The sequence below is a fragment of the Burkholderia sp. YHN3-13 genome (assembly GCF_055810675.1).
Window position 1 is genome coordinate 1 of record NZ_JBVVNQ010000010.1, and the last position, 53,656, is coordinate 53,656.

General features: G+C 67.9%; 59 protein-coding genes and 2 tRNA genes (1 of these 61 cut by a window edge). 29 read left to right on the forward strand and 32 right to left on the reverse strand.

Features of this window, described 5'->3' with window-relative positions:
• On the forward strand, positions 1-618 hold a 618-nt coding region (locus tag AC0KUR_RS21805), incomplete at its 5' end, for an acyl-CoA dehydrogenase C-terminal domain-containing protein (protein ID WP_473376414.1).
• Positions 619-709: 91 nt separating this feature from the next.
• On the opposite strand, the gene AC0KUR_RS21810 is transcribed toward AC0KUR_RS21805, so the two are convergent.
• Positions 710-1,996 (reverse strand): D-amino acid dehydrogenase, encoded by a 1,287-nt coding sequence (locus AC0KUR_RS21810; RefSeq protein ID WP_049034348.1) that lies wholly within the window; start codon positions 1,994-1,996, stop codon positions 710-712.
• Positions 1,997-2,141: 145 nt separating this feature from the next.
• On the opposite strand from AC0KUR_RS21810, the gene AC0KUR_RS21815 reads away from it, so the two are divergent.
• Complete coding sequence (locus tag AC0KUR_RS21815) at positions 2,142-2,630, forward strand: Lrp/AsnC ligand binding domain-containing protein (protein ID WP_012492860.1); 489 nt, start codon at positions 2,142-2,144, stop codon at positions 2,628-2,630.
• A 102-nt stretch (positions 2,631-2,732) separates the two neighbouring features.
• Positions 2,733-3,899 carry a PA0069 family radical SAM protein gene (locus tag AC0KUR_RS21820; RefSeq protein WP_034186455.1) on the forward strand — a complete coding sequence of 389 codons (1,167 nt, stop codon included), beginning with the start codon at positions 2,733-2,735 and terminating at the stop codon, positions 3,897-3,899.
• A 64-nt stretch (positions 3,900-3,963) separates the two neighbouring features.
• Here AC0KUR_RS21820 and AC0KUR_RS21825 read toward each other — a convergent pair whose 3' ends face one another.
• Both AC0KUR_RS21825 and AC0KUR_RS21830 read right to left on the reverse strand, forming a co-directional pair.
• On the reverse strand, positions 3,964-4,431 hold the full coding sequence (locus AC0KUR_RS21825; RefSeq protein ID WP_034186748.1) for an NINE protein: 468 nt from the start codon (positions 4,429-4,431) through the stop codon (positions 3,964-3,966).
• Positions 4,432-4,540: 109 nt separating this feature from the next.
• Positions 4,541-5,680, reverse strand: coding sequence for a PQQ-dependent sugar dehydrogenase (locus AC0KUR_RS21830; RefSeq protein WP_473376415.1), 1,140 nt, complete (start codon positions 5,678-5,680; stop codon positions 4,541-4,543).
• A gap of 151 nt (positions 5,681-5,831) precedes the next feature.
• On the opposite strand from AC0KUR_RS21830, the gene rpsP reads away from it, so the two are divergent.
• From rpsP to AC0KUR_RS21860, 6 genes are all read left to right on the forward strand, one after another.
• Complete coding sequence (gene rpsP / locus AC0KUR_RS21835; RefSeq protein ID WP_006476550.1) at positions 5,832-6,086, forward strand: 30S ribosomal protein S16; 255 nt, start codon at positions 5,832-5,834, stop codon at positions 6,084-6,086.
• Positions 6,087-6,128: 42 nt separating this feature from the next.
• Entirely contained in the window at positions 6,129-6,806 is a 678-nt protein-coding gene (rimM, locus tag AC0KUR_RS21840) for a ribosome maturation factor RimM (RefSeq protein WP_034186457.1), read from the forward strand.
• A gap of 1 nt (position 6,807) precedes the next feature.
• Positions 6,808-7,602, forward strand: coding sequence for a tRNA (guanosine(37)-N1)-methyltransferase TrmD (trmD, locus tag AC0KUR_RS21845; protein ID WP_034186458.1), 795 nt, complete (start codon positions 6,808-6,810; stop codon positions 7,600-7,602).
• 133 nt (positions 7,603-7,735) lie between these two features.
• Positions 7,736-8,128, forward strand: coding sequence for a 50S ribosomal protein L19 (rplS, locus tag AC0KUR_RS21850; RefSeq protein ID WP_006753174.1), 393 nt, complete (start codon positions 7,736-7,738; stop codon positions 8,126-8,128).
• Positions 8,129-8,215: 87 nt separating this feature from the next.
• Entirely contained in the window at positions 8,216-8,902 is a 687-nt protein-coding gene (locus AC0KUR_RS21855) for a CoA pyrophosphatase (protein ID WP_034186459.1), read from the forward strand.
• A 120-nt stretch (positions 8,903-9,022) separates the two neighbouring features.
• The gene (locus AC0KUR_RS21860) at positions 9,023-9,961 is read left to right on the forward strand and encodes a CobD/CbiB family protein (RefSeq protein ID WP_034186460.1); all 939 of its coding nucleotides are present in this window, start codon (positions 9,023-9,025) and stop codon (positions 9,959-9,961) included.
• A gap of 63 nt (positions 9,962-10,024) precedes the next feature.
• On the opposite strand, the gene AC0KUR_RS21865 is transcribed toward AC0KUR_RS21860, so the two are convergent.
• From AC0KUR_RS21865 to AC0KUR_RS21875, 3 genes are all read right to left on the reverse strand, one after another.
• Positions 10,025-10,342: a putative signal transducing protein gene (locus AC0KUR_RS21865; protein WP_473376416.1), complete on the reverse strand. Its 318-nt coding sequence runs from the start codon at positions 10,340-10,342 to the stop codon at positions 10,025-10,027.
• 61 nt (positions 10,343-10,403) lie between these two features.
• The gene (gene rsgA, locus AC0KUR_RS21870) at positions 10,404-11,345 is read right to left on the reverse strand and encodes a ribosome small subunit-dependent GTPase A (protein ID WP_034186462.1); all 942 of its coding nucleotides are present in this window, start codon (positions 11,343-11,345) and stop codon (positions 10,404-10,406) included.
• Positions 11,342-12,601, reverse strand: a complete 1,260-nt coding sequence (locus AC0KUR_RS21875; protein WP_034186463.1) for a M48 family metallopeptidase — start codon at positions 12,599-12,601, stop codon at positions 11,342-11,344. Before AC0KUR_RS21875 ends, rsgA begins: the two co-directional genes overlap by 4 nt.
• Before the next feature lie 117 nt (positions 12,602-12,718).
• On the opposite strand from AC0KUR_RS21875, the gene orn reads away from it, so the two are divergent.
• A complete protein-coding gene (orn, locus tag AC0KUR_RS21880) occupies positions 12,719-13,339 on the forward strand; it encodes an oligoribonuclease (protein ID WP_049030222.1) in 621 nt (206 codons plus the stop codon).
• 16 nt (positions 13,340-13,355) lie between these two features.
• Here the strand turns inward: orn and mog are convergent, their stop codons facing one another.
• Both mog and yjgA read right to left on the reverse strand, forming a co-directional pair.
• Positions 13,356-13,973: a molybdopterin adenylyltransferase gene (gene mog, locus AC0KUR_RS21885; RefSeq protein WP_059560740.1), complete on the reverse strand. Its 618-nt coding sequence runs from the start codon at positions 13,971-13,973 to the stop codon at positions 13,356-13,358.
• On the reverse strand, positions 13,957-14,559 hold the full coding sequence (gene yjgA, locus AC0KUR_RS21890) for a ribosome biogenesis factor YjgA (protein ID WP_272481919.1): 603 nt from the start codon (positions 14,557-14,559) through the stop codon (positions 13,957-13,959). The genes mog and yjgA overlap by 17 nt, the downstream gene beginning before the upstream one ends.
• A gap of 127 nt (positions 14,560-14,686) precedes the next feature.
• Here yjgA and pmbA point away from each other — a divergent pair, with 127 nt between their 5' ends.
• The gene (gene pmbA / locus AC0KUR_RS21895; protein ID WP_049028856.1) at positions 14,687-16,057 is read left to right on the forward strand and encodes a metalloprotease PmbA; all 1,371 of its coding nucleotides are present in this window, start codon (positions 14,687-14,689) and stop codon (positions 16,055-16,057) included.
• 96 nt (positions 16,058-16,153) lie between these two features.
• On the opposite strand, the gene AC0KUR_RS21900 is transcribed toward pmbA, so the two are convergent.
• Complete coding sequence (locus tag AC0KUR_RS21900; RefSeq protein ID WP_034186467.1) at positions 16,154-16,654, reverse strand: dihydrofolate reductase; 501 nt, start codon at positions 16,652-16,654, stop codon at positions 16,154-16,156.
• On the opposite strand from AC0KUR_RS21900, the gene AC0KUR_RS21905 reads away from it, so the two are divergent.
• Entirely contained in the window at positions 16,653-16,919 is a 267-nt protein-coding gene (locus AC0KUR_RS21905; RefSeq protein WP_124609141.1) for a hypothetical protein, read from the forward strand. The two genes, AC0KUR_RS21900 and AC0KUR_RS21905, sit on opposite strands and share 2 nt — an antisense overlap.
• Here the strand turns inward: AC0KUR_RS21905 and AC0KUR_RS21910 are convergent.
• Together AC0KUR_RS21910 and AC0KUR_RS21915 are read right to left on the reverse strand one after the other, a co-directional pair.
• On the reverse strand, positions 16,913-17,206 hold the full coding sequence (locus AC0KUR_RS21910) for a hypothetical protein (RefSeq protein WP_376698785.1): 294 nt from the start codon (positions 17,204-17,206) through the stop codon (positions 16,913-16,915). The genes AC0KUR_RS21905 and AC0KUR_RS21910 overlap by 7 nt on opposite strands.
• Positions 17,207-17,361: 155 nt before the next feature.
• Entirely contained in the window at positions 17,362-17,763 is a 402-nt protein-coding gene (locus tag AC0KUR_RS21915) for a hypothetical protein (RefSeq protein ID WP_080287732.1), read from the reverse strand.
• On the opposite strand from AC0KUR_RS21915, the gene AC0KUR_RS21920 reads away from it, so the two are divergent.
• Positions 17,743-19,140, forward strand: coding sequence for a sigma-54 dependent transcriptional regulator (locus AC0KUR_RS21920; protein ID WP_034186469.1), 1,398 nt, complete (start codon positions 17,743-17,745; stop codon positions 19,138-19,140). The genes AC0KUR_RS21915 and AC0KUR_RS21920 overlap by 21 nt on opposite strands.
• A 41-nt stretch (positions 19,141-19,181) precedes the next feature.
• Positions 19,182-20,153: a thymidylate synthase gene (locus AC0KUR_RS21925; RefSeq protein ID WP_049030723.1), complete on the forward strand. Its 972-nt coding sequence runs from the start codon at positions 19,182-19,184 to the stop codon at positions 20,151-20,153.
• Positions 20,154-20,241: 88 nt separating this feature from the next.
• Here the strand turns inward: AC0KUR_RS21925 and AC0KUR_RS21930 are convergent, their stop codons facing one another.
• Together AC0KUR_RS21930 and AC0KUR_RS21935 are read right to left on the reverse strand one after the other, a co-directional pair.
• Positions 20,242-22,833: a DUF6600 domain-containing protein gene (locus AC0KUR_RS21930; protein ID WP_473376417.1), complete on the reverse strand. Its 2,592-nt coding sequence runs from the start codon at positions 22,831-22,833 to the stop codon at positions 20,242-20,244.
• Positions 22,834-22,983: 150 nt separating this feature from the next.
• Positions 22,984-23,691, reverse strand: a complete 708-nt coding sequence (locus AC0KUR_RS21935; RefSeq protein WP_034186470.1) for an ArsR/SmtB family transcription factor — start codon at positions 23,689-23,691, stop codon at positions 22,984-22,986.
• A 186-nt stretch (positions 23,692-23,877) separates the two neighbouring features.
• On the opposite strand from AC0KUR_RS21935, the gene AC0KUR_RS21940 reads away from it, so the two are divergent.
• Entirely contained in the window at positions 23,878-24,018 is a 141-nt protein-coding gene (locus tag AC0KUR_RS21940) for a hypothetical protein (protein ID WP_167361865.1), read from the forward strand.
• Positions 24,019-24,149: 131 nt separating this feature from the next.
• Positions 24,150-24,662 (forward strand): acyl-CoA thioesterase, encoded by a 513-nt coding sequence (locus AC0KUR_RS21945; protein ID WP_027811985.1) that lies wholly within the window; start codon positions 24,150-24,152, stop codon positions 24,660-24,662.
• 46 nt (positions 24,663-24,708) lie between these two features.
• On the opposite strand, the gene fumC is transcribed toward AC0KUR_RS21945, so the two are convergent.
• The 3 genes from fumC to AC0KUR_RS21960 form a co-directional block, all read right to left on the reverse strand.
• Complete coding sequence (fumC, locus tag AC0KUR_RS21950) at positions 24,709-26,103, reverse strand: class II fumarate hydratase (protein ID WP_034186471.1); 1,395 nt, start codon at positions 26,101-26,103, stop codon at positions 24,709-24,711.
• A 145-nt stretch (positions 26,104-26,248) separates the two neighbouring features.
• Positions 26,249-27,637 carry a multidrug efflux MATE transporter NorM gene (gene norM / locus AC0KUR_RS21955; protein ID WP_034186472.1) on the reverse strand — a complete coding sequence of 463 codons (1,389 nt, stop codon included), beginning with the start codon at positions 27,635-27,637 and terminating at the stop codon, positions 26,249-26,251.
• Between the two features lie 137 nt (positions 27,638-27,774).
• Positions 27,775-27,993, reverse strand: coding sequence for an RNA-binding S4 domain-containing protein (locus AC0KUR_RS21960; protein ID WP_034186473.1), 219 nt, complete (start codon positions 27,991-27,993; stop codon positions 27,775-27,777).
• Between the two features lie 269 nt (positions 27,994-28,262).
• Here AC0KUR_RS21960 and AC0KUR_RS21965 point away from each other — a divergent pair, with 269 nt between their 5' ends.
• On the forward strand, positions 28,263-28,664 hold the full coding sequence (locus tag AC0KUR_RS21965; protein ID WP_034186474.1) for a hypothetical protein: 402 nt from the start codon (positions 28,263-28,265) through the stop codon (positions 28,662-28,664).
• A 128-nt stretch (positions 28,665-28,792) separates the two neighbouring features.
• Here AC0KUR_RS21965 and AC0KUR_RS21970 read toward each other — a convergent pair whose 3' ends face one another.
• The 8 genes from AC0KUR_RS21970 to fdxA form a co-directional block, all read right to left on the reverse strand.
• Positions 28,793-29,578, reverse strand: a complete 786-nt coding sequence (locus tag AC0KUR_RS21970) for a DUF4088 family protein (RefSeq protein ID WP_473376418.1) — start codon at positions 29,576-29,578, stop codon at positions 28,793-28,795.
• A 161-nt stretch (positions 29,579-29,739) separates the two neighbouring features.
• Positions 29,740-30,078 carry an AzlD domain-containing protein gene (locus tag AC0KUR_RS21975; protein ID WP_034186476.1) on the reverse strand — a complete coding sequence of 113 codons (339 nt, stop codon included), beginning with the start codon at positions 30,076-30,078 and terminating at the stop codon, positions 29,740-29,742.
• Entirely contained in the window at positions 30,075-30,827 is a 753-nt protein-coding gene (locus AC0KUR_RS21980) for an AzlC family ABC transporter permease (protein WP_473376419.1), read from the reverse strand. Before AC0KUR_RS21980 ends, AC0KUR_RS21975 begins: the two co-directional genes overlap by 4 nt.
• Before the next feature lie 87 nt (positions 30,828-30,914).
• A complete protein-coding gene (locus AC0KUR_RS21985) occupies positions 30,915-31,814 on the reverse strand; it encodes an AraC family transcriptional regulator (protein ID WP_473376420.1) in 900 nt (299 codons plus the stop codon).
• A gap of 63 nt (positions 31,815-31,877) precedes the next feature.
• On the reverse strand, positions 31,878-32,363 hold the full coding sequence (locus AC0KUR_RS21990; RefSeq protein WP_049028149.1) for a CreA family protein: 486 nt from the start codon (positions 32,361-32,363) through the stop codon (positions 31,878-31,880).
• Positions 32,364-32,490: 127 nt separating this feature from the next.
• Positions 32,491-32,566 (reverse strand) — tRNA-Asn (locus AC0KUR_RS21995).
• 71 nt (positions 32,567-32,637) lie between these two features.
• A tRNA-Asn gene (locus tag AC0KUR_RS22000) sits at positions 32,638-32,713 on the reverse strand.
• Between the two features lie 103 nt (positions 32,714-32,816).
• Positions 32,817-33,140: a ferredoxin FdxA gene (gene fdxA, locus AC0KUR_RS22005; protein WP_006753067.1), complete on the reverse strand. Its 324-nt coding sequence runs from the start codon at positions 33,138-33,140 to the stop codon at positions 32,817-32,819.
• Positions 33,141-33,427: 287 nt separating this feature from the next.
• Here fdxA and pncB point away from each other — a divergent pair, with 287 nt between their 5' ends.
• From pncB to AC0KUR_RS22030, 5 genes are all read left to right on the forward strand, one after another.
• On the forward strand, positions 33,428-34,627 hold the full coding sequence (pncB, locus tag AC0KUR_RS22010) for a nicotinate phosphoribosyltransferase (RefSeq protein ID WP_034186480.1): 1,200 nt from the start codon (positions 33,428-33,430) through the stop codon (positions 34,625-34,627).
• 88 nt (positions 34,628-34,715) lie between these two features.
• Positions 34,716-35,378 carry a LutC/YkgG family protein gene (locus tag AC0KUR_RS22015; RefSeq protein ID WP_034186481.1) on the forward strand — a complete coding sequence of 221 codons (663 nt, stop codon included), beginning with the start codon at positions 34,716-34,718 and terminating at the stop codon, positions 35,376-35,378.
• A gap of 43 nt (positions 35,379-35,421) precedes the next feature.
• Positions 35,422-36,852: a sodium:proton antiporter gene (locus AC0KUR_RS22020; protein WP_049034186.1), complete on the forward strand. Its 1,431-nt coding sequence runs from the start codon at positions 35,422-35,424 to the stop codon at positions 36,850-36,852.
• A gap of 81 nt (positions 36,853-36,933) precedes the next feature.
• Positions 36,934-37,923, forward strand: coding sequence for a 2-hydroxyacid dehydrogenase (locus tag AC0KUR_RS22025; protein WP_034186752.1), 990 nt, complete (start codon positions 36,934-36,936; stop codon positions 37,921-37,923).
• Entirely contained in the window at positions 37,920-39,398 is a 1,479-nt protein-coding gene (locus tag AC0KUR_RS22030) for a DNA recombination protein RmuC (protein WP_034186483.1), read from the forward strand. Before AC0KUR_RS22025 ends, AC0KUR_RS22030 begins: the two co-directional genes overlap by 4 nt.
• Positions 39,399-39,500: 102 nt before the next feature.
• Here the strand turns inward: AC0KUR_RS22030 and AC0KUR_RS22035 are convergent, their stop codons facing one another.
• From AC0KUR_RS22035 to AC0KUR_RS22060, 6 genes are all read right to left on the reverse strand, one after another.
• The gene (locus AC0KUR_RS22035) at positions 39,501-39,986 is read right to left on the reverse strand and encodes a GNAT family N-acetyltransferase (RefSeq protein WP_034186484.1); all 486 of its coding nucleotides are present in this window, start codon (positions 39,984-39,986) and stop codon (positions 39,501-39,503) included.
• The gene (locus AC0KUR_RS22040; RefSeq protein ID WP_006476519.1) at positions 39,983-40,258 is read right to left on the reverse strand and encodes a hypothetical protein; all 276 of its coding nucleotides are present in this window, start codon (positions 40,256-40,258) and stop codon (positions 39,983-39,985) included. The genes AC0KUR_RS22035 and AC0KUR_RS22040 overlap by 4 nt, the downstream gene beginning before the upstream one ends.
• A gap of 39 nt (positions 40,259-40,297) precedes the next feature.
• The gene (gene moeA / locus AC0KUR_RS22045; RefSeq protein WP_473376421.1) at positions 40,298-41,596 is read right to left on the reverse strand and encodes a molybdopterin molybdotransferase MoeA; all 1,299 of its coding nucleotides are present in this window, start codon (positions 41,594-41,596) and stop codon (positions 40,298-40,300) included.
• 114 nt (positions 41,597-41,710) lie between these two features.
• Positions 41,711-42,328, reverse strand: coding sequence for a molybdenum cofactor guanylyltransferase MobA (mobA, locus tag AC0KUR_RS22050; RefSeq protein ID WP_059560716.1), 618 nt, complete (start codon positions 42,326-42,328; stop codon positions 41,711-41,713).
• A 29-nt stretch (positions 42,329-42,357) separates the two neighbouring features.
• Positions 42,358-43,470 carry a GTP 3',8-cyclase MoaA gene (gene moaA / locus AC0KUR_RS22055; protein WP_034186487.1) on the reverse strand — a complete coding sequence of 371 codons (1,113 nt, stop codon included), beginning with the start codon at positions 43,468-43,470 and terminating at the stop codon, positions 42,358-42,360.
• Positions 43,471-43,599: 129 nt separating this feature from the next.
• Positions 43,600-46,725 (reverse strand): Rne/Rng family ribonuclease, encoded by a 3,126-nt coding sequence (locus AC0KUR_RS22060; protein ID WP_069705364.1) that lies wholly within the window; start codon positions 46,723-46,725, stop codon positions 43,600-43,602.
• Positions 46,726-47,446: 721 nt separating this feature from the next.
• On the opposite strand from AC0KUR_RS22060, the gene AC0KUR_RS22065 reads away from it, so the two are divergent.
• The 4 genes from AC0KUR_RS22065 to AC0KUR_RS22080 are packed head-to-tail and all read left to right on the forward strand — an operon-like array spanning position 47,447 to position 50,519.
• The gene (locus AC0KUR_RS22065) at positions 47,447-48,451 is read left to right on the forward strand and encodes an RluA family pseudouridine synthase (RefSeq protein WP_034186489.1); all 1,005 of its coding nucleotides are present in this window, start codon (positions 47,447-47,449) and stop codon (positions 48,449-48,451) included.
• Positions 48,452-48,456: 5 nt separating this feature from the next.
• Complete coding sequence (locus AC0KUR_RS22070; protein ID WP_049030461.1) at positions 48,457-49,116, forward strand: HAD-IA family hydrolase; 660 nt, start codon at positions 48,457-48,459, stop codon at positions 49,114-49,116.
• Positions 49,113-49,514: a Rieske (2Fe-2S) protein gene (locus AC0KUR_RS22075; RefSeq protein ID WP_473376422.1), complete on the forward strand. Its 402-nt coding sequence runs from the start codon at positions 49,113-49,115 to the stop codon at positions 49,512-49,514. Before AC0KUR_RS22070 ends, AC0KUR_RS22075 begins: the two co-directional genes overlap by 4 nt.
• A gap of 12 nt (positions 49,515-49,526) precedes the next feature.
• The gene (locus AC0KUR_RS22080; protein ID WP_049030457.1) at positions 49,527-50,519 is read left to right on the forward strand and encodes a S49 family peptidase; all 993 of its coding nucleotides are present in this window, start codon (positions 49,527-49,529) and stop codon (positions 50,517-50,519) included.
• Between the two features lie 61 nt (positions 50,520-50,580).
• On the opposite strand, the gene AC0KUR_RS22085 is transcribed toward AC0KUR_RS22080, so the two are convergent.
• Entirely contained in the window at positions 50,581-51,303 is a 723-nt protein-coding gene (locus AC0KUR_RS22085; RefSeq protein ID WP_034186493.1) for an SAM-dependent methyltransferase, read from the reverse strand.
• A complete protein-coding gene (locus tag AC0KUR_RS22090; RefSeq protein ID WP_034186494.1) occupies positions 51,300-51,932 on the reverse strand; it encodes a Maf-like protein in 633 nt (210 codons plus the stop codon). Before AC0KUR_RS22090 ends, AC0KUR_RS22085 begins: the two co-directional genes overlap by 4 nt.
• A gap of 230 nt (positions 51,933-52,162) precedes the next feature.
• On the opposite strand from AC0KUR_RS22090, the gene AC0KUR_RS22095 reads away from it, so the two are divergent.
• From AC0KUR_RS22095 to plsX, 3 genes are all read left to right on the forward strand, one after another.
• Positions 52,163-52,798: a DUF177 domain-containing protein gene (locus AC0KUR_RS22095; RefSeq protein WP_034186495.1), complete on the forward strand. Its 636-nt coding sequence runs from the start codon at positions 52,163-52,165 to the stop codon at positions 52,796-52,798.
• A gap of 98 nt (positions 52,799-52,896) precedes the next feature.
• The gene (gene rpmF, locus AC0KUR_RS22100) at positions 52,897-53,076 is read left to right on the forward strand and encodes a 50S ribosomal protein L32 (RefSeq protein WP_006051932.1); all 180 of its coding nucleotides are present in this window, start codon (positions 52,897-52,899) and stop codon (positions 53,074-53,076) included.
• A gap of 129 nt (positions 53,077-53,205) precedes the next feature.
• A protein-coding gene (plsX, locus tag AC0KUR_RS22105; RefSeq protein WP_034186496.1) for a phosphate acyltransferase PlsX crosses the window boundary here: on the forward strand, positions 53,206-53,656 show its 5' portion. It continues 656 nt past the right edge of the window; the window shows 451 of its 1,107 coding nt (coding positions 1-451); it begins with the start codon at positions 53,206-53,208; its stop codon lies beyond the right edge, outside the window.

A 53,656-nucleotide genomic window follows, 5' to 3' on the forward strand; every position in this document is an offset into this window, starting at 1 on the left:
GTGCCGGTGGTGAAGGGCTGGAGCACGGAGATGGTGAACGACGTGGCGAGCCTGGGCGTGCAGGTGCACGGCGGGATGGGCTTCATCGAGGAGACGGGCGCGGCGCAGTACTATCGCGATGCGCGGATCCTGGCGATCTACGAAGGGACGACGGCGATCCAGGCGAACGACCTGGTGGGCCGCAAGACGATGCGCGACGGGGGCGCGGTGGCGAAGGGGCTGCTCGCGGAGATCGACGCCACGGTGGCGGCGCTGGGCAAGCTGGACGGTGCGGCGGCCGCGTCGATGAAGGTACGGCTGGAGAAAGGTGCCCGCGCGCTGGCATCGGCGGTGGATTACGTGGTGGCGAACGTGAAGCAGGATCCGAACGCGGTGTTCGCGGGGAGCGTGCCGTACCTGAAGCTGGCGGGCGTGGTGCTGTGCGGGTGGCAGATGGCGCGCGCGCTGGTGGCGGCGCAGGCGAACCGCGCGAGCGACCCGGCGTTCTTCGATGCGAAGATCGCGATCGCGCAATGTTATGCGGAACACATTCTCGTGCAGGCGGGTGCGCTCGAGGCGTCGATCGTCGGCGCGAAGGGCAACGAGAGCGTGCTCGCGTTGACGGAAGACCAGTTCTGACCGCGAGCAACGCCGTCGACGCAACGAAAAAGGCGCCCGAGGGCGCCTTTCCTTTTGCCGCCGGCCGGCCCGTGTTGCGGGCCGTCGCGGCTCAGGCGTAGGCCGGGCGCGTCTGGCCGGCCACGTCCTTCAGGTAGCGATGCACCGACAGGTCGTCGGCCTGGATCGCGGGCATCTTGCCCGAGATCAGGTCGGCGAGCAGTTGGCCCGAGCCGCACGACATCGTCCAGCCGAGCGTGCCGTGGCCGGTGTTCAGGAACAGGTTCGACACCGGCGTGCGGCCGACGATCGGCGTGCCGTCCGGCGTCATCGGGCGCAGGCCCGTCCAGAACGTGGCCTTGGACGTGTCGCCGCCGCCCGGGAACAGGTCGTTGACGCACATCTCGAGCGTTTCGCGGCGCGCGGCGCGCAGCTTCTTGTCGAAGCCGACGATTTCCGCCATGCCGCCGACACGGATGCGCTGGTCGAAACGCGTGATCGCGATCTTGTAGGTTTCGTCGAGCACGGTCGACACCGGAGCGGCCGCTTCGTTGACGATCGGCGCGGTGATCGAATAGCCCTTCAGCGGATAGACCGGGATCTTCATCAGGTTCGAGATGAAGTTCGTCGAGTACGAGCCGAGCGCGACGACGTACGCGTCCGCGCGCACCGTCTCGCTGCCGCACTGCACGCCGGCGATCTTGCCGCCCGCGATCGCGAGCGCATCGATCGGCGTGTTGTAGCGGAACTTGACGCCGAGCGATTCGGCGAGCGCGGCCAGGCGCGTCGTGAACAGCTGGCAATCGCCCGTTTCGTCGCCCGGCAGGCGCAGGCCGCCCGTCAGCTTGTGCGAGACGGCGGCAAGCGCCGGTTCGGCGTTCTTCAGTTCGGCCGGCGACAGCAGTTCGAACGGCACGTTCGCTTCCCGCAGCACCGCGATGTCCTTCGCCGCGCCGTCGAGTTGCTGCTGCGTGCGGAACAGTTGCAGCGTGCCGCCCGTGCGGCCTTCGTACTCGATGCCCGTATCGGCGCGCAGCGCCTGCAGGCAGTCGCGGCTGTATTCGGCGAGGCGGACCATGCGGCCCTTGTTGACCGCATAGCGCTCGGCCGTGCAGTTGCGCAGCATCTGGTACATCCACTGGAGCTGGAAGCGCGTGCCGTCGAGGCGGATCGCGAGCGGCGCATGCTTTTCGAACATCCACTTGACGGCTTTCAGCGGCACGCCGGGCGCGGCCCACGGTGCGGCATAACCGGGCGAGATCTGGCCTGCGTTCGCGAAGCTCGTCTCGAGCGCCGGGCCGGCTTCCCGGTCGATCACGGTGACTTCATGGCCGGCGCGCGCAAGGTAATACGCGCTTGCCACGCCCACTACACCACTGCCCAGAATGACGACTCGCATAGCTGCTCCAGATGGAAGGGACCAGATCGAGGCCGGGCGCGTGTGCGGCTCCGTGTAACCTCTAGCTGATCTAGTTTTTTGCGCTATGGTATTGTCGAATGTGTAGGTTTTGTTATCGTATTTTTCAGGTTTTCAGCATAAACAAATGAGAACGCAACGTCAGCCCGTACGCTCGCTCGACAAGCTCGACCGGCGCATCCTGAAACTGCTCCAGGACGACGGCCGGATGGCGATGAAAGACCTCGCGGAACAGGTCGGACTGACCGTCACGCCGTGCATCGAGCGCGTGCGTCGCATGGAGCGCGACGGCGTGATCACCGGCTATCACGCGCGGGTCGACCCGGGTCAGCTGGGGGCCGCGCTGCTGGTGTTCGTCGAGATCACGCTTGGCCACAAGGGCGGCAACATGTTCGAGCAATTCCGCCGGGAAGTGATGAAGATCGACGAGGTGCTCGAATGCCATCTGGTTTCCGGCGATTTCGACTACCTGATTAAGGCGCGGATCGGCGAGATGGCCGACTACCGGAAGCTGCTCGGCGACATCCTGCTGCAACTGCCGGGCGCGGTGCAGTCGAAGAGCTATGTCGTGATGGAGGAAATCAAGGAAACGCTGACGATTGCCGTCGGCGAGTGACGCGTCGGCAGCCTGTTGTCGAGCCCCTTATCCCGTGCTTGGCATGCTGCGCCCAATACTGTATAAATGTACAGTATTGGGCGCAGGCGAAGGGGTGGGCATATGGACGATCGGTCCGACAACGAATTTCCGGTAGCGCCGCCCGTGCCCCGCAAGGGGCGCGGTGCGGTCGACAACCTGCAGGGGCGGTATGAAATCGCGCAGCGCGAAGCGGTCGACGACGGCTGGACGCACGAGTCGGACGATGCCGACTTCCCCGCGCCGCTGCGCACGCAGGTGTTCGAGGAGCGTGCGAAAAGCATCCTGACGCACAACCAGTCGCCTGATATTCCGTTCAGCGTATCGCTCAACCCGTATCGCGGCTGCGAGCACGGTTGCATCTACTGCTTCGCGCGGCCGACGCACAGCTATCTCGGCCTGTCGCCGGGGCTCGATTTCGAAAGCCGCATCTACGCGAAGGTCAACGCGGCCGAGCTGCTCGAGCGCGAGATTTCGCGCAAGCGCTACGTGCCGGAGCCGATCGCGCTCGGCGTCAACACCGACGCGTACCAGCCGGTCGAGCGCGACCTGCGCATCACGCGCAGCGTGATCCAGGTGATGCACGATCGCGGGTTGCCGTTCGCGGCGATCACGAAATCGTCGCTGATCGAGCGCGATCTCGACCTGCTCGCACCGATGGCCGAGCGCGGGCAGGTGATGGCGGCGGTCACGATCACGACACTCGATGCCGATCTCGCTCGTACGCTCGAGCCCCGCGCGGCCACGCCGGCGCGACGGCTGCGCACGATCCGCGCGCTGCGCGACGCGGGCGTGCCGGTCGGCGTGAGCATTGCGCCGGTGATTCCGTTCGTGACCGAGCCCGACATGGAGCGCGTGCTCGAAGCGTGCGCGGAAGCCGGCGCGACGCACGCAAGCTACATCATCCTGCGGCTGCCGTGGGAGGTCGCGCCGCTGTTCAAGAACTGGCTCGCCGCGCATTTCCCCGACCGCGCGGAACGCGTGATGAACCGCGTGCGCGACATGCGCGGCGGCAAGGACTACGACGCGGATTTCTCGAAGCGGATGAAGGGCGAGGGGATCTGGGCGGACCTGTTGCGGCAGCGCTTTCGCCAGGCCGTCAAGCGGCTCGGGTTGAACGAGCGCACGAACGGCATTCTCGATCTGTCGCAGTTCCGCGGTGCGCCGGCCGCGGTCGCGCCGGTGCCGCGTGTTGCCGGACGTTCGGCCGGTGCGAAGCCACGCGACGACATGCAGTTGAATCTGTTCTGATACGCGAGCAAGGCCGCCGCGTGCCGGCACCGGGCGAGGGCCCTCGGCGCCGCGTCCGTCGTGCTTACTGCGAAATCTGCTTCGCGGCTTCGACCTGCGATTCGAAATACGTCTGGAACGACAGCGCGAGTGCGGTCATCAGCAGGAACGCGCCGATCAGCAGCGAGAAGATCACGACGAAGATCACGGTCCAGCCCGACTTGCTGTGCTTGCCGGTGTCCGCGTTGAATTGCGCATCCCATTTTTCGTCAGGGCGCAGCCCGTAGACGAGTGCGGCGAGGAATGCCGCCAGCAGCGAGATCGCGCCGGGTATCGCGAGCCACCAGCCGAGGCCGGCAGTGCGTTGGGTCGCCGCAAGCAAAAGGAAGCCCGGGATGCCGACGATCGTCGCAAGCAGGTGCGCCCAGCCGTACACGTCGCGCAAGCCATACAGATAGAAGCGGTGCGCGCCGAGCGAACCGAACAGGAACGCGAGGGCGGCAGTGAGCGTCTTGGAGCGGAAGCGGCGGGACGGTGCGGTGCTGCTGGACATGGATGGCGGCGGATGGTCGTTGGCATGGGCGGCCGGCGGGCCGGCGCGGGCGCGCGGCCCGGCACGCATTCTACGATGCCCGGTCGGGCCCGGTCACCCCTTGCCTGCGTCAAGGTGCCGCATAGGTCACGCGGTAGATGGCGCCGGCGTAATCGTCGCTGACGAGCAGCGAGCCGTCCGGCAGCGGCAGCACGTCGGCCGGGCGTCCCCATACCGTGCCGTCGGGGCGCAGCCAGCCCGTGACGAACGGCATCTGCTGCGCGTGGCTGCCGTCCGCCGACACGATCACGCGCATCACGCGGTAGCCGACCTTCGTGCTGCGGTTCCACGACCCGTGTTCGGCGATGAACACGTTATTGCGATACGACGCCGGAAACATCGGCCCGGTATAGAAGCGCATGCCGAGCGCGGCGACATGCGCGCCGAGTTTCAGGACGGGCGGCGCGTAGCGGCGGCACACGCCGGCGCTGCCGAATTCGGGGTCGGGCGTATCGCCGCCATGGCAATAAGGAAAGCCGAAGTCGAGTCCGGCGCGCGGGGCGCGATTCAGCTTGTCATCGGGTACGTCGTCGCCCATCAGGTCGCGCCCGTTGTCGGTAAACCACAGCTCGCCCGAATCGGGATGCCATGCGAAGCCGACCGTATTGCGTACGCCGCGCGCGACCACCTCGCGTTCGCTGCCGTCCGCCTTCATGCGCGCGATGATCGCGTAGCGGCTGCGATCGGCAAGGCAGGCATTGCACGGTGCGCCGGTCGGCACGTACAGCTTGCCGTCGGGGCCGAACGCGATGAATTTCCAGCCGTGATGATGTTCCGTCGGTAGCGCATCGGTCACGACGACGGGGGCGGGCGGTCGGGCGAGCCGATCGTCGACATGATCGACGCGCAGGATCCGCGATACGGCGGATATATAGAGGGCGCCATCGCGGTAGGCGACGCCGACGGGCATGTCGAGCCCGGAGGCGATCACGTAGTGCGCGGTGATCCGGCCCTCGTGCATCGCGAACGCGTGCACGCGGCCTTCGCGTGTGCCGACATACAGGATGCCGCGGGGCGACCAGACCATTTCGCGCGCGGCCGGTACCGTGTCGGTCAGGATTTCCACGTGGAAGCCGGGAGGGACGACGAGTTCACTCACCGGCAACGGCGCGGCAAACGCCGGTGCGGACGCGAGGCTGGCAAGGCCGGCGAGCAGCGCCGTGAAACGGTTCTGCGCGCGGCGCGTCGAGGCAGCGGGAAGGGGCGGCATGACGGCGGGAAACGTCCTGGACACGACGATTGTATGCCCGCCCGACAGGCCGCCCGCGGAATTTTGCGCGTAAGTGTTTGTTGTACCTCTGGTTTCCGGCTATAATCGCGTGTTTCAGTAGTTTCGAACCCGGTTTTCCGAAGGACATCATATGGTTATCATCCGTCTGGCTCGTGGCGGCTCGAAGAAGCGCCCGTTCTACAACATCGTCGCTACCGATTCGCGCAACCGTCGTGACGGCCGCTTCATCGAGCGCGTCGGCTTCTACAACCCGGTCGCCACGAAGGGCGAATCGCTGCGTATCGCTCAGGATCGCCTGACGTACTGGCAAGGCGTTGGCGCGCAACTGTCGCCGACCGTCCAGCGTCTCGTGAAGGAAGCGCAAAAGGCGCAACCGGCTGCCTAACATGGCACGGTGTGCCGGTCGTGCCGGCTGTGAGGTGCATTGATGGCGGGTCACGATTCCGGTAATGCAAGGCGCGGGCGTGCGTCATTCGGCGCGTTCGTCCGCAAGCCAGTCGAGCGCGACGCTGTCGCGAGCGCCGGTGAGGCTGCCGAGCAAGGTGGTCTCGAAGCGACGCAAGCCTGGCCCGACGACGCAGTCGAGGTCGGGGCGGTAGTCGACGCCTACGGCCTGAAGGGCTGGGTCAAGGTGGCGACGCATGCCGACGCCGGTCGCGGCGGGGATGCATTGCTCAACGCGCGTCGCTGGTGGCTGGAGCGCGGTGCGGAGCGGCTTTCGGTCCGCATCATGCAGTCGAAGACGCACAGCGACACCGTCGTTGCGCAACCCGCGGGCGTCAGCGACCGCGATGCCGCACTCGCGATGCGCGGCTTTCGCGTGTTCGTGCGCCGGGAAGATTTCCCGGCACTGGCCGCGGACGAATTCTATTGGGTCGACCTGATCGGTCTCGATGTCGTCAACGAGCAATCGGTGGCGCTCGGGAAGGTGAGCGGGATGATCGACAACGGCGTGCATTCGATCATGCGTGTCGAGTATCCGGCGACCGGCAAAGACGGTCAGCCGACCACCGACGAACGGTTGATCCCGTTTGTCGGCGTATACGTCAAAACGGTGGATCAGGCGGCGCGTCGGATCGTCGTCGACTGGGAAGCCGATTACTGAAATGAACCAGGTAACCGAGAGCGCGGTGCAGTTCGACGTCGTCACGCTCTTTCCCGAGATGTTCCGTGCACTGACCGACTGGGGCATCACCAGCCGGGCCGTCAAGCAGGGGCGCTTCGGGCTGCGCACCTGGAACCCGCGTGATTTCACGACGGACAACTACCGCACGGTCGATGATCGTCCGTACGGCGGCGGTCCGGGCATGGTGATGCTGGCGAAGCCGCTCGAAGCCGCCATTGACGCCGCGAAAGCGGCGCAGGCGGAGCAGGGCATCGCGAGCACGCGTGTCGTGATGATGTCGCCGCAGGGCGCGCCGCTCACGCATGAGCGTGCCGTGCGGATGGCGCAGGAGCCCGGTGTCGTCGTGCTGTGCGGCCGCTACGAAGCGATCGACCAGCGTCTGCTAGACCGGTGCGTCGACGAGGAAATCAGCCTCGGCGATTTCGTCCTGTCGGGCGGCGAACTGCCGGCGATGGCGATGATGGATGCCGTCGTGCGGCTGCTGCCCGGCGTGCTGAACGATTCGTTGTCGGCCGTGCAGGACAGTTTCGCCGACGGCCTGCTCGATTGCCCGCACTACACGCGCCCCGAGGAATACCATGGCGTGCGCGTGCCGGACGTGCTGCTCGGCGGGCATCATGCCGAGATCGAGCGGTGGCGGCGGCAGGAAGCATTGCGGAATACGTGGCGGAAGCGGCCGGACCTGATCGTCCGGGCGCGCCGCGAGAAGTTGCTGAGCCGGGCCGACGAGGCGTGGCTTGCGAACCTCGCACGCGAAGCGAAGGACGCCTCCTGAGGCGGCTGCGCGAGCGGGAATTGGCGGTGCCGTGCATGCGTGTGCGGTGCCTGATGTGAATCCATCCTCTATCGGGGCCAGGCCTGGAAGCAGGCGGGTACCAACGCCGACACGATGGCATAAGGAGTCAGTAATGAATCTGATCGCAAAACTTGAGCAGGAAGAGATCGAGCGCGCGCTCGCCGGCAAGACGATCCCCGAATTCGCCCCGGGCGACACGGTGATCGTGAACGTGAACGTGGTTGAAGGTAACCGCAAGCGCGTTCAGGCTTACGAAGGCGTCGTGATCGCGATTCGCAACCGTGGTCTGAACTCGAACTTCATCGTCCGCAAGATCTCGTCGGGCGAAGGCGTCGAGCGTACGTTCCAGACGTACTCGCCGCTGCTGGCAAGCATCGTCGTGAAGCGTCGCGGCGATGTGCGTCGTGCGAAGCTGTACTACCTGCGCGAGCGTTCGGGCAAGTCGGCTCGTATCAAGGAAAAGCTGGTGTCGAAGGATCGCGCCGCAGCAGCTTCCCAAGAGTAAGAGCTGTAAGGAAAAAGCACCCACCCGGGTGCTTTTTTCATTCTGGCGCGACAATATGCTCGATACGACACGAACCCGAGAGCCCCATTGAATCGCCGCCCCATCATCGATCCCGAAGTCCTGCCGGTCGAAGGCACCGGTGCCGGCCTGCCTGTCATCGATCCCCCGCTGATGACGCCGTCCGGCTTGCGCGAACGTTTCGCGCGTACGCTCGACTGGAGCGTCGAGCCCGGCGAGGCGAGGCTGCAGGAGGGCGTCGATCCGCGCAGCGCGGCCGTCCTCATGCCGCTCGTCGTCCGCGAGTCGGGCCTGACCGTGCTGTTGACCCAGCGTGCCGACCACCTGAACGACCACGCCGGGCAGATCAGCTTCCCCGGCGGCCGTCGCGAGACGTTCGATCGCGATGCAACGGCCACCGCGTTGCGCGAGGCGAAGGAAGAGATCGGGCTGGCCGCCGAACGGGTCGAGATCCTCGGTGCGCTACCCGACTACCTGACCGGCACGGGCTTCTGCGTGACGCCGGTGGTCGGCCTCGTGCATCCGCCGTTCACGGTGCAGGCCGATACGTTCGAAGTCGCCGAGATTTTCGAAGTGCCGCTCGCGTTCGTGATGAATCCCGCGAACCATCAGGTCCGCGTGTTCCGCTGGGAAGGCGGCGAGCGTCGTTTTTTTGCGATGCCCTATCCGAATGGCGAACCGGGCGGGCATTACTTCATCTGGGGCGCAACTGCCGGCATGTTTCGCAATCTCTACCGCTTCTTGGCCGCCGGCTAGGCGCATGCACCGGCCGGCGCGCGCGGCCGGCCGCCGGGCGACCGCGCCGGCAGCCATGCGGGGCTGGCGCTGTGCTATCGTTATGCAAAAAATGACATAACTCCGAAGACGGCGCCACGCATGACTTTCTTTTCGGTTCTCCTCGCCCTCATCATCGAACAGGTCCGCGCGTTATCACCGAGCAATCCGGTGTTTGCGCTGTTCCAGTTTCATGCGGAAACCGTTGCGCATGGCCTCGACGCCGGCAAGCAGAAGCACGGCATCCTCGCCTGGCTCGCGGTCGTGCTGCCGTGGGTGCTGATCGTCGCGCTGATCTATTTCCTGCTGTACAAGGTGAGCTTCGTGCTCGCGTTCCTGTGGAACGTCGTCGTCGTGTATTTCACGCTCGGCTTCCGCCAGTTCAGCCACTACTTCACCGACATCCACCTCGCGCTCAACAACGACGACGTGCCGCGTGCGCGCGAAATCCTCCGTGAGTGGACGGGCATCGACACGGTCGACATGCCGGTCGGCGAAATCGTCCGCCATACGCTGATTCATGCAGTTGTCGCGTCGCATCGCCACGTGTTCGGCGTGTTCTTCTGGTATGTGCTGCCGATCGGCCCGGCCGGCGCCGTGCTGTACCGGATTTCCGAATACCTCGCGCGCAGCTGGTCGACGCCGGGCGACGACCGCACGGCCGCGTTCTCGACGTTCGCGCAGCGCGCGTTTTTCGTGATCGACTGGATTCCCGCGCGATTGACCGCGCTCGGCTTCGCGATCGTCGGCAATTTCGAGGATGCGATCTACGCGTGGCGCAATCACACGCGCCAGTGGCCCGACCCGAACGACGGCGTGCTGCTCGCCGCCGGCAGCGGGGCGCTCGGCGCGCGTCTCGCGGGGCCGCTCGCGGAGCCGTCGAGCCTCGATGCGCTGGCGGTCGGCGACAGCGGTCCGTTGACGGTCGGAGACGATTGCACGCCGCGGACGCTGCAATCGGCGGTCGGCCTCGTCTGGCGTGCGGTGATCCTGTGGATGATCCTGCTGCTGATGCTGACGCTCGCCGTCTGGGTGTCGTGACGACGCACGGCGGGATCCGATGAAAGAACAAGGCCGGCTCGATGCCGGCCTTGTCGCTGTGGGTCAGTCGTCGCGCGGATCGCGCACGGCGCCGCATTGCCAGCACGTGGTGAACTGGGCCTCGAGCGCTTCGCCGCACTGCCGGCAAAACCAGGGCGCGGCGCCGGCCGACGGGCCGTGCGAGGCGGCATCGAGGAGCCGGCGCGCGAGGGCGCCGTCGCGTTCGTCGTCGAGCCACAGCTCGGGCGTGCACGCATCGGCCGGCAGGCCGCCGAGCGCGCCAGTCGCGTAGCAGTTATGCAGCTCGCAACCGACGCCGGCCACCTGAAGCACGTTGGCCCAATGTTGCGCGGTCGCGAGATCGGGTGCCTTGAAACGCATCGCGGCTCCTGTCGATGAAGGCCGGCCCGGGCGTGCCGGCCGGCCCCGCGCGCTCTCGCGCTCAGCGGACGATCTGGCTCGCCTCGTGCACGAGCTGGGCGTACAGCGCATGCCGCGACGGCGCGATACGGCCGTCGGCGACGGCTTCGAGAATCGCGCAGCCGGGCTCGTGCAGATGATGACAATTATAGAAACGGCAATCCGCGAGCAGCGGCCGGAACTCCGGAAACGCGCGCTCGAGGCGGCCTTCCGTCAGGTGGTAGAGGCCGAATTCCTGGAAACCCGGCGAATCGATCAGTGCACCGCCGCCTTCCAGCGGGTAGAGGCGCGTGAACGTCGTCGTGTGGCGGCCGCTGTTGAGCGCGGCCGAGATCTCGCGCGTCGCGGCTTCGGCATCGGGGACGAGCAGGTTCACGAGCGTCGACTTGCCCATCCCGGACTGGCCGAGCAGGATCGTCGAGTGCCCGGCGAGATGCGGCATCAACTGCGCGCGCGCGTCGTCGGGCGAACCCTTCACCGACAGCTCGAGCACGTCGTAGCCGAGCGCGCGGTACGGCGCGAGGCGCTCGCGTGCGACCGGCAGCGCGGCCTCGACGTCGATCTTGTTCAGCACGACCAGCGGCTTCAGCTCGTTCGCCTCGGCCGCGATCAACGCGCGGCCGAGCAAGTCCTCGCTGAAATAGGGCTCGGTCGCGAGCACGATCAGCAACTGGTCGAGGTTGGCCGCGAACAGCTTCGACTTGAACTGGTCGGAGCGGTACAGCAGATTGCGCCGTTCGCCGATCTCGACGATCACGCCCTGGTCGGCCGATGCGAGTTCGTACACGACGCGGTCGCCGACCGCGATGTCGCTCTTCTTGCCGCGCGGGAAGCACTGCAGCATCGGGCCGCCGTCGTCGGGTGCGACGATGTAGTGGCGCCCGTGCGCGGCGATCACGCGGCCTTCGACCCGTTGCGCGTTCGACGCGCGCGGGGCCGGCTTGCGGGACGTCGGGCGGCTCATGCGTGTTGCAGCAGGCGGTCGATCCGCTGCGACGCAGGCGGATGCGAGTAGTAGAAGGCCGTGTAGACGGGGTCGGGCGTCAGCGTCGACGCGTTGTCCTCGTAGAGCTTCACGAGCGCGCTGACGAGATCCTGCGCGTCGGTCTGGCTGGCCGCGAACGCGTCGGCCTCGAATTCGTGCTTGCGCGACGTAAGGCTGCTGAACGGCGTCGCGAAGAACAGGAATACCGGAATCGCGAGGAAGAACAGCACGAGGGCGGCGCCCGCGTTGCTGGTGTCGAGCGACGGCGTGACGCCGAGCCCGGTGTAGAACCACGTGCGTTGCGCGAGCCAGCCGAGCAGCGCGAGCAGCACGAGGCTCAGCACGAACGACACGAGCATCCGCTTCATCACGTGGCGGCGCTTGAAATGGCCGAGCTCGTGCGCGAGCACGGCCTCGATTTCCTGGCCGGACAGGCGCGCGAGCAGCGTATCGAAGAACACGATCCGCTTCGATGCGCCGAAGCCCGTGAAGTACGCATTGCCGTGCGCGGAGCGGCGGCTGCCGTCCATCACGAACAGCCCCTTCGCCGCAAAACCGCAGCGCTTCATCAGCGACTCGATGCGCGTGCGCAGTGCGTCGTCCTTCAGCGGCTCGAACTTGTTGAAGATCGGCGCGATGAAGGTCGGGTAGATCAGCAGCACGAGCATCTGGAACGCGACCCAGACGATCCAGGTCCACAGCCACCACAGGCTGCCGGCCTGGTTCATCAGCCACAGCACGACGAACAGCAGCGGCAGGCCGAGCGCGGCGCCGAGCAGCGCGTTTTTCAGCATGTCGGTGAAGAACAGCCGTTTCGTCATGCGGTTGAAGCCGAACCGTTGCTCGACCCCGAACTGCCGGTAGTACTCGAACGGGACGTCGATCACGCTCGTGATCACGAGCACCGCGGCGACGAGCGCGACCTGCTGCCCGTAGCCGCGGCCGAGCCAGCCGGTCAGCAGCGTATCGAGCGCGCCGACGCCGCCGAGCAGCGTGAGGCCGACCAGCACGGCCGCGCTGACGACGATCTCGAGCATCGTCAGCCGGGTGCGCTCGACCGTATAGTCGGCCGCGCGCTGGTGGGCGGTCAGCGGGATGGTCGCGCTGAACTGCGCGGGCACGCCGTTGCGGTGCGCCGCGACGAAGCGGATCTGCCGCGACGCGAGCCACAGCTTGGTGACGACCATCGCGAGTACGGCGATCGCGAACAGCAGGGTGAATGAAAAGGGTGACATCGAAGGCGCCAAAGGGTTCTATGCGAGAATTATATGTTCTTGCGGACCGGCCCCGCTGATGCGATGCCGGCCGCCCGGGCGGCGCCGCGCGCCGTCCGCCATTTTCCAGGATGACTCATGACCGATACCGCCGCTTCCGCCAGCCAGCCCGCGCTCGTGCGCAACGAGTTGAACCTCGTCTGGCTCGACATGGAGATGACGGGCCTCGACCCGGATAACGACCGCATCATCGAGATCGCGGTCGTCGTGACCAATTCCACGCTCGACATCGCGGTCGAAGGCCCCGTGTTCGCGATCCACCAGAGCGACGAGACGCTCGCGAAGATGGACGACTGGAACAAGTCGACGCACGGGCGCTCGGGCCTGATCGACCGCGTGCGCGCGTCGACCGTGACCGAGGCGGAAGCCGCCGCGCAGTTGCAGGCGTTCCTTGCGCAGTACGTGTCGCCCGGCAAGTCGCCGATGTGCGGCAACTCGATCTGCCAGGACCGCCGTTTCATGGCGCGCTGGATGCCGGAATTCGAGCGGTTCTTCCACTACCGCAATCTCGACGTCAGCACGCTCAAGGAGCTGTGCCGCCGCTGGCAGCCCGCGATCTACAAGGGTTTCCAGAAGCGTGCGATGCATACGGCGCTCGCGGACATCCACGAGTCGATCGACGAGCTGAAGTACTACCGCGAGCATTTCCTGATTCCGGCCGCATCGGCGCCGGCAGGCGAATCCGCGCCGGCCGCCTGAGCGGGCCGGCACGCGGTCAGCGCGGCGCCCGCTGCGCGCTTTTCGGCCGGAACGCCGCGACCACCGCGGCGTCGGTTTCGATGTACGGGCCGCCGATCAGGTCGATGCAGTAGGGCACCGCGGCGAAGATGCCGGGCACGGTCGACTTGCCGTCGGCATCGCGCAGCCCTTCGAGCGTTTCCCGGATCGACTTCGGCTGGCCCGGCAGGTTGATGATCAGCGCCGCATGGTCGGCCGTCTCGCGGATCACCGCGACCTGCCGCGACAGGATCGCGGTCGGCACGAAATTCAGGCTGATCTGCCGCATCTGTTCGCCGAATCCCGGCATTTCCTTCGTCGCCACGGCCAGCGTGGCCTCGGGCGTCACGTCACGGCGCGCGGGGCCCGTGCCGCCGGTCGTCAGCACGAGGTCGCACCCCGCGACGTCGACGAGCTCGGCGAGCGTGGCGGAAATCGTCGGCGCATCGTCCTGGATCAGGCGCGTTTCGGCACGCCACGGCGACGTGAGCGCGGCGCCGAGCCATTCCTGCAGCGCCGGAATGCCTTTGTCCTCGTAGACGCCCGTGCTCGCGCGGTCGCTGATCGACACGAGGCCGACGACGAGTTCGTCCGGGTGGTTACGCTTCGTCGTCATGGTCGTCTTCGGTGTCGTCCGGCGCATCGTCACCCGCGTCGGGCGAGCCGCTCGCGGTCTTGATCCACTGGAACAGCTCGCGGAAATAGCGCGGCGGCTTGCCTTGCTGCGCTTCCTTGCGCGCGTTGCGGATCAGCGTGCGGCCTTCCTGGATATCGGCTTCCGGGTGCTGGCGCAGGAATTCGGTCAGCGCGTCGTCGCTGGCGAGCAACTGGTCGCGCGTGCGTTCGATCCAGTGCAGGCGGGCCGTCGCGGCCTTGTTCACGCCGCGTTGCGCGTCGAGTGCGGTGCGCAGTGCGGCCGTTTCGTCGTCGGTCAGCGAGCGCATCACGCGGCCGACGTACTGGAGCTGGCGGCGCTTGCCTTCGTGATCGGTGATCCGGCGTGCCTCGCGAACGGCGTCCGCGAGGTTTTCGGGCATCGGCATGCGCTTCAGTGCGTCTTTCGGCAGGTCGACGAGCGCCTGGCCGAGCACCTGCAACTCGTGCATCTCGCGCTTCAACTGGGATTTGCTGGGGCGATCGTAGCCGTTGTCGTCGTCTTCGACGGCATGCTCGATCGGCTGGATTCGGGTTTTGCGTGTCATGGGCGGCATTGTATCGCGGCGCGGACACCCCAAGCTTGTCTGTGTCCGGCCCCGGACCTTGCTATGATCGCGGGATACGCAACATTTTGACCATGCGGGCGCCCGCCCGCCACCGGATACCAAGACGATGGCAGCCAATCTCGACGTACAAGCGCGCTATTTCCCGCACACGCAGGACCAGCTCAAGGAAATCGCGTCGGACATCCTTCGCCATGCGAAGGCGCTCGGCGCGTCGGACGCCGCGACCGAAATCTCCGAAGGCGACGGCCTGTCGGTATCGGTGCGCCGCGGCGAAGTCGAAACGATCGAGCACAACCGCGACAAGATGGTCGGCGTGACGGTGTTCATCGGCAAGAAGCGCGGCAACGCGAGCACGTCCGATTTCTCGCCGGCCGCGATCAAGGATACCGTCGCCGCCGCGTACAACATCGCGCGCTTCACGGCCGAGGACGAGGCAGCCGGCCTCGCCGAGGCCGAACTGCTCGAAACCGACCCGCGCGATCTCGATCTCTACCACCCGTGGGCGCTGACGGCCGACGACGCCGTCGAGCTGGCCCGCCGCGCGGAAGACGCCGCCTTCGCGGTCAGCCCGCAGATCCGCAATTCGGAAGGCGCGAGCGTGTCGGCGCAGCATTCGCAGTTCGTGCTCGCGACGTCGCGCGGCTTCCTGTCCGGCTACCCGTACTCGCGCCACTACATCGCCTGCGCGCCGATCGCGGGCAGCGGCCGTCACATGCAGCGCGACGACTGGTATTCGTCGAAGCGCAGCGCGATCGATCTCGCGGCGCCCGAGGCGGTCGGCCGCTACGCGGCCGAGCGTGCGCTCGCGCGGATGGGCGCGCGCCGCCTGGACACCCGCAAGGTGCCCGTGCTGTTCGAGGCGCCGCTCGCGGCCGGCCTGCTCGGCGCATTCGTGCAGGCCGTGAGCGGCGGCGCGCTGTATCGCAAGACGTCGTTCCTCGTCGACAGCCTCGGCAAGCCGGTGTTCGCGCCGCACATTCAGGTCGTCGAGGATCCGCACGTGCCGCGCGCGATGGGCAGCGCGCCGTTCGACGAGGAAGGCGTGCGCACGCGCGCGCGCAGCGTCGTGAAGGACGGTGTCGTCGAGGGTTACTTCCTGTCGACCTATTCGGCACGCAAGCTCGGCACGCAGACCACCGGTAACGCGGGCGGGTCGCACAACCTCGCGCTGCGCAGCTCGAACACGCAGGCGGGCGACGACTTCGAAGCCATGTTGAAGAAGCTCGGCACGGGCCTGCTGCTGACCGAGCTGATGGGGCAGGGCGTGAACTACGTGACGGGCGACTATTCGCGCGGCGCGGCGGGTTTCTGGGTGGAAAACGGCGTGATCCAGTATCCGGTCGAGGAAATCACCGTCGCGAGCACGCTGCAGGAAATGTTCCGGCACATCGTTGCGATCGGTGCCGATTCGATCGTGCGCGGTACGAAGGAAACGGGCTCGGTGCTGATCGAGCAGATGACGATCGCGGGGCAGTAAGCGAGGCGCGGCGTCAGCCGCCCGCCCTCCAGCGAAAAAGCCCGACCGGCGGCAAGCCGGTCGGGCTTTTTTCATCGCGTGCGGCCGCGTACCGCGTCAGCCGCGCTTGCGTTCGTAGACCACGAACGCATAACCGAACGTGTTCGGCGCGGCAGCCTGGTGCGCATCGCGCGACACTTCCTGCCAATGTGCGGGATCGGGCGCGGGGAACGAGGCGTCGCCGTCGAAGTCGGCGTCGATCTCGGTGACGACCAGCTTGTCGGCGAGCGTGAGCCCTTCCGCGTAGAGTTGCGCGCCGCCGATCAGGAATGCCTCGGGTACGCCGTCGCGCGCGGCGAGCGCCAGTGCATCGGCGAGCGACGTGACCGTGTCGCAACCGTCGAAACGGCGCGCCGCATCGCGCGTGACGACGATGTTGCGGCGGCCCGGCAGCGGCCGGCCGATCGATTCGTGGGTCTTGCGGCCCATCACGATCGGCGCGCCCATCGTCGTGCGCTTGAAGAACGCGAGATCCTCGGGAAGTTTCCAGGGCAACTGGTTGTCGCGGCCGATGATGCCGTTGCGGGCACGCGCGACGATCAGGGTCAACGTCGTCATGAAGGTCGGGGAAGAGGAAAACCGGAATGGCGCCGATTCTACCGGAACGGCGGCATGCGCCGCCTTTCGCGTGCTGCGCGCCGCGACGCTCGATGCATGGCGTCGCGGCGACGGACCGAATAAAAAGAGTGCCCGCCGGGGGACGGAGCACAAAACCTTTGTCGTGTCGCGGGAACGGCGATACCGGCGCGGATCGGTGTCGGCCGGCTCGAATCGTCAAATCAATACGGAATCCTCATTGAGTGGGGCGACGCAGGCTCACTGACGCTTGTTGCCTTGAACGTTGCCTTCCATCGCGTGCTGCACGTCACCGGGTTGCGATACCGGAAGCGGCATCGGCAGTGGGGGCGGTGGCGGGATCTCGTCCCACAGCGTGACGGTTGCCTTGCCGGTCGGCAGCGGTTGCGGTGCGGACACGGTCACGATGCCGAAGCCGCCGCCGTGCCGCAGGCTCGGCGCATTTTCGGCCGGCAGCATGGCGCGATCCGGTTTTGCGATGTCATCCGCGCGGGCCGGCGCAGGCGGGCCGGCGGCCGAGAGCGCGAGCGCCATCGGCACGAAAGAAAGTAAAAGATGTTTGCGCATGGCCGCTGTCTCCGATCGTTTACGGGTTCAGCGAAATGCATGCCACCGTGCCGGGACCGTTGTCGCTACGGCGATTCGCGCTCAAGCGTTGCGAATTGTGGCCGAAAACGCCTGAAAATGTTTCAGGCCTGAAACGAGGGGGCTCGGGAATACTGCGGATTCAATCGATTCGCTTCAAGGATGAAAATCGGCCCGTGTGTTGATGAACGAACACCTTGCTGCGCATGCGCTATGTGCAGATGATTGACCTGCATCGACCTCCTGTGCGATTGGGCCGTATCGCCGTCGGCGCCGAAATCCGTTTGTCGTATTTGGTGCCTATAACTAAGCTGTCTTGACCAAAAATAACTGGACGCGAGATAAGCGCCATCATGCGAGGCTTTGTCGTTGCCGAGCATCGGCATGGCGAATCGAGCCGCCTCTGGCTGACCCGATTCGATCCTTTTCGCACGAACTCTGACGTGCGCGGCAATCGTTAGACGGTTGATGAACGGGGTGAGGATATGGGAGCCGATCAGCGGCACGTGATCTACTATTCGCGCGAACCGAACGACGCGTTGCGCGGCCATTTCGACGAGTGCGGCTGGCGCGTCGATCTCGCGGAGACCGTACGCGACGTCCGGCGTGTCGTGCAGCATGGCGTGGCAACCGCCGGCCTGCTCGACTTTTCGCCGGGCTTCAAGCCCTCGGACCTGCGCGAACTCGAATCCTGCCTGAGCATCCAGCACATCGGCTGGATCGCCGCGACGCGTCGCGGCCAGTTGCAGGATGCCACGCTGCGCCACCTCATTCGCGACTACTGCTTCGACTATGTGACGATGCCGTACGAGACGTCGCGAATCGTCGAGACCGTCGGTCATGCGCACGGCATGGTCGCGCTGACCGATCCCGTTGCGCCGCCGGTCGGCGCCGGGCGCAGCGAAGGCGAGATGGTCGGCACCTGCGATGCGATGCTCGGGCTCTTCAGGACGATTCGCCGCGTCGCGGCGACCGATGCGCCGGTGTTCATCTCCGGCGAATCGGGTACCGGCAAGGAACTGACGGCGGTCGCGATTCACGAGCGTTCGTCGCGCGCGCAGGCACCGTTCATCGCGATCAATTGCGGCGCGATTCCGTCGACGCTGCTGCAGGCCGAACTGTTCGGCTATGAGCGCGGCGCATTCACCGGGGCGAACCAGCGCAAGATCGGCCGCGTCGAGGCCGCCAACGGCGGCACGCTGTTTCTCGACGAGATCGGCGATCTGCCGCTGGAAAGCCAGGCAAGCCTGTTGCGCTTCCTGCAGGAAGGCAAGATCGAGCGGCTCGGCGCGCACGTGTCGGTGCCCGTCGATGTGCGCGTGATCTGCGCGACGCACGTGGACATGGACGCCGCGTTGCGCGAAGGGCGGTTCCGCGAGGACCTGTTCCATCGCCTGTGCGTGCTGAAGATCGAGGAGCCGCCGCTGCGCGCGCGCGGCAAGGACATCGAGGTGCTCGCGCGCCACATGCTCGAGCGTTTCAAGGGCGACGCGCATCGCCGCCTGCGCGGTTTCTCTCCGGACGCGGTCGCGTCGCTGTACGGCTATTCGTGGCCGGGCAACGTGCGCGAGCTGATCAATCGCGTGCGCCGCGCGATCGTGATGTCGGAGGGCCGGATGATCACCGCGGCCGATCTCGAGTTGAACGACTTCGCGACGCTCGCGCCCGTGTCGCTGCTGGAGGCGCGGGAAGCGGCCGAACGGCAGGCGATCGAGCAGGCGCTGCTGCGCCACCGCGGCCGTTTCGCGGATGCCGCGCGTGAACTCGGCGTGTCGCGCGTCACGCTCTACCGGCTGATGTGCGCGCACGGCATGCGCGATCGCGGCGACACGCTGGCAGGGTTTTCGGCGCCGTTGCCGGAGCTTCCTCACCACGCTTGCTAAAATTGGCGGGTACGGCCGCCCTCGCGGCCGAAGGAACCCGCATGAAACAGTATCTCGACCTCGTTCGTACCATTCTCGATACCGGCACCTGGCAGGAGAACCGCACGGGGATCCGCACCATCAGCATGCCGGGCGCGATGCTCCGCTTCGACCTGCAGCAAGGCTTTCCGGCCGTGACGACCAAGAAGCTCGCGTTCAAGTCGGCGATCGGCGAACTGGTCGGCTTCCTGCGCGCGTCGCGCAGCGCGGCCGAGTTCCGCGCGCTCGGCTGCAAGGTGTGGGACGCGAACGCGAACGAGAACGCGCAGTGGCTCGCGAATCCGTACCGTCAGGGCGTCGACGATCTCGGCGACGTGTACGGCGTGCAATGGCGCCAGTGGCCGGGCTACAAGGTGCTCGACGCGGGCGCCGACGCGCAGATCGCCGACGCGACGCGCCGCGGCTTCCGGATCGTCACGCGTTTCGACGAAGACGGCGCGCCGAAGGTGCTGCTGTACAAGGCGATCGACCAGCTGCGCCAGTGCCTGGACACGATCATGGAGAATCCGGCCGACCGCCGCATTCTGTTTCACGCGTGGAATCCGGCCGTGCTCGACCAGATCGCGCTGCCCGCGTGCCACCTGCTGTACCAGTTCCTGCCGAACGCGACGAAGCGCGAGATCTCGCTGTGCCTGTACATCCGCAGCAACGACGTCGGCCTCGGCACGCCGTTCAACCTGACGGAAGGCGCCGCGCTGCTGTCGCTCGTCGGCCGCCTGACGGGCTACACGCCGCGCTGGTTCACGTATTTCATCGGTGACGCGCACATCTACGAGAACCAGCTCGACATGCTGCAGCGACAGCTCACGCGCGAGCCTTACGAAAGCCCGCGGCTCGAGATTGCCGAGCGCGTGCCCGACTACGCGAAGACGGGCGTTTATGCGCCCGAATGGCTCGAGCAGGTCGAGCCGTCCGATTTCTCGCTGGTCGGTTACCGCCACCACGAGCCGCTGACTGCGCCGATGGCGGTCTGAGCGCGCGGTTTCATCGATCCGCGCCCTGCAGAAAGAAGGCCCGACCGGCTGAGACCGGTCGGGCTTTTTTGTTTCACGTTTGCGGCACTTACTGGCGATGCCGCTCGTCGTGCCCGCCTGGCGGCGGGCTGCTCGGGCGCGGCGCCTCGACGTGCGGTGCCGGTTGCGGCCGCGGTTCCATGCGGGGAGCGGGCATCGACGGGCGCGGTTCCATGCGGGGTGCCGGCTGCGGTCGCGGCTCCATTCGAGGTGCGGGCTGGGGGCGCGGCTCTATGCGCGGCGCCTGCGGTTGCGGGCGCGGCATGTCGTGTACGGCTGGCGCCGGCGGACGGTACTCGTTCACGCGCGGCGGTGCGACTTCGCGGTGCGGCGCCGGTTGCGCGAATTCGGGGCGGGGTTGCGGCGTGGGAGCGGCCCGTTCCGGTTGCGCTTGCCCGTGCTGGGCCGGTGTCGGGAAATCGGGGCGTGGACGCGGCTGCGGAATCTGTGCCGTGTTGTCGACCCTCGGTTGCGGCAACGCGCGCGGCGCGTCGTTCCGGCCGCCGGGCTGCGTGCCCTGCGGTGTCGGTATGCCCTCCGGATGCGGCACCGCCGCACTGCGCACGGGCGGCAGTGCATTCTGGCCTGCCGCGTGAAGGGCGCTCGGCGGGGCGGGGCGCTGGCGTTCCATCGGCGTGTGCGGCTGCATCCACGCCGGCGACGGCGCCTCGGGTGCGTGCGTGTTGCCGATGCCCGACGGCGTGTTGCTTGCGATCGGCGGGTGCGGGACGCCGTTGCCGGGCCCGAAGGCCTGATGCGGCGTCGCGTTGCCGGGCGCCTGCGGCATGCCGCCGTTGGCGAAATGCGGCCCATTGGGGATTTCGCCGTTCGCCGGCCGTCCGGCAGTCGGCACGCCCGGCAATGGCGCACCGGGCGTACCCGGCCGTCCGGTTTGCACGGCAGGCGGCTGGCCTTCGCGCGGCGCGCGTGACGGCTGCACGACGGGGCCGTGCGGATTCACGAGCTGCACGTTGTGCATCGCCCACGCGCCGCCGCTCGGATTACCCGGCACGCGGACCGGGCGGGCCCTGTAATCGGCCGGCACGCTCGTCTTCACGACCGGCGCGCCGGCGCCCGGCACGCGCCCGCCTTGCTGCGCGAGATGCGCGGCTGCCTGGTCTCGATAGGCGGCGGGCACCGCGGGGTTGCGCGTCGCGACGTAGGGGTGCTGCGCGATCGCCGCCGGCGGACGGTAGCCGGCATTGCGCAGCCCGCCGGTAAAGCTCTGGCGCACCGGCGCGATGCCGGGTGTGCCCGGCGTGACGTGCGCATTGCGCCATTGCCGCGGATCGACGTGTTGCGAGAAGTGCGCGACCGGCTGGCCATGCACGAACGCGGCGGCCGGCACGGCCGTGATCGCGTGCGGCGCACGGAAGTTCACGTACGTCTTGTTGATGTTGGTGATATTGGTGATGTTCGTCACGTTCACGGTCTTGTTCACGTTGACGTTGTTCACCACGATATTGCGATTCACGCGGTCGTAGTAGTGCGGGCTCCAGCCGCCCCAGCGCGGGTGCCACGGCTCGCCCGGGCCGAGCGCGAACCATGCGCAGCCGGCCGCGGCGACGCCGCCGACCGTGAGCGCGACGCTCCAGTCGGGACCGCCGCCACCGCCCACGAACGCGACGAGCGCCGGCGCGTAGACCGGCGGCTGGCTGACGACCATCGGGCCGGGCACCCAGGCCCAGCTGTCGTCCACGTACGCCCAGCGGCCGTAGTGGTACGGCGCGAAGCCCCACGGTGCGTCGTCGACCCACGTCCAGCCCCACGGCGCCTGCCAGATCCAGTGGCCGTCGTGATACGGCGCCCAGTCGGCCGGCGTGTCGTTCGGCACCCAGACCGAGCCGTAATTCGGGGTTTCGCGCCACGTGCCGTTCGCGTCGAGATCCTGATAGCCGGGAATGTCGCGGGACACATAGCGGGCCGACACCGAGCGCTCCTCGGCCGCGTCGCGGCTGGCGGCCCACTGGTCGAGCGGGTCGGGGCTCGGCGCCGCCGATTGCTGTGCGACCTGCAGGTCGGTGCCGGTGAACACGACCTGCTGCCCGGGCGACAGCGGGTACTGCCCGTTGCTGCCGTAGACGGTCGCGCTGCCGCTGCGCATCGTGACGGTCGTGCTCGCGCCGTTCGGCGCGACATCGACGCGATAGTCGCCGGGGCCCGTGATGCCGAGCGCGAGGTTCGGGGTGTCGATTTCGTACGATCCGCCACGGGGCAGATCGCGCACATGCGTCGATACGGTGCCGAGGCCGACCTTCAACTGCGTCGTCGTGTCGTCGAGATTCAGGATCGATAGGCTCGTCGAATCGCCGAGCCGCACCGCGGTCGAGCCGATATGCAGTTCCGAGCGTGCGCCGGCGTCGTTCCAGAGCTGGTCGCCGGTCGTCAGCGGCCGGTTCACGGCCGCATACGACCACGTATCGGTGCCGGCCGGTTCGGTCGTCACGGCACCCGACAGGTAGTCGAGCCGCGCGACGCGGCCGGGCGGGTCGCCGCCCGGTTGCCGTGCCGCGGCCGAATACGGCGGCGCGCCGGCCGATTGCGCGAAGGCGGGCGGCAGGGCCGCAAGCGCGGCGAACGCGAGCAGCGTATAGCGGGCGGTTCGCTTGAGCGTGAACAGGGGGGCCATGGTGAGCGTCATCGTCGTTATCGCGGCGCGTCGATTCGTGCCGTTGAGTTCACAATATCCGCTCGGCCTGTTTCAATGCTCGGTGTTTTGTAAGTCGGATGGCACGCGGTGTAACAAAACCTGTCTGTCGCGTGCCGCTGTCGTGCAGCCGCAATGCGGGCGTCAAGCGGACGTAAGCCACGCGTCGAAAACCTGCTGGCCGGGCACGGTGACGCGCAGCACCCGCGGCCGTGCGGAACGTTCGATCCAGCCGTGCGCACAGAAGCTTTCGAGCAGCGCCGCGCCGAGCGCGCCACCCAGATGCGAGCGCCGCTCGCTCCAGTCGAGGCAGCCGCATGCGAAGCGGCGCCGGCGCGTGCGCTGCTGCGCGACGTCGATGCCCCATTGCCCGAGGGCCTGCGTGCCGAGCTCGGTGGCTTCGATCGCGTCGCCGTCCGCGAGCAGCCAGCCGCGCGCGGTGAGCCCGTCGAAAATGCGCACCGCAAGTTCGCCGGCCATGTGGTCGTAGCAGGTGCGCGCGTAGCGCAGTTCGGCCGGTACCGTGCGCGACGGCGCCGGTACCGGGCGGTGCGGCGCAGCCGCGCGGGCGACGTTCGCGAGCGCCTCGAGCGACGCCGCGATGTCGGCCGACGCGATGCGGTAGTAGCGGTGCCGGCCGCGCACGTCGAGCGCGAGCAGGCCGCCTTCGGTCAGCCGCGCGAGGTGCGCGCTTGCCGCGGACGGCGACAGCCCCGCGATCATCGTCAATTCGCCGGCCGGCCGCGCGCTGCCGTCCATCAGCACCCACAGCATCGCGGCGCGGCCAGGGTCGGCGATCAGTGCGCCGATGCGGCTGAGGCCCGGAAAGTGGTGGTCGTCTTGATCGGTCATCGTCGTCTCTCGTCAAGCGGGATGAGGGGCAGTGTAGTGGGTGTGCGCATTCGATGTTTCGTATCCGGATGAAATGTCGGATGCGGCGGCGCCGTCCCGCGGCAGCCTGGCTGCGGCCCGTTGCGGCGCGCGTAGAATGGGCCGGACGCGGCGGCAGCGGGCCGCCGCATGTGACACGATGCAACGATGAAGACGATTTTCTGCATGTTGGCCGCCGCGCTCGTCTGCGCGGCCTGTGCGCAGGGCGGCGCGGGCGCCGCCGGCGGGCAGGGCGGCAGTATCGAGATGTACGGGACGATCGACCAGGGCGTCACGGTGCGCCGCTGACCGGCGGCGCTGCGTGCGCGGGGCGGGTGGCGCCGCCGCGGCCGCGTCACGCGGCGCTGGCCGCGACGCATTGCCGCACTGCAACGTATAATGGCCCGATTACAGCGCCCCTGCCGCCTGGAGCCAGAACGATGCCCCAACCGTCCCCCGTGCCGGCCGCCCTCGACCGTACCGAAACCGTATTCCGCTTCCTCGCCGAGCCTTCGTCCGTGAACTTCGGCGGCAAGGTGCACGGCGGCGCGTTGATGAAGTGGATCGACGAGGTCGCGTATGCGTGCGCGGCCGTCTGGTCGAGCCGCTATTGCGTGACGGTCAGTGTCGGCAACATCCGATTCCAGCGTCCGATCCTGGTCGGCAACCTGGTCGAGCTGAAGGCGCGCGTCGTGGCGACGGGCCGCACCAGCATGCACATCCATGTGTCCGTGCACGCGGGGGACCCGAAGGGCGGCGTGCTGCGCCAGACGACCGACTGCCTCGTCGTGTTCGTCGCGGTCGACGAGAACGGCAACCCGGTGCCGGTGCCGCCGTTCGTGCCCGAGACCGACGAGCAGAAGGTACTCGCGAAATATGCGGCCGACGTACGGGCCGCGCTCGACAAGATCGTCGAGATGAAACCGGAAGAAGTCGCGAAGGGCACGGTCTGACCGCAGCGGGCGCCGCGCTCGACGCGCCGCGCCCGTCGTCCTGCCCCTAGCGCGTCCCGATCATCTGCTCGGGGCGCACCCACGCATCGAATTCCGCCTCGGTCAGGTAGCCGAGCGCCAGCGCGGCCGCCTTCAGCGTCGTGCCTTCCTTGTGCGCCTTCTTCGCGATCTGCGCGGACTTGTCGTAGCCGATGTGCGGATTGAGCGCCGTCACGAGCATCAGCGACTCGTTCAGCAGCAGGTCGATCCGCGCGCGGTTCGGTTCGATGCCCACCGCGCAGTGGTCGTTGAAGCTCTGCGCGCCGTCGGCGAGCAGCCGCACCGACTGCAGCACGTTGTGCGCGATCATCGGCCGGAACACGTTCAGCTCGAAATTGCCGCTCGCGCCGCCGACGTTGACCGCGACGTCATTGCCGAACACCTGGCAGCACAGCATCGTCACGGCTTCCGACTGCGTCGGGTTCACCTTGCCCGGCATGATCGAGCTGCCCGGCTCGTTTTCCGGAATCGACAGTTCGCCGAGCCCGCAGCGCGGCCCGCTCGCGAGCCAGCGCACGTCGTTCGCGATCTTCATCAGGCCCGCCGCGACCGTTTTCAGCGCGCCGTGCGCGAAGACCAGCGCATCGGCGGCCGCCATCACCTCGAACTTGCTCGGCGCCGTCACGAACGGCAGCTTCGCGAGCCGGCCGATCTCGTCGGCGACGCGCACCGCGAACTCCGGATGCGCGTTCAGCCCGGTGCCGACCGCGGTGCCGCCGAGCGCGAGCTCGTACAGGTGCGGCAGCGCCGATTCGACGTGACGGATGCCCTGGTCGAGTTGCGCGACGTAGCCGGAAAACTCCTGGCCGAGCGTGAGCGGCGTCGCGTCCTGCAGGTGGGTGCGGCCGATCTTCACGATGTCGGCGAACGCCTTCGACTTCGCGTCGAGCGTCGCGCGCAGCGTGCGCAGCGCCGGCAGCAGATGATTGACGATCGCGTACGCGGCCGCGATGTGCATCGCGGTCGGGAACACGTCGTTCGACGACTGGCCGCGATTCACGTCGTCGTTCGGATGGACCTTGCGCGCTTCGCCGCGCTCGCCGCCCAGCAGCTCGCTCGCGCGATTCGCGATCACCTCGTTGAGGTTCATGTTGGTCTGCGTGCCGGAGCCCGTCTGCCACACCGCGAGCGGGAATTCGCGCGGATGCTTGCCGGCGATGATCTCGTCGGCCGCGTCGATGATCGCGCGCGCCTTGTCGTCGGCGAGCACGCCGAGCGACTGGTTCACGGCCGCCGCGGCGCGCTTGACGATCGCCAGCGCGTGGATCAGCTCGGGCGACTGCTTCTCGGTCGAGATCCGGAAATTCTGCAGCGAGCGCTCGGTTTGCGCGCCCCAAAGTCGGTCGGCCGGCACGGCGATTTCGCCGAACGTGTCGCGTTCCATCCGAACTGCTTCGTTCATGATGCACTCCTCCTGGAAAGGGGAAAGGCCGCGCGTCGTCGCGCGGCATCAGGCGTATCGTGAGGCAGTCGCGCCGCTCGCGCGGCGTCTCGAGGTGTTCAGCCGACAAGCATAGCGCCGGTCGCGATTTCGCGTCGTGTCGCGCTCAGTGCCGCGTCGCGACGAGCGACGCGGTTTTCAGATGAAAGCGCCATGCCATCAGCGCGGCGACGCTCGCGAGGCCGGCGGCGAGCCCCCACCACAGGCCGCGTGCGCCGAGGCCCGCGTGGAACGCGAACCAGTAGCCGGTCGGGAAGCCGATGCCCCAGTAGCCGAAGGTCGCCGCGAGCATCGGGATGCGCGTGTCCTTCAGGCCGCGCAGCGCGCCCGACGCGACGGTCTGCATGCCGTCGACGATCTGGAACACCGCGGCGATGCCGAGCAGCGAGGCGGCGAGCGACACCGTGGCCGCGTTGGCCGGGTCGTCGAGATTCAGGTACAGGCCGACGATCGTATGCGGCGCGACGATCATCACGACGCCCGACAGCGACATGAACGCGACGCCGAGCGCGAGTGCGACGAAGCCCGCGTGCCGCGCGGCGACGGGCGAACCCGCGCCGACCCAGTAGCCGACGCGCACGTTGGCGGCCTGGCCGATCGCGAGCGGCACCATGAACGACACCGACGCGACGTTCAGCGCGATCTGGTGCGCGGCAAGCGACGTCGCGCCCAGCACGCCGACCGTGAGGCCGGTGGCGAGGAACAGCGTCGATTCGACCCCGTACGTGATCGCGACGGGCCAGCCGATGCCGATCAGTTCGCCCATCGTGGGCAGCTTCGGGCGCGACGCGGTCACGAAATGGCGGAAGCGCCGCCGGCCGTGCAGCAGCCAGATCAGGGCGAGCGCGGTGAGCCAGATCGTGATCGTCGTCGCGACGGCCGAGCCGAGAAAACCGAGGCGCGGCAGCCCGAACGCGCCGTGGATCAGCCCGTAGTTCAGCACGCCGTTGACGCCGACGCCGCCGATCGACACCCACAGCAGCCGCCGCGCGGCACCGATCGCCGGCAGGAATGCCCGCATCAGCCCGACGCCGATCAGGCTGCCGAGCGCCGCGTAGCGCAGGATGCCCGTGTATTCGCCGACGTGATGCGCGAGCAGCGGCGGCTCGTGGAACATCAGCAGGATCGGTTCGGACAGCGACAGCGCGACGATCGCCGGGATCGCGAGCAGCACCGACAGCGCGAAGCCCGTCCAGTAGATGTGCGGCACGCGGTCCTCGGCCTGCGCGCCGCGCGCGTGCGCGACGCTCACGCTGACCGACGACAGCACGCCCTGCAGGATCGTGACGATGACGAAGAAGAAGTTCGCGCCGAGCCCGCCCGCCGCGAGCGAATCGGGGCCGAGCGAACCGAGCAGCACCGTGTCGGTGACGCTCATCGCCATCTGGGAAAGTTGCGCGATCGCGAGTGGCGCGGCGAGGCGCGCGGTATCGGCGGCGTGACTGGATAGCGACGGCGGCGCGGCGGCCGTCCGCGTAAGACCGGAATGCGACATGGAATGGGCGCTCGCGCGGGTGCGGGCCCGCGCTGTATGTATTTATTTTGAGAGACGGCTAGGTTACGGCTTTATTCGTACGGTGTCGAACGCGTGCGCCGATGGCCATGTCGCGGACAGGGGGAACGCCGCGGGTGCTAGGCCTCGCGCACCGCGATGCGCGTGTCGCCGAGCAGCACGACCTGGCCCGCGCGGATCTTGCAGGTCTTGCGCAGCTCGACCGCGCCGTCGACTTTGACCGCGCCGGACGCGACGATCACTTTCGCGCTCCCGCCGCTGTCCGCGAGGCCGGTGATCTTGAGAAGGTTGTGCAGCTCGACGTATTCGCCGGTCAGCGTGAAATCCAGGTTGGGCATGACGAAGGAGGTGCGCAAGGCGCGGGAGGAAACGCTCCGCATCATACGGCACCGCGGGCCGACGCGCGAGCGCGGGCCGCCACGGCCCGCAGTTGTTAAGGACTGTGAGCGATTCGTCAGCAAATGAAACGGTGGGTAACAGTCTGAGAGATTCGAGAACCGGCCGGGCGCGCCGCGGGTCTTTTGTCGTACCTGCTGCGTGTTGCGGCGGGGACGCGACGGACCGCATCGCAGCGGTCCGGGCTCACAACTTCTCGAGGAGAATTGCCATGTCCAAGATTCGTACGATGCTGATCGGTGCCGCGCTGACGGCGTTCGCCACTTCGGCCGCATTTGCCCAGACGGGGACGGCGGCGCAGGGTGCAGCCGGTGCCGGCGTGCAGGCACAGACGCCGGCCGCAGGTGTCGGCGCAGGCGTACAGGGCAGCGCCGGCGCGAACGCGTCGGGCAACGCGGTCGGCGGCGCAACCGATGCGGTCGGCGCGGCAGCCGACGGCGCGAAGGATACCGCGTCGTCGGCCGTCCATTCGGCCAAGAAGCACACGAAGCATGCCGCGAAGTCGGCCAAGGGCCATGTCGGCGCCGCCAAGGCGAAAGCCGGCGAAGCGACCGAAGGCGGCGCGTCGGTCGGCGCGCAAGGCGGTGCATCGGCCCAGGGCGCCACGCAGTAAGCGACGCCCGGCGCCGCGGGACGCTCGCCCCCTGGGCGTCGCGCCGGCAGCGGTCCGACGGCCCGGTTCGCGTCATGCGAGCCGGGCCGTTTTCATGGGTTCATGCTGTCAGCGGGATGGGTGCGCGGTCATGGCCGGCGCTGTCCTTGCCCTTGTCCCGGTTGTCCCTGCGACGGTCGCACGGCGGCCGGCGTGAACACGCTGCGCAGCCACGCGGCGAGCCGTGCGAAGACGTCGTACGGTTCCTCGACGAAGATCTCCGGCTTCAGCAGCCGCAGGTATTCCATGATCTGCTGCGCTTCCTGCTTCTGGAACGAGCCGTGCGCAAGGCCCAGCCGCAGCAGCCCGCGCAGTTCGCCGAGCTTGTCGCGCGCGGTGCTGCCGACGCTCATCTCGCACGCGAGCTTGGCCTCGTAGATGCGCTGGCGCAACGATTCGGCGAGCCGCCACGCAGGCGTCTGCATCAGCTCCTCGAGCGCCTGGATGTCCTGCGCCGCGCCCTTGATCTGCGACGCGAGCGGATCGATCAGCGACGGGTCGCCCTGCGCTTCGGCGACGATCGCCTTCGCCCAGTCGCGGCACGCTTTCGCGAGTTCGTCGGGGGTCCATTCGGAGCGCGACGCGAAGCCGAAGCCGAATTCGCCGGCCTGTCGCATCAGGATCGCGACGACGTCCGGAAACTCCTTGTCGAGCGTGCGCTTGGCCCATGCGTACTGGCCGCCCTGCAGCATCCGCTGCACCGCGTGTTCGGTCAGCGGCACCATGTTGTCGAGCAGCTTGGCGTGCAGGAAATCCTCGAACGACGGTGTCGCGAACTGCGGGTCGAGTTTCAGCGACACGCGGACGAACGCGTCGTAGTCCTTGCGCAGGGACTCGAGCGTGTCGTCCTTGAGGGAAAGGGTGATCTGGCCCATGAATCGTCTCGATGGCGGCCCGCGCAAGCCGACGGCCGGCACGGCGCACCGGGGCGGGCGCAGCGTCGACTGACCGGTGCGCGCCGAGGCCGGTGGCGGGTCTTCATCCCCTATATCGGCGCGCCGGGCGGAAACTTGAGCGTGCGCGGTAGAGCGTCCGCTCAGGCGGGCAGCCAGTGCGGGATCACGACCCCTTGCCAGAAGAAGAACGCCGCGAGCCCCGCGGCGATCGTCACGAGCGGGCGGCGGGTTGCCGCCGACACGAGCACGGCGGCGAGCGCGCCGACGAGCTGCGGATTGCGCCAGGTCAGCTCGGCCGGGCCGCCGTGCGGCGAGACGGTCATCGGCACGATGATCGCCGTCAGCACGGTCACGGGCACGAAGCCGAGCGCGGTCCGCACGAGCGGCGGGAAGGTCAGCCGCTCGCCGAACAGGAACAGCGTCGAGCGGATCGCGTAGGTGATGACGGCCATTCCGAGGATCAGCAGCGCGTAGCTCACGATGTCGCCTCCGTGCGCGAGCCGGTGCGCCTGCGTTCGTGCAGCAACGTGAGCGTGACGCCGATCGCGACGCCGGCGGCGACCGCGCCGAGCAGCCCGAGCTTGTACGGCCAGCCCTGCCAGAAGCAGGCGAGCGTGCCGGCCGTCGTGGCCGCCGCGAAATAGCGCAACGTGCCGAGCTGCGGGACCACGATCGCGATGAAGGTCGCCGCCATCGCGAAATCGAGTCCGAGCGACTGCAGGCCCGGGAACGCCGCGCCGAAGCCGATGCCCGCGAGCGTCCAGACCTGCCAGTTCAGGTACATCGCAAGCCCGGAGCCGAAAAAGTAGTGGGGGCCAACCGTGCCGGGCGCGAAGTGCCGGTAGTGCGCATGGGCGACCGCGAACACCTCGTCGGTCATCAACGCGCCGAGCGTGGCACGCCAGCGCAACGGCAGGTGTGCGACGTAGGGCGCGAGCGTCGCGCTGTACAGCAGGTGGCGCAGGTTCACGATCAGCGTGGTCGCGAGCACGACGACGAAGCTCGCGCTGCCCGCGATCAGGCCGAGCGCGATGAATTGCGCGGAGCCCGCGAACACGGCGAGCGACATCAGTGCGCCGTGCCATGCGGCGAGCGGGCCGCCGCCGACGAGCGTGCCGAAAATCACGCCGAACGGTGCTGCGCCGATCATCATCGGAATCGTGTCGCGCGCGCCGTCGAGCCATTCGTTGAGCGGGCGGCGAGGGGGCGAGGCGGGTGTCGGGTTCAAAGGGGCTCCTCCATGAACGGGAGGATAGCGGGCCGGTGGCGGGCCGGCTTGTATGTTCTTGCGCTCGCGAATGCGTGGGCGGCCGCGTCAGCTCGCCTGCCAGCGCCCGGGCGGAACCCCGAACATCCGTTTGAAGTGTCGCGTGAAGTGGCTCTGGTCGACGAAGCCGCTGGCCGCCGCGACGTCGGCGACGGGCACGCCCGCGCGCAGCGGCGCCAGCGCGCGCTGCAGCCGCAACTGGTTGCGCCACGCATGCGGCGGCATGCCGGTGGTGCGCGTGAACAGGCGTGCCGCGTGGAACGGCGACAGGCCGGCTGCCTGCGCGACGTCATCGAGCGTCACCGTGCACATGAGATCGGCCGCGAGCCGCTCGCGCATCGCGTCGACGCGCGGTTCGTCGGCCGCGAGCGGCGCCGGTCGCGGCCGCGCGTCGGCATGGCGCACGATCAGCGTCGACAGTGCGTCGAGCATCGCCGTTTCGGCGGCGAGCGGATCGTAGATGCGCGGTGCGTCGGCTGCCGGATCGCCGGCCGGCTGCCCGTGCGCATGCGACGACAGCGCGCGCTCGCTGCCAGCTTCCATCATCCGGTGCGCGAGCGTGAGCCGGGCGGCGAGATCGGCGTCGCGAATCACGTCGGAGGCAAACCACGGCGCATCCTGCGGGCGGCCGGCGATCGCGCTCGCGAGTCCGTGGACGAATTCGACCGGCAGGTAGCTGACGCGATAGCACCAGCCTTCGTCGGTTGCGCGCGAACCCGTATGCACTTCGCCGGGATTGATCACGGGCACGGTGCCCGTTTCGGCGACATAGCCGTTGCCGCGATAGGTGAAGCGTTCCGCGCCTTCGAGAATCACGGGGATCGTGTACGCGTCGTGCCAGTGCGGCGCGAACGCGTGGTCGCGATAGGTCGCCGTGAGGAGATCCGCGTCCGGCAGCAGCGGCGTGCGCCAGTAGCGTGCGGCGTCGGGAAGGCGGGTGGCGGACATGATCGGGCGCGGGAGCGGTCGGACACGACAGTGTATCGCTCGCGCGCCCGGCCGGTGTGCGCGTTACTTGACCGGAATCGTCGTGCCGACCGGCATCGGCACCGCGGTGACGGCATTCTTCGGGCTGCCGCTGACGATCCGGTCGCTGTAGGTCAGGTAGACGATCGTGTTGCGCTTCTGGTCGACCACGCGCACGACGTGCAGCGTCTTGAAGATGAACGACATGCGTTCGCTGAACACGTCGGTCTGCTGCTTGAGCGGCTCCTTGAAGCTGATCGGCCCGACCTGCCGGCAGGCGATCGACGCCTCGCTCGGATCCTCGGCCACGCCGAGCGTGCCCTTGATCCCGCCGGTGCGGGCGCGCGATACGTAGCAGGTCACGCCGTTCACGACCGGATCGTCATACGCTTCGACGACCACGCGGTCGGAGCCCGTGACGCGGAAATGGGTGTTGACGCTGCCGACTTCCTCCGCGTGCGCGAGCGGTGCCGCGGCGAAGGCGGAGAACAGGAGGGCGAACGGGGCGGAGCGCAGGAGACGATGCTTCATCGACGGAACCGGATGCGAATGCGGGACAGAGACTCTAGCATGCGCGCGACGGGGCGATGAACGGCGGAAACGCGGAAGGGTGGCCGGAAAAACAAAAGGCCCGTCGAATGACGGGCCTTTCATTGTTTGGCTCCCCGACCTGGGCTCGAACCAGGGACCTACGGATTAACAGTCCGGCGCTCTACCGACTGAGCTATCGGGGAATAAATCGGTACATCTGCGTGCGTTGTTTCCAACAAAAAACCCGTCCACTTTCAACGGGCCTTCGTGTTTTTGGCTCCCCGACCTGGGCTCGAACCAGGGACCTACGGATTAACAGTCCGGCGCTCTACCGACTGAGCTATCGGGGAACAAACAACAACAGCAGAGAAACGAGATTGTATGGAGTGGTCGCTAACCTGTCAATACCTTCGGGCCGCGATCTACAAAAAAATTTCTGCGGCCGCCGCGCGATCAGCGCTCGAGCAGGTGCAGCTTCTCCTGCACGTCCTTCCACTCGTCCGCGTCGGCCGGTGCCGGCTTGGTCTTGGTGATCGACGGCCAGTTCTTGGCCAGCTCGGCGTTCAGCTCGGTGAACTGCTGCTGGTCGCCCGGAACGTCTTCTTCGGCATAGATCGCATTGGTCGGGCACTCGGCGACGCACACGGCGCAGTCGATGCACTCGTCCGGATCGATGGCGAGAAAGTTGGGACCTTCACGGAAGCAATCCACCGGGCACACATCCACGCAATCCGTGTATTTGCACTTGATGCAGCCTTCGGTCACAACGTGAGTCATTAAAACGCTCCTGCTTGGCGGTATATATGGGGTGGCGTTTGCGCCAAAAGCGGCATTGTAACTGAAGCGCCAAACCCGCATCGCGTGGTCGGCTATCCGGCTTATATCGTTTCGTGATTAGTTTATGGGGTGCGCAATGCAGGCGCGAGCGCGGCGCGCCTGCGCGACGGGAGCAGGGCCGCGGGCGGTTTCCCGATGGTCGGTCCCGCATTCGGGTAACATGGCCGCCTGACCGGGCGGCGCGCGGTGCGCAGGTGCCCTGTCTCGATATTGGCGGTGCCGTCACCATGATCATCACTTCGCTGCTCGACACGGATCTCTACAAGTTCACGATGATGCAGGTCGTCCTGCATCACTTTCCGGCTGCAAACGTCGAGTACCGCTTCCGGTGCCGCACGCCCGGCGTCGACCTCGTGCCGTACATCGACGAGATCCGCGACGAGGTGCGCGGCCTGTGCGCGCTGCGCTTTTCCGACGTCGAACTCGACTACCTGCGGCGGATGCGCTTCATCAAGAGCGATTTCGTCGACTTCCTCGCGCTGTTCCACCTGAACGAGAAATACATCTCGATCACGCCGTCGCCGAAGGGCAACGGCGAGATCGACATCGTGATCGAGGGGCCGTGGCTGCACACGATCCTGTTCGAGATCCCGGTGCTCGCGATCGTCAACGAAGTCTATTTCCGCAACACCCAGCGCGAGCCGGACTATCGCGAGGGCCGCGAGCGGCTGCGCGAGAAGATCAAGCTGCTCGGCGCGGAACCCGAGTTCGCCGACTGCAAGATCGCCGACTACGGCACGCGCCGGCGTTTCTCGAAGGTCTGGCACGAGGAAGTCGCGCTCACGCTGCGCGACGGGCTCGGCCCGCAGTTCGCGGGCACGAGCAACGTGCTGTACGCGATGAAGCACGACATCACGCCGCTCGGCACGATGGCGCACGAGTACCTGCAGGCATGCCAGGCGCTCGGCCCGCGGCTGCGCGATTCGCAGATCTACGGTTTCGAGATGTGGGCGAAGGAATATCGCGGCGACCTCGGGATCGCGCTGTCGGACGTCTACGGGATGGATGCGTTCCTGAACGACTTCGACATGTACTTCTGCAAGCTGTTCGACGGCGCGCGCCACGACTCGGGCGATCCGTTCGAATGGGGCGAGCGCATGCTGCGCCACTACGAGGCGAACCGCTGCGACCCGCGCACCAAGGTGCTCGTGTTCTCCGACGCGCTCGACATCCCGAAGGTCATGCAGTTGTACGAACGGTTCCGCGGGCGCTGCAAGCTCGCGTTCGGCGTCGGCACGAACCTCACCAACGATCTCGGCTACGTGCCGCTGCAGATCGTGATCAAGATGGTGCGCTGCAACGGCCAGCCGGTCGCGAAGCTGTCGGACTCGCCGGGCAAGAGCATGTGCGACGACAAGGCGTATCTCGCGTACCTGCGCCAGGTGTTCGGCATCGCGCAGCCGGTCGAGGAAGACGCGTCGAAGTGAGCGCCGGCCGTTCGGCCGAAGGTGCGTGGCGGCAGGGGCGGCCGGTATAATCGGACGGTATTGCACGCCAACGTCACGAGGACCGTTCATGGACACTTCCGCTGCCCGTCGCCAGATCCTCGCGCGCATCCGCGCGGCGCAGGGGCGCGCGGCCGAACCCGACGCAGCGGAGCGCGACGGCGTCGCCGACTATCTCGCGCGTCATCCGCCGGGCCCGCGCCCGCCGGCGCCGGCCGACCTCGTCGCCGCCTTCGTCGACGAAGCCGCGCGCCTGTCGACCACGGTCGACGAAGTCGCGACGCTGGCCGACGCGCCTGCCGCCGCCGCCCGCTATCTTTCCGCTCACGGGCTGCCGGCGCAGGCCGTCGCGTGGCGCACGCTGGCCGATCTCGACTGGGCCGGCGCCGGCCTGTCGGTCGAGTGCCGCAAGCCGCGCGACGGCGATCTCGTCGGCCTTACCGGCTGCTTTTGCGCGACCGCCGAAACGGGTTCGCTGGTGCTGCTGTCCGGCCCCGACACCTATGCATCGGCCGGCCTGCTGCCGGAAACGCACATCGCGCTCGTACCGGCTTCGCGGATCGTCGCCGGGCATGAGGACGCGTTCGCGCTGATTCGCGCGGAGCGCGGCGAATTGCCGCGCGCGGTCAACTTCGTGTCGGGCCCGTCGCGCACGGGCGACATCGAGCAGACCATCGTCCTGGGCGCGCACGGCCCGTATCGCGTGCATGTGATCATCGTACGCGGCGCATGACGCGCCCGCTGCATCCGCCACCACTCGAACAAGGAAGTTCTGCATGAAACGACATGCCGCCTGGGCAGGCATGGCGTCGGGAATCGCGCTTGGCGCGGCGCCCGCGCTTGCATCGGCCGCCACGCTCGACGGTGCCGCGCTGTCCGCACTCTGGGGCATCCCGTTCGCCGGGATCCTGCTGTCGATCGCACTGTTCCCGCTCGTCGCGCCGGTGTTCTGGCATCACCACTTCGGCAAGATCGCGGCCGGCTGGGCGGTCGTGTTCCTGGTCCCGTTCGCGGTCGCGTTCGGCGCGGGCACCGCGTTCGGCACGCTCGTGCATGCGCTGCTCGAGGAATACATTCCGTTCATCGTGCTGCTCACCGCGCTCTATACGGTCGCGGGCGGCATCTGCGTGAACGGCAACCTGCACGGCTCGCCGAAGCTGAACACCGCGATCCTCGCGCTCGGCACGCTGCTCGCGAGCGTGATGGGCACGACGGGCGCCGCGATGCTGCTGATCCGGCCGCTCCTGCGCGCGAACGACAACCGCAAGCATGTCGTGCACGTCGTGATCTTCTTCATCTTCCTCGTCGCGAATGCGGGCGGCTCGCTGTCGCCGCTCGGCGATCCGCCGCTGTTCCTCGGCTTCCTGAACGGCGTGAGCTTCTTCTGGACGACGACCCATCTCGCGCTGCCGATGCTGTTCATCTGCGTCGTGCTGCTGACGCTGTTCTTCGCGCTCGATACGTACTTCTACCGGAAGGGCGGCGAGGAGCGGCCGGCCGCACTCGACCCGACGCCCGACGGCGCCGCACTGTCGATCGACGGCAAGATCAACTTCGTGCTGCTCGCGGCCGTGATCGCGCTCGTGCTGATGAGCGGCGTGTGGAAGCCGGGCATCGCGTTCGACGTGTGGGGCACGCACGTCGCGCTGCAGAATCTCGTGCGCGACGTCGCGCTCGTGCTGGTGACGCTCGCGTCGCTCGCGCTCACCCCGCGTTCCGCGCGCGAGGGCAACGCATTCAACTGGGCGCCGATCGAGGAGGTCGCGAAGCTGTTTGCTGGGATCTTCGTGACGATCGCGCCGGTCATCGTGATCCTGCGCGCGGGCTCGGGCGGCGCGTTCGCACAGATCGTCCATCTCGTCACGGGGCCGGACGGCAAGCCGATCGACGCGATGTACTTCTGGGCGACGGGCATCCTGTCGTCGTTCCTCGACAACGCGCCGACGTATCTCGTGTTCTTCAACCTCGCGGGCGGCGATGCGCAGGCGCTGATGACGACGGGCGCATCGACGCTCGCGGCGATTTCCGCGGGTGCGGTGTTCATGGGCGCGAACAGTTATATCGGCAACGCGCCGAACTTCATGGTGAAGGCGATCGCGGAGTCGCGCGGCGTGAAGATGCCGAGCTTCTTCGCGTACCTCGGCTGGGCACTCGTGATTCTGGTCCCGGTGTTCCTGCTGACGTCGCTGATTTTCTTCCCGGCGTAACCTGACGACTTTCAACCCAGCGCGGGTAGTCCCGGCGGCGCGGCGCGCGCCGCGACCGGCCCGCGGCATACGGAGATGGCGATGCAGAAGATCCTGGTCGCGCGTCCGATCTTTCCGGACGTGATCGAACGGCTCAAGCAGTATTTCGACGTCGACTGGAACGACGGCGACGCGCTCGCGCCCGATGCGCTCGCCGCGCGTCTGGCCGACAAGGACGGCGCGCTGACGGCCGGCGACCCGGTCGGCGCGGCGACGCTCGCGGCGGCCCCGCGCCTGCGCGTCGTGGCGAACATGGCGGTCGGCTACAACAACTTCGACATGGCCGCGTTCAACGCGGCGAACGTGCTCGGCACCAATACGCCCGACGTGCTGAACGAGTCGACCGCCGATTTCGGCTGGGCGCTGATGATGGCCGCCGCACGCCGGATCGCCGAATCCGAGCACTGGTTGCGCGCCGGTCACTGGCGGAAGTGGGCGTACGACGGTTTTCTCGGCTCCGACATCTACGGCTCGACGCTCGGCGTCATCGGGATGGGCCGCATCGGCCAGGCGCTCGCGCGCCGCGCGCGCGGCTTCGGGATGCAGGTGATCTATCACAATCGTTCGCGAGTCGCGCCCGAGATTGAGGCCGAGCTGAACGCCGAGTACGTGTCGAAGGATGCGCTGCTCGCACGCGCCGATCACGTCGTGCTCGTGCTGCCGTACACGAAGGAGAACCATCACACGATCGGTGCGGCCGAGCTCGCGAAGATGAAGCCCACCGCGACGCTGACCAACATCGCGCGCGGCGGGATCGTCGACGACGCGGCGCTGGCTGCCGCGCTGCGTGACGGGACGATCGCCGCGGCCGGCCTCGACGTGTACGAGGGCGAGCCGACCGTGCATCCGGCGCTGCTCGAGGTGCCGAACGTCGTGCTGACGCCGCATATCGCGAGCGCGACCGAACAGACGCGCCGCGCGATGGCGAACCTCGCCGCCGACAACCTGATCGCCGCACTGGGCGAGGGGCCGCGCGCCGGTCAGCCGCCGAATCCGATCAACCCTGACGTGATCGGGAAGCCGCGCGCATGACGATGACGTTGTTGCTTGCGGCGGTCGTCGTGCTGGCCGTCGCGCTCGCGGTGGCGATCGTCGCGCTCGTGCGCGGCGGCGGCCGTCACGACGACGCGGCCGTACTCGGCGACCAGATCGAGGACGCCGCGCACGCGCAGGCGCGCGCGGTCGAGCGGCTCGAACGCGAATTGCGCGGGGAGATCGTCGAGAGTGCGCGCGGCTCGCGCACCGAGCTGGCCGGCAGTTTCGCGCAGCTTCAGCAGACGCTCGCCGCGCAGCTGACGAGCGTGGCGACCGTACAGAACAACCAGATCGAGGGTTTCGCGCAGCAGCTCGGCAAGCTCGTCGCCGGCAATGCGCAGCAATTCGACGCGATGCGCGAGAGCGTGCAGCGCCAGGCGCAGCAGGCGCGCGAAGAGCAGACGGGCGCGCTCCGGTTGTTCGGCGACACGTTGAACCGGCAACTCACGCAACTGACCGAGGCGAACGACCGCCGGATCGGCGAGGTGCGCGCGACGCTCGAACAACGGCTGAAGGAAATCGAGACCAACAACGCGGCGAAACTCGAGGAGATGCGCCGTACCGTCGACGAGAAACTGCATGCGACGCTCGAGCAGCGGCTCGGCGAATCGTTCAAGCTCGTGTCGGACCGGCTCGAACAGGTCCATCGCGGGCTCGGCGAAATGCAGACGCTCGCGGCCGGCGTCGGCGACCTGAAGAAGGTGCTGACCAACGTGAAGACGCGCGGCACCTGGGGCGAAGTGCAGCTCGAGGCGTTGCTCGAACAGATGCTGACGCCCGACCAGTACGCGAAGAACGTCGCAACGGTGCCGAAGAGCACCGAGCGCGTCGAATTCGCGATCCGGTTGCCGGGGCGCGACGCCGGTACGCGCGATGCGCCGCCCGTGTGGCTGCCGATCGATGCGAAATTCCCGCGCGAAGACTACGAGCGGCTGATCGATGCGCAGGAGCGCGCCGACCTGGTGGCCGTCGAGGAGGCGGCCCGTGCGCTCGAGACGCGCGTGCGGCTGGAAGCGCGCACGATCGCCGAGAAATACGTCGCGCCGCCGCACACGACCGATTTCGCGCTCCTGTTTTTGCCGACGGAAGGGCTTTACGCGGAGATTCTGCGCCGCCCCGGACTGACCGACCTGCTGCAGCGCGACTATCGCGTGACGATTGCCGGGCCGACGACGCTCACCGCGCTGCTCAACAGCCTGCAGATGGGGTTCCGCACGCTCGCGATCGAGCAGCGCTCGAGCGAGGTGTGGCAGGTGCTCGGCGCGGTCAAGACGGAATTCGGCAAGTTCGGCGACGTGCTCGCGCGCACGAAGTCGCAGCTCGAAACGGTCACGCGTTCGATCGAGGCGGCCGAGCAGCGCACGCGCGTGATGAGCCGCAAGCTGAAGCAGGTCGAGGCGCTGCCGGGCGATACGGCGGCCGGGCTGCTCGGTGCGGAAGGTGCTGACGGCGCCGATGCGGACGACGCATGACGTGAGTCGCCCACAGCAAGCGGGACGAAAAAACGGGCGCCTCGGCGCCCGTTTTCCGTTGAAGCAGTTTCTGAAGCGACCACCGGCGCGGCCGGCCCGCGCTCATTGTCCGGCGAGTGTACCCAGCGCGTCGCCCGTGACGCGGACGATGCGCCATTCGGGCAGCACGGTCGCGCCCATTTTCTCGTAGAAATCGATCGCGGGCTGGTTCCAGTCGAGGACCGACCATTCGAAGCGAGCGCAACGGCGCTCGACGGCCAGGGCCGCGAGATGACGCAGCATCGCGGTGCCGAGGCCCGTGCCGCGCTGCGACGGCTGCACGTACAGATCCTCGAGGTAGAGGCCGCGACGGCCGAGGAACGTCGAATAGTTGTGGAAGAACAGTGCATACGCGACGATCGCACCGTCGTGCTCGGCCACCCGCGCTTCGGCGGCGGGGTGTTCGCCGAACAACGCATCGGCGAGATCGGCCTCGGTCGCGACGAACAGATCCGTGAGCTTTTCGAACGCGGCCAGTTCGCGCATCAGCGCGAGGATCGCGCCGACGTCGCGTGTTTCGGCCGCGCGGATCAGCGGCGTGCCGCTCACGCTTCCTCCGGCGGATCGGACAGCACGATCTCGATGCCGCCGAAGCGCGATGCGACCCAGTTGTACGCGTGGCAGGCGATCCACAGCAGCACGAAGCCGAGAATGGCGTTCAGCAGCAGTGCGCTCAGGATCGTGCTCAGTTCGACCATCCCGTAGCGGATGTACGCGACGAGAATGCCGAGCAGCACGATCGGCACGCTGAACGTCAGATACACGAGGATCAGCGCCTTTGCGGTCTGCCCCGCGGCGATCGACGAGATTTGTTTCTTCATGTGCGGATTGCCCCCGTAGAAATATACCGATAGTGGAATTCAGATCAGGCCGTCGAGCGGCAGGATGTCGACCGGGGTGCCCGCGTCGACTGCCGCGGTATCGTGGCCCAGGACGATGAAACAGTTGGCGGCCGCGAGGCCGCTCAACGAGGCGGAACTCTGCGAGCCGGCCGGCGTGACGTGCCAGCGGCCGTCGGCGGCGCGTGTCGCGATGCCGCGCAGGTATTCGGTGCGGCCGGGGCGCTTCTTCAATGGCTGCGTGCTGAGCGCCGGGTACGTCGCCGGCGGCGGCGTCCGCGCGCCGGCCAGCGTCAGCAGCGCCGGGCGCACGATCGCGTAGAACGTCACGGCCGACGCGACCGGATTGCCGGGCAGCCCGAAGAAGAGCGCGTGACCGGTGCCGCCGGCCGCACGCGCGAGCGTGCCGCAGGCGAGCGGCCGGCCGGGCCGCAGCGCGAGGCTCGCGAACGTCACGTCGCCGAGTTTTGCCATCACGTCACGCGTGAAGTCGGCTTCCCCGACCGAGACGCCGCCCGACGTGATCACCGCGTCGGCCTGCGCGTCGATGGCGTCGCGCAACGCGGCTTCGAGCGCGGCCGGGTCGTCGCGGACGATCCCGAGATCGAGCGCGTCGACATGCAGCCTTTTCAGCATCGCGATCAGCATGCCGCGATTGCTGTCGTACAGCGCGCCGCGGGCGAGCGGTTCACCGGGTTCGCGCAGCTCGTCACCGGTCGAGAACACGGCGACGCGCACGCGGCGGCGCACCGTGACGTCGGTGACGCCGAACGAGGCGAGCAGGCCGAGATCCGACGGGCGCAGAATGCGGCCCGCGGCGAGCGCACAGGCGCCGCGCGCGAGATCCTCGCCGGCCTTGCGGCAGTTCGCGCCGCGCGAGACTTCGTGCGCGCCGAAACGGATCGTGTCGCCGTCGATGCGCACGCGTTCCTGCGGAATCACCGTGTCGCATCCGGCCGGCATCGGCGCGCCCGTCATGATGCGCACGCACGAGCCGGTTGCCACGGCGCCATCGAACGGATGACCCGCGAACGCGGTGCCGGCGACCGTCATCGCGATGTCGCCCTGCGGCGTCGCGGGCGCGCCGGCGCTGCCGTCGAATGCGTAGCCGTCCATCGCCGAGTTGTCGTACGCGGGAATGTCGAACGGTGCGTTCACGTCAGCCACGAGCACGCGGTCGAGCGCATCACGCAGCATCACCGTGTCGCACGCGTCGACCGGCGCCGCGAAACGGCACGCGAGTGCCTGTGCGTCGGCGAGCGACAGCGGGGCATCGGAATCGGGTGCGGCTCGGGAGGCGGGCGAGGATTGCGTGATCATCAGTCGGACTGCGCCGCAAGGCGTATCGGGTTCGTGGCCGGTGGCGCGAGGAGGGTGCCTGGGCGCGAGTGTCGCGTGCGGCGGGCACCGGGCGGGAGCGGCACGGACGCGCCGTCAGCGACGGGCCAGCGCGGCGAGATCCTGCCAGGAATTGGCATTGTAAAACGCACGCTCGTCGCGAAACTCGACTTCGACCGTCTTGTGGCGTGCGTACCACGCACGCACCTTGCGGTCGCCGGCCGCGAGCCGGGCGGCCAGATCGTCGGCCAGCGACGTGCGCAGCAGCGCGAACGTCGGTTGCGGCGAGCGCGCCTGCTGCGCATCGACGGTCACGGCCATCGCGATGTCGGCCTGTTGCGCGTCGAGCGCCGCGTGCAGCCGCGCGACGAGGTCGGCGGGCAGGTAGGGCGTATCGCACGGCGAGCACGCGACGAGCGGCGCGCGCGCCACCCGCATGCCGGCGAGCAGGCCCGCGAGCGGACCGGGGAAGTCGGTTGTGTCGTCCGCGACGATGCGCGCGCCGAACGGCGCGCCGAGCTCGGCATAGCGATCGGCGTGGCGATTCGCGCTGATCAGCGTCTCGTCGACCTGCGGCGACAGCCGGCGCAGCACGTGCAGCGCGAGCGGCGTGCCGTCGAGCAACTGCAGGCCCTTGTCGACGCCGTCCATGCGCGTGGCGCGCCCGCCTGCGAGCAGCAGGCCGGCGATCGAGGGGGAGGCGGAAGCGGGCATCGCGCGAAAGCGGAACGGGGCGGCGTGCGTCAGCCGCCGATATACGACATTTCGACACGCTTGCCGGTGCCGTCGGGCATGGCCTCGGCCGATGCGCTGCCACGCAGCTGCGAATAGCGATCGGTGCGGGCCTGCCAGATGCGGGCGATCGCGGTCGCGATCTCGGCGTCGGTCGCGCCGCCGCGCACGAGGGCGCGCAGGTCGTGACCCGTCGACGCGAACAGGCACAGGTACAGCTTGCCTTCGGTCGACAGCCGCGCGCGCGTGCAGTCGCCGCAAAAGGCCTGGGTGACGCTCGAGATCACGCCGATCTCGCCGCTGCCGTCCGCATAACCCCAGCGTTGCGCGGTTTCGGCCGCCGTGTGCGCGTCGAGCGGCACCAGCGGGAAATGTTCGGCGATCCGCGCGACGACGTCGGCCGACGGCAGCACCTCGGTCATGTTCCAGCCGTTCGACGTGCCGACGTCCATGTATTCGATGAAGCGCAGGACCACGCCGGTGCCGCGGAAACGCTCGGCCATCGGCAGGATCTCGCTGTCGTTGGTGCCGCGCTTCACCACCATGTTGACCTTGACCGGCGCGAGGCCGGCCGCCTGCGCGGCGAAGATGCCGTCGAGCACGTCGGCACTCGCGAACTCGGCATCGTTCATGCGCTTGAACAGCGCGTCGTCGAGCGCGTCGAGGCTGACCGTCACGCGTGTGAGCCCGGCGTCCTTCAGCGCACGCGCCTTGCGCGCGAGCAGCGAGCCGTTGGTGGTCAGCGTCAGGTCGAGCGGGCGGCCGGCGTGCGTCGTCAGGCGCGCGAGGCGCTCGATCAGGAATTCGAGATTCTTGCGCAGCAGCGGCTCGCCGCCCGTGATGCGGATCTTCTCGACGCCGTGTGCGACAAAGAGTCGCGCCACGCGCTCGATCTCCTCGTGCGTGAGCAGGGCGCTGTGCGGCAGGAACGGGTAGTCCTTGTCGAAGACCGCGCGCGGCATGCAGTACACGCAACGGAAGTTGCAGCGGTCCGTCACCGAAATGCGCAGGTCGCGCAGCGGCCTGGCGAGCGTGTCGGCCAGCGTGCCGTCGGGGGCATGCGCGACGCCGGAGACGTCCGGCATCCCGCTGACGTCGGCGAGGGGAATGATGCGTCGGGACATGTTGAAAGAAGTGCGAACCAGACCTCCATTTTAGCCGCAAGCGGCCGGCGGGTCCGGTGGGCGGAAACCCGCAGCGCGGACATGAAAAAGCCCGCCGGAGGCGGGCTTTTCCTGGTCGGGCGATGCGACTTAGTGATGCGTCGTTTCGACCTGCTGCATCGGGGCCGTATCGGCCGGCGGCAGCACCTTGCGTTCGCGCGGCACGCGGGCCGGGCGCGGGAGCTGCGACGCGGCTTCCTGCGCGGCAGCGAGCTTGCCGGCGTCCGTGTTCACCCAGACGAGGCCGGCTTGCTCCAGCACGGCATCCAGGCTCGCCGAAGCGGGCGCGGCTGCCGGTTGCGCGGGAGCGGCTGCCGGCGCCGGTGCGGCGGCGACCTCGACCGGCGCAACGGCGACCGGTGCCGGTTCGACTGCCACCGGAGCGGCTTCGATCGCTACGGCCGGCGCGGCTTGCTCGACGGGCGCCGGCTGCGGCGCCTCGACAGCGACCGGGGCCGCGGCCGGGACTGCCGGCACTTCGAACGCGTCGGTCGGCGAAACCGCGACCGGAGCCGGACCGGCTTCGGCGACGACGGCCGGTGCAACCGGCGCCGGTTCCGCGACCTGCACGGCGACGGCCGGCTCGACCGGAGCCGCTTCGACGGGTGCCGGCGCCGGGGTTTCGACAGCGGCCGGAGCAGCATGCTGCTCGACGACTGCTTCCACGACGACCGCGCTTGCCACGGCTGCGACGACTGCCGGCGCGGCCGTGTGGGCCGGTTCGACAGCGGCCGGTGCCGCCGGCGTCACGGCTTGCACGGCGCCTTCGCCATCCGCGCCTTGCTCGGCCTGGTCGACGACCGTGCCGTCTTCTTCGCGCTCACGACGACCGCCGCGGCGGCCGCGACGGCGACGACGGCGCTCTTCGCCGTCGCGCGCGACGGCTTCCGCATCGGCTGCCAGATCGGCGCCGGGCAGGGCCTCCGCAACGGCCTTGTCGTCTTCCGGTTCCGGGTGGTTTTCACCGCGGTTGACGGTCTCGAGCGTGGCCGCATGCTGGGTCGGCTTGCGGCGCTCGCCGCGCTCGCGACGCTCGCCGCGTTCCTGGCGCTCGCCGCGGCCGGTTGCCTCGACGGCGTCCGCCTGCTCGGCACGCTCGCGCGGTTCGCGGTTCTCGCGCGGTTCGCGCGGCTCACGGCTTTCACGCGGTTCGCGGCCTTCGCGCGGGCCACGGCCCTCGCGACCTTCACGGCCCTCGCGACCTTCGCGACCTTCACGCAGCTCACGGCCCTCGCGCGGCTCACGGCCTTCACGCGGTTCGCGCACTTCCTTGCCTTCGCGTTCCTGGCGTTGCGGCTGGCCACGGCCTGCCGCTGCCTGATCGCGGCCGCCTTGCGCCTGCTGCGCGCCGCCGCGGCGGTTGCGATTGCGATCGCCGCCGCGCTGCTCGGTCTTTTCGGTCCGCTCGCGGGCCGGACGGGCCGCCTGCTCCTTCGCCGGTGCCGGAGCAACCGGCGCGGGCGCCGGTGCCGGCGCCACGCCGAACAGGCCCTTCAGCCAGCCGATGAAGCCGCCGCTTGCCGCGGCGACAGGGGCAGCCGGGGCGGGCGCGGCCACCGGTTCGACCGGGCGCTGCGGCGCCGGGCTCGGGGCCGGACGCTCGGGCGTGATGCCCTTGACCGCGGCTTCCTGCTTCGGCTTTACTTCCGCGGCGCGCTTGCTGTAGCCGGTTTCCGACTCGAGTTCGCGGGCGGCTTCCTCGGCCATCTTCCACGACGCGCGCGGATCGTCGAGGCGCGCATCGTCGTGACGCAGGCGCTCGAGCTTGTAGTGCGGCGTATCGAGGTGCTTGTTCGGGATCAGCACGATGCCGACCTTGAAGCGCGACTCGATCTTGTTGATTTCCTGACGCTTTTCGTTGAGCAGGAAGGCGGTCACCTCGACCGGCACCTGGCAGTGGATCGCCGCGGTGTTTTCCTTCATCGCTTCTTCCTGAATGATCCGCAGGACCTGCAGCGCGGACGATTCGGTATCGCGGATGTGGCCGGTGCCGTTACAGCGCGGGCAGGTCACGTGGCTGCCTTCCGACAGGGCCGGACGCAGGCGCTGGCGCGACAGCTCCATCAGGCCGAAGCGGGAGATCTTGCCCATCTGCACGCGCGCCCGGTCGTGCTTGAGCGCATCTTTCAGGCGCTGCTCGACTTCACGCTGGCTCTTCGCCGATTCCATGTCGATGAAATCGATCACGATCAGGCCGCCGAGGTCACGCAGGCGCAGCTGGCGGGCGACTTCGTCGGCCGCTTCGAGGTTCGTGCGGGTCGCCGTTTCCTCGATGTCCGCGCCCTTGGTCGCGCGCGCCGAGTTCACGTCGATCGCGACGAGCGCTTCGGTGTGGTCGATCACGATCGCGCCGCCCGACGGCAGCGGCACCGTGCGCGAGTACGCGGTTTCGATCTGGTGCTCGATCTGGAAGCGCGAGAACAGCGGCACGTCGTCGTGGTAGCGCTTCACCTTCGACACGTTGTCCGGCATCACGATATCCATGAACGCACGGGCCTGATCGTGGATCTCGGTCGTGTCGATCAGGATTTCGCCGATATCGGGCTGGAAATAGTCCCGGATCGCGCGGATCACGAGGCTCGATTCCAGATAGATCAGCATCGGCTGGCCGGCATTGCCGCTTTGCGACGCCGCTTCGATCGCGCGCCACAGCTGCAGCAGGTAGTTCAGGTCCCACTGCAGTTCCTCGGCGCTGCGGCCGATGCCCGCGGTACGGGCGATCATGCTCATGCCGTCCGGGATCTGCAGTTGCGCCATCGTTTCGCGCAGTTCCTGGCGCTCGTCGCCCTCGATCCGGCGCGACACGCCGCCGCCGCGCGGATTGTTCGGCATCAGCACGAGGTAACGGCCGGCGAGCGAGATGAAGGTGGTGAGGGCGGCGCCCTTGTTGCCACGCTCTTCCTTCTCGACCTGGACGATCAGCTCCTGGCCTTCGCGCAGGGCATCCTGGATGCGCGCGGAGCGCATGTCGATGCCTTCCTTGAAGTACTGGCGGGCGACTTCCTTGAACGGCAGGAAGCCGTGGCGGTCTTCGCCGTAGTTGACGAAGCACGCCTCGAGCGAAGGCTCGATACGGGTGATGACACCTTTGTAGATATTGCCTTTGCGCTGTTCGCGCCCGGCTGTCTCGATGTCGATGTCGATGAGCTTTTGCCCATCGACGATGGCGACGCGCAGCTCCTCCTGCTGCGTCGCATTGAACAGCATGCGTTTCATGAACGGCTCCAGGCGGCTCCGCTGCCGGCGCCTCGCGGTTGTCAGTCGCGAGGGCGGGAACGACGGCAGGCCGCACCTTGTTGTGTTGTCACGAGCACGCTGGAGCGGGAACGATGGCGGGGAGAATTGCCTGAAGAGGCGCTTGGGCCCGAAAGACGGAGCCGGCGGCCATAGGGCACCTGCGAATACGGCTTCAAAGCACGGCGTTCACACACCGCACGCTGCAAAGCGCGCTAAGCCTGAGTCCGGGCATTGCCACGGGCGCGCACAATGCGTCGCGCGCGCCGACGGGCGGCAGATGCTGCGGCTTGGGCCGCAGCGGGGAGTATCGAATCCAGCCCGACTTTCCCGCTTGGGGTGTACTTCCCTGGTTTGACGTCGCCAAGTCCCGCACGCTTCGCGGGACCAAATCGGGCGCAACGCCGTAATTTTCGCAACCGGCAGCCTGCGGACGCACTTCGCGCCGTCGGGCTGCCGATCAAATTCTTTTCAACCAACTTTCCGTTACCGCGGCGCCTTGCCGACCGAATCCGCCTGTGGGCGCGATCCTTGCCGACGGGCGGCGCCGTGCGTGCAACTTGCTGCATCTCTTTGATTAGGGGTGAGCAGCGGACCCCCGGCGCAAGTAAAATAACGGTTTGCGCTTGCGCCTTGCCCGATTCAGCCGGGGCCGGCCGGTCAGGCCACCCACAACGTCAGGCTGGGCAAAATTATATTCAGTATGAATGAGTTAGGCAAAATATCCCAGAATTCGGTCGCAAGCGGCCAGGTATCGATGATCGAGATCGACGAAAACTCGGCCGGTCAGCGTATCGACAACTTCCTGTTGCGCGTCTGTAAAGGCGTGCCGAAAAGCCATATTTACCGGATCCTCCGCAGCGGCGAAGTGCGCGTGAACAAGGGCCGGATCGATGCGCAGTACCGCCTGGCGCTGGGCGACATCGTCCGCGTGCCGCCCGTACGGGTGGCGGCAGCCGACCTGGCGCGCGCCGACACGCCGGTCGTGCCGCCCGCGAATTTCGACGTGCTGTACGAGGACGACGCGATGCTCGTCATCGACAAGCCGGCCGGCGTCGCCGTGCACGGCGGCAGCGGCGTCGCGTTCGGCGTGATCGAGCAGATGCGCCAGGCGCGCCCGCGCGCGAAATTCCTCGAGCTCGTGCACCGGCTCGACCGCGAGACGTCCGGGATCCTGATGCTCGCGAAGAAGCGCACGGCGCTGGTCGGCCTGCACGAACAGATCCGCGAGAACCGGATGGACAAGCGTTACTTCGCGTGCGCGCACGGCGAATGGCAGCCCGACTGGGGCCGCCGCCGCGCGGTCAAGGCGCCGCTGTTCAAGTATTCGACCCCGGAAGGGGAGCGCCGCGTGCGCGTGCAGGACGACGGGCTGGCGTCGCATACGGTGTTCAACCTCGTCGACCGCTGGTCCGACTATGTGCTCGTCGAGGCGGAACTCAAAACGGGTCGGACCCATCAGATCCGCGTGCACCTCGCGCATCTCGGCCTGCCGATCGCCGGCGACGCCAAGTATGGCGATTTCGCACTGAACAAGGCGCTGGCGCGCGCGAACGCGCAACCGTCACTGAAGCGGATGTTCCTGCATGCGCACCGGCTGCGGCTTGCGCATCCGCTGACCGGCGAGGCGCTGCAGTTCGATGCGCCGCTGCCGGACGAATGCCGGCGCTTCCTCGATCAACTCAGCGCACTGCGCGATACCGCCTGAACCGCATGGCTCGACAGCAATTTGACCTGATCGTCTTCGACTGGGACGGCACGCTGATGGATTCGACTGCGCACATCGCGCACAGCATCCAGGCCGCGTGCCGCGATCTCGGCCTGCCCACGCCGTCCGACGAGGCGTCGCGCTACGTGATCGGCCTCGGCCTGCGCGACGCGCTGCAGATTACCGCTCCGACCCTCGATCCGTCCGAGTACGCGAGGCTCGCCGAGCGCTACCGCTATCACTATCTGCTCGACGACCAGCGCATCGAGCTGTTCGCCGGCGTGCGCGAACTGCTCGCCGAGCTGCGCGACACGGGCTACCTGCTCGCGGTGGCGACCGGCAAGGGGCGGGTGGGGCTGAACCGCGTGCTCGACCAGTCGAAGCTGACGAGCCTGTTCGACGCGACGCGCTGCGCGGACGAGACGTTCTCGAAACCGCACCCGGCGATGCTGCACGAATTGTCGCGAGAATTGGGGCAGGATCTGGCGCGCACCGTGATGATCGGCGATACGACGCACGACCTGCAGATGGCCGCGAGCGCCGGGGCGGCCGGTGTCGGTGTCGCGTATGGCGCGCATACGGCCGATGCGCTGGCGGCGCTCGCGCCTCGCTTCGTCGCGCCCGATGTCGGTGCGCTGGCCGAATGGCTGAGGGAGCACGCATGAGCGCGGCGCCGGACGCCGTGCGCGTGTGCGCATCGGATGCGCTGGCCGACGGCGGCGCCGGCGTGCGCGTCGACGCGACGCTGCGCGGCGAGCAGGCCGTCGTGTTCTTCGTGCGCTACGACGGCCGCGCGTACGGCTACCTGAACCGCTGCGCGCATGTGCCGATGGAGCTCGACTGGGCCGAAGGGCAGTTCTTCGAGTCGTCGGGCCTTTACCTGATGTGCGCGACGCACGGCGCGATCTATGCGCCGGATACCGGCAAGTGTGTCAGCGGCCCGTGCCGCGGCGGCCGCCTGCGCCCGGTCGAGGTCGACGAACGCGACACGCCCGACGGCCGTGCGGTATTCTGGGTGCCGGATGCCGATCTGCATCCCGCCACTTCCGCCACGACCGACTGACGACACCACTGCATGGCCGACCAACCGAATTCCCCGGAATCCTCCTCCCGTCCCGACAGCCGTGAACCGAACTGGGAGCGCGCGGCGCTCGAACGGATCGCGCTCGCGGCCGTCAAGGAGCAGCGCGCGGCGCGGCGCTGGAAAATCTTCTTCCGCTTCGCGTTCCTCGGCGTGTTCGTGCTGCTTGCGTTCGCGCTGATCGATTTCTCGAGCGATTCGAAGTTCTCGTCGAGCGGGCGGCACACGGCGCTCGTGACGATCGACGGCGAGATCGCGGCCGGCGTCAACGCGAACGCCGAGGACATCAACACGGCGCTCGACGCCGCGTTCGACGACGACGGCACGGTCGGTGTCGTGCTGCGGATCAACAGCCCGGGCGGCAGCCCCGTGCAGGCCGGGATGGTCTACGACGAGATCCGGCGGCTGCGCGCGAAGCATCCGGACAAGCCGCTGTACGTCGTCGTGACCGACATGTGCGCATCGGGCGGCTATTACATCGCGGCCGCGGCCGACAAGATCTTCGTCGACAAGGCGAGCATCGTCGGGTCGATCGGCGTGCTGATGGACGGTTTCGGCTTCACCGGGCTGATGGGCAAGCTCGGCGTCGAGCGCCGCCTGCATACGTCGGGTGAAAACAAGGGCTTCTACGATCCGTTCTCGCCGGAGACGCCGAAGATGGACGCGCACGCGCAGGCGCTGCTCGACCAGGTGCACGCGCAGTTCATCAAGGCCGTGAAGGATGGCCGCGGCAAGCGGCTGCACGAGACACCCGACCTGTTCTCGGGGCTGTTCTGGACGGGCGAGAAGAGCGTCGAGCTCGGGCTCGCCGACGGCTACGGCACCACCGACACAGTCGCGCGCGACGTGCTGAAGGCGCCGGACCTCGTCGATTACACGGTGAAGGAAAGCCTGACGAACCGCGTCGCGCGCAAGTTCGGCGCGGCCGTCGGCGGCGCCGCGATGAAGGCGCTGACGGCCGGCGGCGCATCGGTCAGCCTGCGCTGACCGGCTGGCGGCGGGCCGCGACGGCCCGCCTTCGTGCCACCGGCTTGTGCCGGCTGACGCGTCAGTTCGCGAGCAGCAGGAAGATGGCGGGACGCTTGTGCAGATTCGGCGCGGGCGCCTTTTTCCAGTCGGTCACGGTGCGGCTCGCGATCGTTTCGGTCGCGAGGGTCAGGTCGGCCGCGACGCAAATCTGCGTCGACGGCGCGCAGGTCGCGATCAGCGTGTCGAGCATCGCGTGATTCCGGTATGGCGTTTCGATAAAGATCTGCGTCTGGCGCGCCTTGCGCGACAGTTGCTCGAGTTCGCGCAGCCGTTTCGCGCGCGCGGCCGCATCGACCGGCAGGTAGCCGTTGAACGCGAAGCTCTGGCCGTTCAGGCCCGACGCCATCAAGGCGAGCAGGATCGAACTCGGCCCGACGAGCGGCACGACCTTCACGCCGCGCTCGTGCGCGCGGCGCACCAGCAGCGCACCGGGATCGGCGACGGCCGGGCAACCGGCTTCCGACACGAGGCCGGCGTCCGCGCCGGCCAGGATCGGCGCGAGCAGCCGGTCGATGGCGCCGGCCGGCGTATTGACGTTCAGCTCGCTGATCTCGATTTCCTGGATCGGGCGGGTCGTGCCGATCTTCTTCAGAAACGCGCGCGTCGTTTTCGCGTTCTCGCCGATGTAATAGCCGAGCGTGCCGGCGCGCGCCTGGACGGCGGCGGGCAGCACGGCGGCAAGCATCGATTCGTCGCCTTCGCCGAGCGTGTTCGGGACGAGGTAAAGCGTGCCGGCGGTCATGCGCGGTCTCCACGGGTGGTTGCAAACAGCGGGTAGTCGGCGGCGCGCAGCATCCGCGTGAGCGCGATCAGCGGCAGGCCGACCAGCGCGGTCGGGTCGTCTGAGTCGATCGCGTCGAGCAGCGCGATGCCGAGCCCTTCGGATTTCGCGCTGCCGGCGACGTCGTACGGGGTTTCCGCGCGCAGGTACGCGTCGAGTTCGGCTTCGGGCAGCGAGCGGAAGCGTACGTGCGTGACGACGTCCTCGACCTGCGCTTCGCCCGTGCGGCTGTCGTACAGGCACAGCGCGCTGTGGAATTCGACCGCGCGGCCCTGCATCGACACGAGCTGCGCGAGCGCGCGCTCGTGCGTGCCGGGCTTGCCGATCTGAAGGCCGTCGAAGGTCGCGACCTGGTCCGACCCGATCACGAGCACGCCATCGGGTGCGTCAATCGTCGCGGCGACGGCGCGCGCTTTCGCGCCGGCGAGGCGCAGCGCGGTGGCCGCCGGGGTTTCGCCGTCGAGCGGGGTCTCGTCGAGGTCGGGCGACACGACGTCGAACGGCACGCCGAGGCGCTCGAGGAGCGCGCGGCGGTAGCGGGAACTGGAGGCGAGAATCAGCCGCGGCGGGCGGCAAACGGTATCCGGCATGGTCGGTTGGATCGGTGAGTCTTCAGGTGTGGCGCGGCGTTGCGCGGACGCAAGCTTAAGTGATTGACCGCAAAAGGTAAAACAGGTATGCTTTCCCGCTTTTCGTCGGCAGGCTTCCGCAGTGGTGGCGCCTGCCGGGTCTTCGGAAGTAAAGTACGTCATCCGCGGATGAGCCGTACGCGAGCGGTACCAAGCCGGATCCGCAAGTCAGCCTGTAGGCGGGAGCGCACATGAACACTTCTTCTGGCAAACCTGCGGCGGCGCTCGATCCGCGCGCGGTCGACCTGTTCGAGTTCGCCCGCAGCGGGCGGCAGGCAGCCGGTGCGGTGCATCTCTCGCAACTGCCGCGCATGTTAAACGAAGTGCCGGCGGACGCGCCAGATCGCGACACGGTCTTCACATGGCAGGCGGAAGGGTTCACGCAGAAGGAACTGCAGGACGACGGCGCCGACGGTCAGCAGCCGTACCTGCGCCTCGCGGTGCATGGCCATGCGTGGCTCACGTGCCAGCGCTGCATGACGCCGTACGACCAGACGTTCGACGTTGACATGACGTACCGGATCGTCGCGACCGAAGAAGAAGCTGAAGAATTTCCGCTCGACGACGATGAAGCCGATGTGATCGTGGGCTCACGCCAGTTCGATCTCGTCGACTTGATCGAAGAGGAATTGCTGCTTTCGTTGCCGCTCGTGCCCAAGCACGAGGTTTGCCCGGCAGTTCACGAAAGCCTCGTGTCGGGTGCGAGCGGTCCCGCGGAAGAGTCTGACGAAGAGTCCGACGAAGCCGGGGACGAAGGCAAACGGCCGAATCCGTTCGCAGCGCTGGAAGCGTTGAAGAAGGGCGGTGACGGCAACAAGAAACACTAAGCAGTTGTGGCGCGGGAAGGCGTAAGGGCTTTGGGCCAGGGTAGTTAAGCGCCGGATCGGGCTGTGTTAGAATCCGGAAAATTATTTAGGAGTTAGTCATGGCAGTCCAGCAAAACAAGAAGTCGCCGTCGAAGCGCGGCATGCATCGTTCGCACGATTTCCTGACGGCAGCGCCGCTGGCAGTCGAGCCGAGCACGGGTGAAGTGCACCTGCGTCACCACGTCAGCCCGAACGGCTACTACCGCGGCAAGAAAGTCGTCAAGACGAAGAACGACTAAGCGTCAAGTCACGCGTTGCGCGCTACGTTTGCCGTTCGCGTGACAACTGGTTCGCTTGACACTTTCCTGGCGCAACAAAAAGGCGGCATTCTACTGCCGCTTTTTTGTGCCTGAAATTCGTCGCATTCCATGACCGTAAAGCTCACAATCGATTGCATGGGAGGCGACCACGGCCCGTCCGTGACCGTTCCCGCGGCAGTCAAGTTCGTCCGCGCGCATCCCGATGCGCACCTGATGCTCGTCGGCATCGAAAGCGCGATCCGCGCTCAGCTGAAGAAGCTGAAAGCCCTCGACGATCCCGCGCTGACCATCGTTCCCGCCACCGAAGTCGTGGCGATGGACGACCCTGTCGAAGTGGCGCTGCGCAAGAAGAAGGATTCTTCGATGCGTGTCGCGCTCAATCACGTCAAGGATGGCGCGGCGCAGGCCTGCATCTCCGCCGGCAATACCGGCGCGCTGATGGCCGTTTCCCGTTACGTACTCAAGACGCTGCCCGGCATCGAGCGGCCCGCGATCGCGTTCGCGCTGCCGAACCCGACCGGCTACACGATGATGCTGGACCTCGGCGCGAACGTCGACT

Coding starts and splice junctions, on each gene's coding strand:
- AC0KUR_RS21810 (WP_049034348.1), bottom strand. CDS start 1,996: ATGCGAGTCGTCATTCTGGGCAGTGGTGTAGTGGGCGTGGCAAGCGCG.
- AC0KUR_RS21815 (WP_012492860.1), top strand. CDS start 2,142: ATGAGAACGCAACGTCAGCCCGTACGCTCGCTCGACAAGCTCGACCGG.
- AC0KUR_RS21820 (WP_034186455.1), top strand. CDS start 2,733: ATGGACGATCGGTCCGACAACGAATTTCCGGTAGCGCCGCCCGTGCCC.
- AC0KUR_RS21825 (WP_034186748.1), bottom strand. CDS start 4,431: ATGTCCAGCAGCACCGCACCGTCCCGCCGCTTCCGCTCCAAGACGCTC.
- AC0KUR_RS21830 (WP_473376415.1), bottom strand. CDS start 5,680: ATGCCGCCCCTTCCCGCTGCCTCGACGCGCCGCGCGCAGAACCGTTTC.
- rpsP (WP_006476550.1), top strand. CDS start 5,832: ATGGTTATCATCCGTCTGGCTCGTGGCGGCTCGAAGAAGCGCCCGTTC.
- rimM (WP_034186457.1), top strand. CDS start 6,129: ATGGCGGGTCACGATTCCGGTAATGCAAGGCGCGGGCGTGCGTCATTC.
- trmD (WP_034186458.1), top strand. CDS start 6,808: ATGAACCAGGTAACCGAGAGCGCGGTGCAGTTCGACGTCGTCACGCTC.
- rplS (WP_006753174.1), top strand. CDS start 7,736: ATGAATCTGATCGCAAAACTTGAGCAGGAAGAGATCGAGCGCGCGCTC.
- AC0KUR_RS21860 (WP_034186460.1), top strand. CDS start 9,023: ATGACTTTCTTTTCGGTTCTCCTCGCCCTCATCATCGAACAGGTCCGC.
- AC0KUR_RS21865 (WP_473376416.1), bottom strand. CDS start 10,342: ATGCGTTTCAAGGCACCCGATCTCGCGACCGCGCAACATTGGGCCAAC.
- rsgA (WP_034186462.1), bottom strand. CDS start 11,345: ATGAGCCGCCCGACGTCCCGCAAGCCGGCCCCGCGCGCGTCGAACGCG.
- AC0KUR_RS21875 (WP_034186463.1), bottom strand. CDS start 12,601: ATGTCACCCTTTTCATTCACCCTGCTGTTCGCGATCGCCGTACTCGCG.
- orn (WP_049030222.1), top strand. CDS start 12,719: ATGACCGATACCGCCGCTTCCGCCAGCCAGCCCGCGCTCGTGCGCAAC.
- mog (WP_059560740.1), bottom strand. CDS start 13,973: ATGACGACGAAGCGTAACCACCCGGACGAACTCGTCGTCGGCCTCGTG.
- yjgA (WP_272481919.1), bottom strand. CDS start 14,559: ATGACACGCAAAACCCGAATCCAGCCGATCGAGCATGCCGTCGAAGAC.
- pmbA (WP_049028856.1), top strand. CDS start 14,687: ATGGCAGCCAATCTCGACGTACAAGCGCGCTATTTCCCGCACACGCAG.
- AC0KUR_RS21905 (WP_124609141.1), top strand. CDS start 16,653: ATGAAGGTCGGGGAAGAGGAAAACCGGAATGGCGCCGATTCTACCGGA.
- AC0KUR_RS21900 (WP_034186467.1), bottom strand. CDS start 16,654: ATGACGACGTTGACCCTGATCGTCGCGCGTGCCCGCAACGGCATCATC.
- AC0KUR_RS21910 (WP_376698785.1), bottom strand. CDS start 17,206: ATGGCGCTCGCGCTCTCGGCCGCCGGCCCGCCTGCGCCGGCCCGCGCG.
- AC0KUR_RS21920 (WP_034186469.1), top strand. CDS start 17,743: ATGGGAGCCGATCAGCGGCACGTGATCTACTATTCGCGCGAACCGAAC.
- AC0KUR_RS21925 (WP_049030723.1), top strand. CDS start 19,182: ATGAAACAGTATCTCGACCTCGTTCGTACCATTCTCGATACCGGCACC.
- AC0KUR_RS21930 (WP_473376417.1), bottom strand. CDS start 22,833: ATGACGCTCACCATGGCCCCCCTGTTCACGCTCAAGCGAACCGCCCGC.
- AC0KUR_RS21935 (WP_034186470.1), bottom strand. CDS start 23,691: ATGACCGATCAAGACGACCACCACTTTCCGGGCCTCAGCCGCATCGGC.
- AC0KUR_RS21940 (WP_167361865.1), top strand. CDS start 23,878: ATGAAGACGATTTTCTGCATGTTGGCCGCCGCGCTCGTCTGCGCGGCC.
- AC0KUR_RS21945 (WP_027811985.1), top strand. CDS start 24,150: ATGCCCCAACCGTCCCCCGTGCCGGCCGCCCTCGACCGTACCGAAACC.
- fumC (WP_034186471.1), bottom strand. CDS start 26,103: ATGAACGAAGCAGTTCGGATGGAACGCGACACGTTCGGCGAAATCGCC.
- norM (WP_034186472.1), bottom strand. CDS start 27,637: ATGTCGCATTCCGGTCTTACGCGGACGGCCGCCGCGCCGCCGTCGCTA.
- AC0KUR_RS21960 (WP_034186473.1), bottom strand. CDS start 27,993: ATGCCCAACCTGGATTTCACGCTGACCGGCGAATACGTCGAGCTGCAC.
- AC0KUR_RS21965 (WP_034186474.1), top strand. CDS start 28,263: ATGTCCAAGATTCGTACGATGCTGATCGGTGCCGCGCTGACGGCGTTC.
- AC0KUR_RS21970 (WP_473376418.1), bottom strand. CDS start 29,578: ATGGGCCAGATCACCCTTTCCCTCAAGGACGACACGCTCGAGTCCCTG.
- AC0KUR_RS21985 (WP_473376420.1), bottom strand. CDS start 31,814: ATGTCCGCCACCCGCCTTCCCGACGCCGCACGCTACTGGCGCACGCCG.
- AC0KUR_RS21990 (WP_049028149.1), bottom strand. CDS start 32,363: ATGAAGCATCGTCTCCTGCGCTCCGCCCCGTTCGCCCTCCTGTTCTCC.
- fdxA (WP_006753067.1), bottom strand. CDS start 33,140: ATGACTCACGTTGTGACCGAAGGCTGCATCAAGTGCAAATACACGGAT.
- pncB (WP_034186480.1), top strand. CDS start 33,428: ATGATCATCACTTCGCTGCTCGACACGGATCTCTACAAGTTCACGATG.
- AC0KUR_RS22015 (WP_034186481.1), top strand. CDS start 34,716: ATGGACACTTCCGCTGCCCGTCGCCAGATCCTCGCGCGCATCCGCGCG.
- AC0KUR_RS22020 (WP_049034186.1), top strand. CDS start 35,422: ATGAAACGACATGCCGCCTGGGCAGGCATGGCGTCGGGAATCGCGCTT.
- AC0KUR_RS22025 (WP_034186752.1), top strand. CDS start 36,934: ATGCAGAAGATCCTGGTCGCGCGTCCGATCTTTCCGGACGTGATCGAA.
- AC0KUR_RS22030 (WP_034186483.1), top strand. CDS start 37,920: ATGACGATGACGTTGTTGCTTGCGGCGGTCGTCGTGCTGGCCGTCGCG.
- AC0KUR_RS22040 (WP_006476519.1), bottom strand. CDS start 40,258: ATGAAGAAACAAATCTCGTCGATCGCCGCGGGGCAGACCGCAAAGGCG.
- moeA (WP_473376421.1), bottom strand. CDS start 41,596: ATGATCACGCAATCCTCGCCCGCCTCCCGAGCCGCACCCGATTCCGAT.
- mobA (WP_059560716.1), bottom strand. CDS start 42,328: ATGCCCGCTTCCGCCTCCCCCTCGATCGCCGGCCTGCTGCTCGCAGGC.
- moaA (WP_034186487.1), bottom strand. CDS start 43,470: ATGTCCCGACGCATCATTCCCCTCGCCGACGTCAGCGGGATGCCGGAC.
- AC0KUR_RS22060 (WP_069705364.1), bottom strand. CDS start 46,725: ATGAAACGCATGCTGTTCAATGCGACGCAGCAGGAGGAGCTGCGCGTC.
- AC0KUR_RS22065 (WP_034186489.1), top strand. CDS start 47,447: ATGAATGAGTTAGGCAAAATATCCCAGAATTCGGTCGCAAGCGGCCAG.
- AC0KUR_RS22070 (WP_049030461.1), top strand. CDS start 48,457: ATGGCTCGACAGCAATTTGACCTGATCGTCTTCGACTGGGACGGCACG.
- AC0KUR_RS22075 (WP_473376422.1), top strand. CDS start 49,113: ATGAGCGCGGCGCCGGACGCCGTGCGCGTGTGCGCATCGGATGCGCTG.
- AC0KUR_RS22080 (WP_049030457.1), top strand. CDS start 49,527: ATGGCCGACCAACCGAATTCCCCGGAATCCTCCTCCCGTCCCGACAGC.
- AC0KUR_RS22085 (WP_034186493.1), bottom strand. CDS start 51,303: ATGACCGCCGGCACGCTTTACCTCGTCCCGAACACGCTCGGCGAAGGC.
- AC0KUR_RS22090 (WP_034186494.1), bottom strand. CDS start 51,932: ATGCCGGATACCGTTTGCCGCCCGCCGCGGCTGATTCTCGCCTCCAGT.
- AC0KUR_RS22095 (WP_034186495.1), top strand. CDS start 52,163: ATGAACACTTCTTCTGGCAAACCTGCGGCGGCGCTCGATCCGCGCGCG.
- rpmF (WP_006051932.1), top strand. CDS start 52,897: ATGGCAGTCCAGCAAAACAAGAAGTCGCCGTCGAAGCGCGGCATGCAT.